The 44,685-nt window shown below is 63.0% G+C and carries 40 protein-coding genes (1 of these 40 cut by a window edge); 20 read left to right on the plus strand and 20 right to left on the minus strand.

Annotated elements, in window-relative coordinates; genetic code table 11:
* Positions 1–525, minus strand: partial view of an aspartate aminotransferase family protein gene (locus tag LG30_RS0101840; protein ID WP_033129008.1) — the 5' end (the start) only. The gene continues 837 nt to the left of window position 1, outside the view; the window shows 525 of its 1,362 coding nt (coding positions 1–525); the start codon lies at positions 523–525; its stop codon lies beyond the left edge, outside the window.
* A gap of 193 nt (positions 526–718) precedes the next feature.
* Entirely contained in the window at positions 719–2,050 is a 1,332-nt protein-coding gene (locus LG30_RS0101845; protein ID WP_033129009.1) for a glutamine synthetase family protein, read from the minus strand.
* A 475-nt stretch (positions 2,051–2,525) separates the two neighbouring features.
* Between LG30_RS0101845 and LG30_RS0101850 the strand changes: the two genes are divergently transcribed.
* The 9 genes from LG30_RS0101850 (at position 2,526) to malZ (ending at position 11,277) form a co-directional block, all read left to right on the plus strand.
* Positions 2,526–2,912 carry a TraR/DksA family transcriptional regulator gene (locus LG30_RS0101850; RefSeq protein WP_033129010.1) on the plus strand — a complete coding sequence of 129 codons (387 nt, stop codon included), beginning with the start codon at positions 2,526–2,528 and terminating at the stop codon, positions 2,910–2,912.
* Positions 2,913–3,111: 199 nt separating this feature from the next.
* Complete coding sequence (locus tag LG30_RS0101855) at positions 3,112–3,975, plus strand: type 2 periplasmic-binding domain-containing protein (RefSeq protein ID WP_033129011.1); 864 nt, start codon at positions 3,112–3,114, stop codon at positions 3,973–3,975.
* 143 nt (positions 3,976–4,118) lie between these two features.
* Positions 4,119–4,565 carry an Mpo1 family 2-hydroxy fatty acid dioxygenase gene (locus LG30_RS0101860; RefSeq protein WP_033129012.1) on the plus strand — a complete coding sequence of 149 codons (447 nt, stop codon included), beginning with the start codon at positions 4,119–4,121 and terminating at the stop codon, positions 4,563–4,565.
* Between the two features lie 17 nt (positions 4,566–4,582).
* Entirely contained in the window at positions 4,583–5,050 is a 468-nt protein-coding gene (locus LG30_RS0101865) for a CreA family protein (protein WP_033129013.1), read from the plus strand.
* A gap of 77 nt (positions 5,051–5,127) precedes the next feature.
* Positions 5,128–6,117: a 2-hydroxyacid dehydrogenase gene (locus LG30_RS0101870; protein ID WP_033129014.1), complete on the plus strand. Its 990-nt coding sequence runs from the start codon at positions 5,128–5,130 to the stop codon at positions 6,115–6,117.
* Between the two features lie 91 nt (positions 6,118–6,208).
* Positions 6,209–7,570: a molecular chaperone gene (gene yegD, locus LG30_RS0101875; protein WP_033129015.1), complete on the plus strand. Its 1,362-nt coding sequence runs from the start codon at positions 6,209–6,211 to the stop codon at positions 7,568–7,570.
* A 299-nt stretch (positions 7,571–7,869) separates the two neighbouring features.
* A complete protein-coding gene (locus LG30_RS0101880) occupies positions 7,870–8,289 on the plus strand; it encodes an META domain-containing protein (RefSeq protein WP_033129016.1) in 420 nt (139 codons plus the stop codon).
* A gap of 80 nt (positions 8,290–8,369) precedes the next feature.
* Complete coding sequence (locus tag LG30_RS0101885; protein WP_033129017.1) at positions 8,370–9,218, plus strand: HDOD domain-containing protein; 849 nt, start codon at positions 8,370–8,372, stop codon at positions 9,216–9,218.
* 229 nt (positions 9,219–9,447) lie between these two features.
* Positions 9,448–11,277, plus strand: coding sequence for a maltodextrin glucosidase (gene malZ / locus LG30_RS0101890; protein ID WP_033129018.1), 1,830 nt, complete (start codon positions 9,448–9,450; stop codon positions 11,275–11,277).
* Positions 11,278–11,429: 152 nt separating this feature from the next.
* On the opposite strand, the gene LG30_RS0101895 is transcribed toward malZ, so the two are convergent.
* Positions 11,430–11,963, minus strand: a complete 534-nt coding sequence (locus tag LG30_RS0101895; protein ID WP_033129019.1) for an ATP--cob(I)alamin adenosyltransferase — start codon at positions 11,961–11,963, stop codon at positions 11,430–11,432.
* 91 nt (positions 11,964–12,054) lie between these two features.
* Complete coding sequence (locus LG30_RS0101900; RefSeq protein ID WP_033129020.1) at positions 12,055–13,170, minus strand: DUF5610 domain-containing protein; 1,116 nt, start codon at positions 13,168–13,170, stop codon at positions 12,055–12,057.
* A gap of 169 nt (positions 13,171–13,339) precedes the next feature.
* Here LG30_RS0101900 and trmA point away from each other — a divergent pair, with 169 nt between their 5' ends.
* From trmA to LG30_RS0101920, 4 genes are all read left to right on the plus strand, one after another.
* Positions 13,340–14,446, plus strand: coding sequence for a tRNA (uridine(54)-C5)-methyltransferase TrmA (gene trmA, locus LG30_RS0101905; RefSeq protein ID WP_033129021.1), 1,107 nt, complete (start codon positions 13,340–13,342; stop codon positions 14,444–14,446).
* 417 nt (positions 14,447–14,863) lie between these two features.
* Positions 14,864–15,571 (plus strand): two-component system response regulator RstA, encoded by a 708-nt coding sequence (gene rstA, locus LG30_RS0101910; protein ID WP_033129022.1) that lies wholly within the window; start codon positions 14,864–14,866, stop codon positions 15,569–15,571.
* Positions 15,572–15,637: 66 nt separating this feature from the next.
* Complete coding sequence (rstB, locus tag LG30_RS0101915; protein ID WP_033129023.1) at positions 15,638–16,963, plus strand: two-component system sensor histidine kinase RstB; 1,326 nt, start codon at positions 15,638–15,640, stop codon at positions 16,961–16,963.
* Between the two features lie 54 nt (positions 16,964–17,017).
* Entirely contained in the window at positions 17,018–17,212 is a 195-nt protein-coding gene (locus LG30_RS0101920) for a hypothetical protein (protein WP_033129024.1), read from the plus strand.
* Between the two features lie 82 nt (positions 17,213–17,294).
* Here the strand turns inward: LG30_RS0101920 and LG30_RS0101925 are convergent, their stop codons facing one another.
* The 3 genes from LG30_RS0101925 to rpmE all read right to left on the minus strand — a co-directional run bounded on the left by LG30_RS0101925 (position 17,295) and on the right by rpmE (position 20,641).
* On the minus strand, positions 17,295–18,539 hold the full coding sequence (locus LG30_RS0101925) for a malic enzyme-like NAD(P)-binding protein (protein WP_033129025.1): 1,245 nt from the start codon (positions 18,537–18,539) through the stop codon (positions 17,295–17,297).
* A 178-nt stretch (positions 18,540–18,717) separates the two neighbouring features.
* The gene (locus LG30_RS0101930; RefSeq protein WP_033129026.1) at positions 18,718–20,151 is read right to left on the minus strand and encodes a DUF2867 domain-containing protein; all 1,434 of its coding nucleotides are present in this window, start codon (positions 20,149–20,151) and stop codon (positions 18,718–18,720) included.
* Between the two features lie 274 nt (positions 20,152–20,425).
* On the minus strand, positions 20,426–20,641 hold the full coding sequence (gene rpmE / locus LG30_RS0101935; protein ID WP_033129027.1) for a 50S ribosomal protein L31: 216 nt from the start codon (positions 20,639–20,641) through the stop codon (positions 20,426–20,428).
* 146 nt (positions 20,642–20,787) lie between these two features.
* On the opposite strand from rpmE, the gene priA reads away from it, so the two are divergent.
* Entirely contained in the window at positions 20,788–22,995 is a 2,208-nt protein-coding gene (priA, locus tag LG30_RS0101940; protein WP_033129050.1) for a primosomal protein N', read from the plus strand.
* 225 nt (positions 22,996–23,220) lie between these two features.
* Here the strand turns inward: priA and ompA are convergent, their stop codons facing one another.
* Positions 23,221–24,342 (minus strand): porin OmpA, encoded by a 1,122-nt coding sequence (gene ompA, locus LG30_RS0101945; protein WP_033129051.1) that lies wholly within the window; start codon positions 24,340–24,342, stop codon positions 23,221–23,223.
* 504 nt (positions 24,343–24,846) lie between these two features.
* On the opposite strand from ompA, the gene LG30_RS0101950 reads away from it, so the two are divergent.
* On the plus strand, positions 24,847–25,722 hold the full coding sequence (locus LG30_RS0101950; RefSeq protein ID WP_033129028.1) for a DMT family transporter: 876 nt from the start codon (positions 24,847–24,849) through the stop codon (positions 25,720–25,722).
* Positions 25,723–25,761: 39 nt separating this feature from the next.
* On the opposite strand, the gene ilvA is transcribed toward LG30_RS0101950, so the two are convergent.
* From ilvA to ilvG, 5 genes are all read right to left on the minus strand, one after another.
* Complete coding sequence (ilvA, locus tag LG30_RS0101955) at positions 25,762–27,300, minus strand: threonine ammonia-lyase, biosynthetic (RefSeq protein ID WP_033129029.1); 1,539 nt, start codon at positions 27,298–27,300, stop codon at positions 25,762–25,764.
* A 3-nt stretch (positions 27,301–27,303) separates the two neighbouring features.
* Positions 27,304–29,145, minus strand: a complete 1,842-nt coding sequence (ilvD, locus tag LG30_RS0101960; RefSeq protein ID WP_033129030.1) for a dihydroxy-acid dehydratase — start codon at positions 29,143–29,145, stop codon at positions 27,304–27,306.
* 228 nt (positions 29,146–29,373) lie between these two features.
* Complete coding sequence (locus tag LG30_RS0101965; RefSeq protein ID WP_033129031.1) at positions 29,374–30,306, minus strand: branched-chain amino acid transaminase; 933 nt, start codon at positions 30,304–30,306, stop codon at positions 29,374–29,376.
* 12 nt (positions 30,307–30,318) lie between these two features.
* A complete protein-coding gene (gene ilvM, locus LG30_RS0101970) occupies positions 30,319–30,567 on the minus strand; it encodes an acetolactate synthase 2 small subunit (protein WP_033129032.1) in 249 nt (82 codons plus the stop codon).
* The gene (ilvG, locus tag LG30_RS0101975) at positions 30,564–32,210 is read right to left on the minus strand and encodes an acetolactate synthase 2 catalytic subunit (RefSeq protein ID WP_033129033.1); all 1,647 of its coding nucleotides are present in this window, start codon (positions 32,208–32,210) and stop codon (positions 30,564–30,566) included. The genes ilvM and ilvG overlap by 4 nt, the downstream gene beginning before the upstream one ends.
* A 383-nt stretch (positions 32,211–32,593) precedes the next feature.
* On the opposite strand from ilvG, the gene LG30_RS0101980 reads away from it, so the two are divergent.
* From LG30_RS0101980 to LG30_RS0101990, 3 genes are all read left to right on the plus strand, one after another.
* Entirely contained in the window at positions 32,594–34,108 is a 1,515-nt protein-coding gene (locus LG30_RS0101980) for a YifB family Mg chelatase-like AAA ATPase (RefSeq protein WP_033129034.1), read from the plus strand.
* Between the two features lie 137 nt (positions 34,109–34,245).
* On the plus strand, positions 34,246–35,145 hold the full coding sequence (locus LG30_RS0101985) for an acyltransferase (protein ID WP_033129035.1): 900 nt from the start codon (positions 34,246–34,248) through the stop codon (positions 35,143–35,145).
* A gap of 9 nt (positions 35,146–35,154) precedes the next feature.
* Positions 35,155–36,108 (plus strand): acyltransferase, encoded by a 954-nt coding sequence (locus LG30_RS0101990; protein WP_033129036.1) that lies wholly within the window; start codon positions 35,155–35,157, stop codon positions 36,106–36,108.
* Here the strand turns inward: LG30_RS0101990 and LG30_RS0101995 are convergent.
* Together LG30_RS0101995 and LG30_RS0102000 are read right to left on the minus strand one after the other, a co-directional pair.
* Positions 36,054–36,536, minus strand: a complete 483-nt coding sequence (locus tag LG30_RS0101995) for a 2-thiouracil desulfurase family protein (protein ID WP_033129037.1) — start codon at positions 36,534–36,536, stop codon at positions 36,054–36,056. The genes LG30_RS0101990 and LG30_RS0101995 overlap by 55 nt on opposite strands.
* On the minus strand, positions 36,533–37,183 hold the full coding sequence (locus LG30_RS0102000) for an NUDIX hydrolase (protein ID WP_033129038.1): 651 nt from the start codon (positions 37,181–37,183) through the stop codon (positions 36,533–36,535). The genes LG30_RS0101995 and LG30_RS0102000 overlap by 4 nt, the downstream gene beginning before the upstream one ends.
* Before the next feature lie 74 nt (positions 37,184–37,257).
* Here LG30_RS0102000 and LG30_RS0102005 point away from each other — a divergent pair, with 74 nt between their 5' ends.
* Entirely contained in the window at positions 37,258–37,893 is a 636-nt protein-coding gene (locus tag LG30_RS0102005; RefSeq protein ID WP_033129039.1) for a nicotinamidase, read from the plus strand.
* A 180-nt stretch (positions 37,894–38,073) separates the two neighbouring features.
* Positions 38,074–39,252, plus strand: coding sequence for a nicotinate phosphoribosyltransferase (gene pncB, locus LG30_RS0102010; protein WP_033129040.1), 1,179 nt, complete (start codon positions 38,074–38,076; stop codon positions 39,250–39,252).
* A 65-nt stretch (positions 39,253–39,317) separates the two neighbouring features.
* Here pncB and LG30_RS0102015 read toward each other — a convergent pair whose 3' ends face one another.
* From LG30_RS0102015 to LG30_RS0102035, 5 genes are all read right to left on the minus strand, one after another.
* Positions 39,318–39,926: a thiol:disulfide interchange protein DsbA/DsbL gene (locus LG30_RS0102015; protein ID WP_033129041.1), complete on the minus strand. Its 609-nt coding sequence runs from the start codon at positions 39,924–39,926 to the stop codon at positions 39,318–39,320.
* Between the two features lie 405 nt (positions 39,927–40,331).
* Entirely contained in the window at positions 40,332–41,321 is a 990-nt protein-coding gene (locus LG30_RS0102020) for a serine/threonine protein kinase (protein WP_033129042.1), read from the minus strand.
* An 86-nt stretch (positions 41,322–41,407) separates the two neighbouring features.
* Complete coding sequence (gene ccoG, locus LG30_RS0102025; protein WP_033129043.1) at positions 41,408–42,856, minus strand: cytochrome c oxidase accessory protein CcoG; 1,449 nt, start codon at positions 42,854–42,856, stop codon at positions 41,408–41,410.
* A gap of 195 nt (positions 42,857–43,051) precedes the next feature.
* The gene (locus LG30_RS0102030; protein ID WP_033129044.1) at positions 43,052–43,315 is read right to left on the minus strand and encodes a YihD family protein; all 264 of its coding nucleotides are present in this window, start codon (positions 43,313–43,315) and stop codon (positions 43,052–43,054) included.
* Positions 43,316–43,345: 30 nt separating this feature from the next.
* Positions 43,346–44,500 (minus strand): GGDEF domain-containing protein, encoded by a 1,155-nt coding sequence (locus tag LG30_RS0102035; protein WP_193354244.1) that lies wholly within the window; start codon positions 44,498–44,500, stop codon positions 43,346–43,348.
* Between the last annotated feature and the right edge of the window lie 185 nt (positions 44,501–44,685).

The raw sequence follows: 44,685 nt of genomic DNA on the forward strand, positions 1-44,685 counted from the left end.
GATCGGCAGACCGCCCTGGGCGTGCATCCCTTTCATGCCACCCAGGCTGGCGCCCGCCACGGTGGAGCCGTGGTAGGCATTGTGGCGGCTGATGATCACCTGCTTGTCCGGCTGGCCCTTGCTGGCCCAGTAGTGGCGCACCATGCGCAGCACGGTATCGTTGCACTCTGAGCCCGAGCCGGTGAAGAAGACGTGATTGAGGTGGGGCGGCGTGACCTCGGCCAGCAGGGTCGCCAGCTCGGCGGCGGGCGGATGGCTGGTCTGGAAGAAGAGGTTGTAATAGGGCAGTTGTTGCATCTGTTTGGTGGCGGCATCCACCAGTTCCTGGCGGCCGTAGCCCATGTTGACACACCACAGGCCCGCCATCCCGTCCAGGATGCGGCGCCCGTCGGAGTCTTCCAGATAGACGCCCTCGGCCTTGGTAATGATGCGGCTGCCCTTCTTGTTCAGGGCCTGAAAATCGGTAAAGGGGTGCAGATGATGGCTGGCATCCAGTTGCTGCCACTCACGGGTAGTACGTTGCATTGCTTGCTCCTCGATTCCTTCGATTTAAGCGGTATTGTTATGACTCGATGAGGTGGCTGGCAGCATCCCGGTTATTGCCACTTACGAGTAGCTCGCGGGTATCAGGCTGCATGGCTTGCTGCTTGAGTCATGGGCGGGAGAGACCGGTGCTGGTCTCTCCCTGTGGCGGTCAGGCGCGTCTCGCGCCCGGGGATCACACGTTCAGCAGCAGGAATTCCCGTTCCCAGCGGCTGATCACCCCGAAGTAGGTCTCGTATTCCTTGCGCTTGACCGCGACGAAGGCGCGGATGAAGCGCTCGCCTAGCATGTCCTTGATGGCCTCGCACTGCTCCAGATGACTGAGGGACTCCTCCAGAGAGCGGGGCAAGCTGTAGGGCAGATCATAGGCACTCGCCTTCATCTCCTGCAGCGGCTCCAGCTTCTCCAGCATGCCGAGGTAGCCGCAGGCCAGGGTCGCGGCCAGGGCCAGATAGGGGTTGGCATCGGCCCCGGCGAAGCGGTTCTCGACCCGGCGAGCACTCGCCTCGGAGAAGGGCACCCGCAGCCCGCAGGTGCGGTTCTCCACCCCCCACTGCACGTTGCGCGGGGCGCTCTCGCCGAAGGTGAGGCGGCGGTAGGAGTTGACGTTCGGTGCCAGCAGCGCGGTCACCGCCGGGGTGTATTTCTGCAGCCCGGCGATGAAGTGCATGAATTGCTCGGTATTGCCGCCATTCTCCGTACCGAACAGGTTGCGACCGTTCGCATCCTCCAGGCTCTGGTGGATGTGCATGGCGGAGCCCGGCTCCTCGCTCATGGGTTTGGCCATGAAGGTGGCGTAGATGCCGTGCTTGTGCGCCGCTTCACGCATGGTGCGCTTGAACAGGAACACCTGATCCGCCAGATCGATGGGGTCACCGTGCAGGAAGTTGATCTCCATCTGGGCGGCACCGGACTCGTGGATCAGGGTGTCCACCTCCAGCTCCTGCGCCTCGCAGTAGTCGTACATGTCCTCGAAGATGGGATCGAATTCGTTGACCGCATCGATGCTGAACGACTGGCGGGCGGTCTCCGGGCGGCCGTTGCGGCCGATCGGCGGCACCAGGGGATAGTCGGGGTCTTCGTTGCGCTTGACCAGATAGAACTCGAGCTCGGGGGCCACAACCGGCTTCCAGCCCTGTTTCTCGTAAAATGACAGGACCCGGCGCAGCACGGAGCGCGGCGCTATGTCGATGAGCTTGCCATTGATGTCGAAACAGTCGTGGATCACCTGAGCGGTCGGCTCCAGTGCCCAGGGGACGAAGCGAATGGTGTTGGGATCGGGATAGAGCTGCATGTCCCGCTCCAGCGGGTCAATCATGCTGTCGTCATCCGGATATTCGCCAGTCACCGTCTGGGTGAAGATGACTTCGGGTAGCCGCATGCCCCCTTCGCGCAGAAATTTATTGGCTGGAATGATCTTGCCTCGGGCATTGCCGGTGAAATCCGGGAACAGGCACTCCACCTCAGTGATGCGATTGCTCTCCATCCAGCCCTTGATACTGTCCATGTTAAACCCCGACTCTACGGTTGTCATAGGCAAGGGTGTCTAATATAAGGAACACCCTTGTTAAATAAATGTAATCAGCAACACCATAAAAGCCCGCGATAAGGGCCTTTGTCAAGCGGTGGTGTTTAAAAAACTATAAACATTGGCCTATATAATGACCAGGCCGACACCAAATACTAAACACCTTGTATCCCTATCAAGCTACTGCAAACCCAAGTTGCAAAGCCGATGCCAATCGCGGACAAATTCAGGGTGATACTCAGTCAGCCCCTGTCGGAACAGGGGTATTTCTTTGCAAGGGCGCACAATCCTTACCCGATGTGCTTTGCATCCGTGCTTTTTTTTGGTACAAGGCCCGCCCTGATTTGCACTCTCCTGCATGGATTTGGTGCAAATCGGGATACGAGGGCTTGGTCTGCAGGCAGACAGCCCCCATAAATGGGAAAAATTGGGAAACTGACTGGTAGCTAACCGTATGTGTGATTTCATGACTGAAGACCAACTGGCCTTTTACAAGGGGCAGATCGAGCGACAAATCATCGAGCTCGAAGAACGTCTCAACTCCCAAGCCAGCCAGGCCATCGCCACCGATACCAACGAGATGGCTGATGAAATTGACCGTGCCAGCATCGAGGAAGCCCGCCGTCTGGAGCTGAACCGCATCGAGCACGACAAGTTGCATCTGCGCAAGCTGAGAGGGGCGTTGAAACGCATCAACGAAGGAGACTTTGGCTACTGCGAATCCTGCGGTGACGAGATCTCCCTCAAGCGGCTGCAGGCACGCCCTGAGTCCCGCTTCTGTGTCGAGTGCCAGAGCACCAAGGAATTCAACGACACCCACGTGTTCCGCCGCGTCGCCTGATCCTGCCGGGCACGGTTCCGATCGGTAGTGAGCCCGCCTCCAGCGGGTGACCATCCTCCGGCAGGTGAAGAGAGCCGTTACCCTGGATAGACAGGGATAGCTGGCGACACCTGCGCCTGGATCATGGCGTCGACATCAGATCGTGAACAAGTTCTGATAGACTCCGGGCAAGTCCCGGAATCTATCAGGAGAGCAGAGAGTGAAATGGCTCATCAGGCTGTGTTTGTGCCTGCCACTGCTGGCACAAGCACAGACTCTCACCGTCAAGGTCCCCAGCCGGCCTATCAATGACCTCGACAACGAATACCAGCTCAAGCTGCTGGAACTAGCGCTCGATCGCGCCGGGCAGCCGTTCAAGCTGGAGCGGGTCGAACTCAACCTCAATCAATACAGCCTGCAGCAAGAGCTGCGTCGGGGTAAAACCATCAATGTGTTCTGGATGGGCACCTCCAGCACCCTCGAATCCTACCTCATCCCTGTCCCCATCCCGCTGTTTCGCGGCCTGGAAGGGCTGAGGATTTCCTTCATCCACAGCGACGCCCAGGAGAAGTTCAACCAGGTCAACTCCCTGGCGGATCTCAAGAAACTGAAGGCGGCGCAGGGGGTCGGCTGGGCCGACAACAAGATCCTGGAGCATGCGGGCATCCCCACCTATGCCGGTCGCTACAGTAACCTGTTTCGCCTCATCAACGACGGCGACAAGCTCGACTTCTTCCCGCGCAGCCTGGTGGAGATCTTCGCCGAGCGCGCCGAACTGGTGGCCCAGTATCCCAACCTCGCCGTCGAGCAGCACCTGCTGCTGCGCTACCCCTTCGCCGAATTCTTCTTCGTCAGCCCCGAGTACCCCAAGCTGGCCAAGGCGCTCCAGCTCGGGCTAGAGCGGGCCTACGCCGACGGCAGCTTCATGAAGTTTTTCCACGAGAACCCCAAGATCCGTGAGGCCCTGGCCAGCGCGAACCTGGATCAGCGGGTCAGCATCCCGCTTGTCAATCCGGACATGACCCCCTTGCTCAGGAGCATTCCGGCCCAATATTGGGAATATCCACCCCGGCAAGGGCAGTAAAGCGCTGACGCAGGGAGACGATCTTCCGGCAGGGCAGTGACACAGCACGATCACAGCCTGGGGCCCCATGAGGTCACAACAGGTCTGGTGCCCGCCAGGGAGAGGCGGGCGATGAGTTTCACCCACAGCACCAGGGAGGTGCCATGAAACGACTCGAACAATGGTTCAACGACTACGGCCAGAGCCACCGCCACCCGGTCAACATCGCCATTCACAAGGTGGCGGTGCCCGGCATCTACCTGTGCGGGCTCGCCCTGCTCTGGTGCCTTCCCCAGGGGCCGCTGCCAGCGGGGCTCAACTGGGCGATGCTGGCGGCCGTGCCTGTGCTGCTGTTTTATCTGCGGCTGTCCCTTCCCCTGTTTCTGGGCATGGCAGCCTTCACCGGCCTCGGGCTGCTGGTCTGCGCCCTGTGGCAGGGGCCTCTGCTGCTAACCGCGCTGGCAGGCTTCGTGCTGCTCTGGATAGCCCAGTTTGTCGGCCACCAGATCGAGGGCAAGCGCCCCTCCTTCCTCGCCGACCTGCAATTTCTGCTGATCGGCCCCGCCTGGGTGCTGGCCAGCCTCTATCGTCGCTTGGGCCTCCCCTATTGAGGCCAGGAGGAATCTTGATGTCGTATCAACGCATGCTGCCACTGCTGCTGACCCCCCTGCTCGCCGGGCCAGCCCTCGCGGACAAGGCCGATCCCATCGGCGAGGTGAGCACCGCCTTCCAGCTGGTCGGCCCCAACCACAAGATCCTGGTGGAGGCGTTCGACGACCCCAGGATCGCCGGTGTCGCCTGCTATCTGGCGCGCCCCAAGACCGGGGGCGTCAAGGGCGGCCTCGGGCTGGCGGAGGATCCCTCCCACGCGTCTCTGTCCTGCCACCAGACGGGCCCCATCACCCTGCCCGCCAAGTTGAAGGCGGGGGAAGAGGTGTTCGATGTCAGCACCTCCCTGGTATTCAAGGAGCAGAAAGTGGTGCGTTTTTACGACGAAAAACGTAATGCCCTGGTTTATCTGACTTACAGCACCAAGTTAGTGGATGGTTCTTATAAAAGCGCGGTGAGCGCCGTTCCCATCATGCCCTGGGGCTAATTCCCCACCATTTATCCCGTGATGAAGGGCGCGAGTTGTTGTAATTTAACCACATCGAAACCTGCGGAGAGCGCATCATGAGAGTCGCCGTTTTCAGTACCAAGAGCTATGACAAGGAACACTTCAACCAGGCCAACAGTCAGTACGGCTTCGAGCTGGAGTTCTTCGACGTGCGGCTGGAGGCCAAGACCGCCCGCCTCGCCCACCAGTTCCCCGTGGTCTGCCTGTTCGTCAACGATGACGCCGACCGGGAGGTGTTGACCGAGCTGGCCGCCAACGGCACCAAGGTGATTGCCCTGCGCTGCGCCGGTTACAACAACGTGGATCTGGTCGCCGCCAAGGAGCTGGGACTGAAAGTGGTGCGGGTGCCAGCCTACTCACCGGAGGCGGTGGCCGAGCACGCGGTGGGCCTGATGATGACCCTCAACCGCCGCATCCATAAGGCCTATCAGCGCACCCGCGACGCCAACTTCTCCCTCGAGGGGCTGGTCGGCTTCAACATGCACGGCCGTACCGCCGGCATCGTCGGCACCGGCAAGATCGGCATCGCCACCCTGCGTATCCTCAAGGGCTTCGGCATGCGCCTGCTGGTGAGCGATCCCTACCCGAGCCAAGCCGCGCTGGATCTCGGCGCCGAGTACGTGGACATCGACACCCTGCTGCGCCAGTCCGACGTCATCAGCCTGCACTGCCCGCTGTTCAAGGAGAACTACCACCTGCTGAACAAGGAGGCCTTCGCCAAGATGAAGGACGGGGTGATGATCATCAACACCAGCCGTGGCGGCCTGCTCGACTCCAACGCCGCCATCGAGGCCCTCAAGACGTCCCGCATCGGCGCCCTGGGGCTGGACGTCTACGAGGAGGAGGAGGATCTCTTCTTCGAGGACAAGTCAAACGAGGTGATCACGGATGACGTCTTCCGCCGTCTCTCCGCCTGCCACAACGTGCTGTTCACCGGTCACCAGGCCTTCCTGACCCGGGAGGCGCTGCACGCCATCGCCGATACCACCCTCAGCAACATCCAGGCCATCGAGCGTCAGGGCCGCAGCGACAACGAGGTGGAATAAGCTTTCCGCGCAATAAACCGGGCGCCGGGTTGTGAGACCCGGCGCCATCGGGTAGGCTACCAGCCCTTTTTTACTCAGGAGCCTGGCCGCCATGTTTGTCGGATTTGATTACGGTACCTCCAACTGTGCCGTCGCCGTGATGGAACAAGGCAGCCCCAGGCTGCTGAGCCTGTGCGGTTCCCATTATCTGCCCTCCACCCTGCACGCTCCCCACAGAGAGGCCATCGCCGGCCTGCTGGCCGAAGGGCTGGCACCGGCCCAGCAGCAGGAATACCTCAAGCTGCGCGGCCCCGTGGTGCCCCGTGCCCAGGCGGTGCGTCGCCAGATGCGCGAAGAGGGCTTGATCGATGAGCTCAGCTTCGGGGCCGCCGCCCTCGAGCGTTACCTGGAAGAGCCGGACGACGGCTACTACATCAAGTCACCCAAGTCCTTCCTCGGTGCCTATGGCCTCAAGGCCCCCCAGATCGCCCTGTTTGAAGACATCGTCTGCGCCATGATGCTGCACGTGCGCCGCGAGGCGGAGCAACAGCTGGGCCAACCGGTGCGCGGCGCCGTCATCGGTCGCCCGGTCAACTTCCAGGGGCTGGCGGGGGAAGAGAGCAACCGTCAGGCCATCGCCATCCTGACCGAGGCGGCCCGTCTGGCGGGCTTCGAGCAGGTGGAATTCCTGTATGAACCGGTGGCGGCCGGCTTCGAGTTCGAGGCACGCCTCGACGAGGATGCGGTGGTGCTGGTGGTGGACATCGGCGGCGGCACCACCGACTGCTCCATGCTGCGCATGGGCCCGAGCCACAGAGATCGGCTGGATCGCAGCGGCGATCTGCTCGGCCACAGCGGTCAGCGCATCGGCGGCAACGACTTCGACATCCGGCTGACGGTGGAGGGCATGATGCCGCTGCTCGGCATGCACGAGACCCTCAAGACCGGCAAGCCGCTGCCCCACCCGCTGTTCTGGGATGCGGCCGCCATCAACGATGTCAGCGCCCAGAGCCGCTTCTACAGCCTGGATACCGCCCGTCAGCTGCAGGACCTGCAGCTCGACAGCGGGCCCGGCAGCAAGCTCCCGCGCCTCGCCAGCCTGCGCGCCCACAAGCTGAGCCACCAGTTGGTGTGGCGGGCCGAGCAGGGCAAGATCGCCCTGTCCGATCACGAGCTCAATCGCCAGACCCTGAACGAGCTGGAGAAGGGGCTGGAGGCGGAGCTCAGCCGCGCGCAACTGGCCAGCGCCTCGGCGCCGCTGCTGGAGAAGATCGGCGAGCTGATGGACGAGGCGATCGATGCCGCCGGCGTGTCGCCGGACCGGGTCTTCGTCACAGGTGGCAGCGCCCGCTCCCCCCTCATCAAGGCCTTCATTCGCCAGAAGCTGCCCGCAGTGCCTCTGGAGGGAGGGGATGACTTCGGTTCGGTCGCCTCGGGCCTTGCCCGCTACGCCGAACGGCTGTTCGCCGGCTGATCCCCGACATGCCAAAGGCTACCCACCACATCCCCTCTGGAAGGAGGGGATGACTTCGGTTCTGTGGCCTCGGGTCTAGCCCGTTACGCCGAGCGGCTGTTCGCCGGCTGAGGTAGCGGCAGGGGTCCATGGGCGCCCCCTGCTGCCTGAAACGAGGCTCGCCCGGGGCGGGTGTTGCCATTTACCGACACCCCCCTTCCCCTGAGGGCGACAGAAGCGGTCGGGCCGGCCCACCCTCGCCCTGCCTCCCGGGCCATGGCACGGGTATGCTTGTCGCTCCCATCACCGGAGCCCCTTCCATGCCCAGATTTCTGCTACTGCTGCTCGCCCTGCTCCTGCTCAGCGCCTGCAGCAGTGCTCCCCGCTTCGCCTCGCAAGATCTGCAGCACCACCACTGGGTGCTCGACAAGCTGGATGGCCAGGCCGTCGCCAGCCCCCGTGACAACCCGCCCGACCTCGAGATAGGTGAACACTTCACCGTCAACGGCATCGCCGCTTGCAACCGCTACTTCGGCCAGGGCCACCTCGAAGATGGCAAGTTCTGGGTCACCAGCCTCGGCAGCACCGCCATGGCCTGCCCGCCGCAGCTCGATCAGATAGAGCAGGCCGTGCTCGCCACCCTGGCCGAGGGCGCCACCCTGAGCGGGACGACACAGACGCTGATCTTGCAGGGAAAACAGCACCGTTTGGAATACAGGCTGCGGGACTGGGTGTTCTAGGAGGCTCCAGGGCTCACGAAACCAGACGCCATACAGGAACAACTGGTCAGGCTGTGGCACAATATGAGGCACTGTTCGCAATGGAGGCTGCCTCAGCCATGTCGATGGATCGCCTGTTTGACAAGATCAAACAACTGCCCACAATCCCCAAGCTGCTGCACGAGCTGATGCAGAGTTTTAATGACGAGAACGCCCGCATCGACGAGATCGCGGCCAAGATCGCCATGGATCAGGTCATCAGCGTCAAGGTGCTGCGGATGGCCAACTCGGCCGCCCTGCGCCGGGGCAACGAGGTCACCTCCATCGAGCAGGCAGTGATCCGGCTCGGCTTCAACCGCTTGCGCTCCGTGGTGGTCGCCTCCGGCATCATCAGCAGCTTCAAGGCTCCCCCCAGCTTCGACAAGCACCGCTTCTGGACCCAGACCTTCCAGGTCGCCACCATAGCCCGCACCCTGGCCCAGCAGACCAAGGTGGTGGATGCGGAGACCGCCTTCACCTGCGCCCTGATCCACAACATCGGCGAACTGCTCATCCAGAGCACCCTGCCGGAGGAGGCCGAGCTCATCAGCCTGGCCATCGAGAAGGGCAGCAGCAGAGTCGAGGCCCAGCGGGAGATGCTGGGGTTCGACTACGCCCAGCTCGGCGCCGAGCTGGCACGACGCTGGAACCTGTCGGAATCCTTCGTCGACGCCATCGCCCAGCAACTGGACCCGCTTTCCTATCAGCCGGTCAGCAAGGAGGCCGTGCTGATCCGGCTCGCCGTCTTCGTCTCCTTCGCCTGGCATGCCGGGGTGCCGGCCCAGGCCATCATAGCGCGCTTCCCCAAGCCACTGGCCGATGAGCTGGGGCTGGATCCTGCCACCCTGGCGGATCAGCTCGAGCAGCTGCACGAGCAGGGTAATGCCCTCGCCGATTTGCTGACCCAGTAGATGTACAACGGCCGATCAGCAGGAGCCGGATCCCCGTCTCATTCTGGCGGATCAACTCGAGCAGTTGCACGAGCAGGGTAATGCCCTGGCCGATTTGCTGACCCAGTAGATGTATAACGGCCGATCAGCAGGAGCCGGATCGCCGTCTCATTCTGGTCGGTCAATACACACAATCTCACGAACGGGGTAGTAATATGGCCCTCGCCGACCCTCTGACGCAGTGGACACCATGACCCCTCCCTTCCTGTTCCATCCCCAGGTGGCACCCTGGTTCAAAGAGCGTGCCGATGCCCTGTTGCTCACCCTGTTCAGCGAGCTGGACGCGCCTATCCGGGAGGTGTGGCTGCGCCACGAGCCGGACAACGAGGAGTACCTGCTGGCCATGCGCCCGGTCTCGACCCGGGACCGGCTGCAGGTCTGGCAGCTCGAGCTGCCGCTGGCCAGGGGGCAGGACATTCATCTCTACTGCTTCAAGTGCCTCACCGACGACCAGCAATGGTGGCTGCACGGGGCGGGCGTCAGCGCCGCCATGCCACCTCGGGAGCAGCATTTTCGCTTCAACGGCCAGCACCAGCCACCGGCCTGGGTGCAGGATCAGGTGTTCTACCAGATCTTCCCCGACCGCTTCTGCAACGGCGATCCCTCCCTCAGCGTGCGGCACCACGAATATCAGTACAAGGGCAAGGCCGTCATCAGCAAGGCCTGGGGGGAGCCGGTCAGCCGCCACGAGGAAGGGCATGCCGCCTGCGAATTCTACGGCGGTGATCTGGCGGGGATCGACGCCAAGCTGCACTACCTGCAATCCCTCGGCGTGACGGCGCTCTACCTCAACCCCATCTTCGACTCGCCGAGCAACCACAAGTACGACACCCAGGACTACTTCAAGGTCGACCCGCACCTCGGCACCAACGAGCAGTTCGCCGAGCTGACCCGCAACCTGCACCAGCGCGGCATGAGGGTGATACTGGACGCCGTGGTCAACCACACCTCCACCGAGCACCCCTGGTTCTGCCCGCCCCAGGGGGCCCAGCAGAACCCGGACTCCCCCTGGCGTAGCTTCTACACCTTCGACAGCGAAGGGGATTATGTCAGCTGGAAGGGCATTCGCAGTTTGCCCAAGCTGGATTTCTCAAGCGAGCAGGTGCAAGACGCCGTTTATCGGGCCGACAACGCCATCCTGCGCCACTGGATGCGTGCCCCCTACCAGATCGATGGCTGGCGCTTCGACGTCATCCACATGCTGGGGGAGCGCGGCACCGCCGAAGGAAACCGCGGCCATGTGCGTGCCATTCGCGGCGCCGTGAAGCAGGAGAACCCGGACGCCTATGTGCTCGGCGAGCACTTCTTCGAGGCGAGCCAGTGGCTGCAGGGGGATCAGGAGGACGGTGCCATGAACTACTACGGCTTCGCCCACCCCATTCGCGCCTTCCTGGCGGGGCAGGACATCGCCTATCACCCCATCAAGATCAGCGCCGAGGAGCTGGACAGATGGCTCAAGCTGGCCCGGGCCCATATCCCGTTCAAGAACCAGCTGGCCCAGTTCAACCTGCTGGACAGCCACGACACAGCCCGCTTCCTCCACCTGCTGGGGGAGGACAAGCAGCGCATGCGGCTCGCCGCCACCCTGCTCATCACCTATATCGGCGTGCCCTCCATCTACTACGGCGACGAGGTGGGGCTGTCGGGGGGCAACGATCCGGACTGCCGTCGCTGCTTCCCCTGGGACACCACAGACTGGGATCATGTGCTGCACGATCACTATCGCCGCCTGATCCAGTTGCGCAAGCAGCGCCCGGCCCTGCGCCGAGGGGACATCCAGACCCTCTACGCCGGCCCCCACAGCTATGTGTTCGCCCGCACCCTGCAAAGCGATCAGGTGGTGGTGGCCTGCAACCGCCATCCGACCGAGCCGCGCACCATCAGCCTGCCCCTGTGGCAGACCGCCAGCCCCGCCAGCCGCTTCACCGACGCCTTCAACGGTGACAAGTTCGAGGTGGTGCAGGGCCAGTTGCAGCTCACCATCCCGGCCAACTCGGCCAGGGTGCTGCTCTCGAGCTAAGGGGCGCGACAATAAAAAACCGGAGCCTGTGCTCCGGTTTTTTTATGCGGGATCCGCTTGGGTGACGGGTGCTGCTATGACACACATTGTCGGCGATTTCTCGCTATTCAAGGTGATCCAGCAGCACTAAACATCCATCACAGCCGTCAAAATCAGTAGTTGATGCTGACGTAAGGCACTTCCGGCACCTCCCAGCACTGCTTGAGGTAGACGGTCAGCACGAAGAAGAAGTTCGCCAGCAGGTTGGCGAAGCGGTAGAGGATGGGATCGAAGCGCACCCCGCTCTCCTCGAGCCGCACCAGCAGCCGCACCACCTTCTTGCTGCCGCAGCGGCACAGGTGCAGAGTGGGGATGGGTTGGGGTCCCTGGGGCAGCACGAAGCCGGTCACCCGGCCGCGGCTCGCCTCGTTGTAGTGATCGTAACGCCCCTTCAGCCAGTCCAGATCCTCTTCGAAGATGCCGAGCCTGCCGCGCACCGAGCCGTTGAGGTTGTAGATGAGCCGCTGCAGGGCCGCGAGATCCGCCAGCATGGGCTGGGTATCGGCATCCGGCGCAAGGTGTGACAACACGGCCCCCACCTGGCAGCAGAGCTCATCGGTGGCGATCTCGTAGTCGCACTGGAACTGGGTCTCGAAGATGAAGGGGTAGCAGAGCTCGCGCTTGTCTCTTGGCTTCTTGGGGTTCATGGCCGTTTCTGATTGAGGAAAAGGGCAGTGTGCCAGCCCGGCCATGGTCTAGCAAACAGGGCTGGCAAACCGCTCAGGGTACGGATAGGCGTCAGACCTGGCCGAGCAGCCTCATGGCCTCCAGCATCCGCTGGTTGAAGCCCATGAAACCTGCCCCGCCGGTCTGGCCTCGCGCCGCCAGCACCGCCGGGGTCAGCGCCTGCTGCTGGGATTCCGGCAACAAGCCGTCGGCCTGCTGCTGCAGCTGACTCAACCGCGGCAGGTAATCCGCCAGCGGCTTCAGACTGTCTTGCAGGGAGTGAGCCCCCTGATAGGTCTGGCTCAGCTTGGCAGACTGCCTGAGCTTGAGGGAGTAGGAGGCCAGCTGGCTGTCATCCAGTTGCAACCCGTTCAGCTTGTCCGCCAGGGTCTTGCCATCCCCGTTGAAGAAGCTGCCCGCCAGCTCGTCCAGCCCCTTCACCAGCCGGCCCATGGCCTCCAGCTCGTCACCGTCGAGATCCCCCTCCAGGGAGAAGTCGAAGCTCTGGCTCGATTTCAAGCTGAACTGGCTGCCCCCCTCCTCGCTGCGGGACTTGAACTGCCAGCTGTCGCTGAAGCGCAGTATCACCTTGTCCCCGTCCCGGGTCTCTATCTCGAGGGAGCTCTGCTGGCGGCTGGCCATCTCGGCCGCCCCCAGCTCGGTGGTCGAGACCTCGCCGAAGAACTCCTTCTCGAAGGACGCCAACCCCTCCTGAATGAGCTTGTAGCTCTGATCGATGCCGGTCTTGATGTCCTCGTTGTCGGTGGCCCAGCTGCCGAGCTGCTCCTTGGCACTGCCAAAGCCCATGTCCACCCCCTTGCGGGCCTGGGCCATCATCTCGGCCAGCTCGTCGTCGCTCTTGCCATCCGCCCGGGCCGCCCCCAGCCGTCCGGTGACAAATTGCAGCACGTTGTCCGCCACCGCGTCGAAATCGAACAGGGTATCCGGGGTGATCGCCTCCGGCTGACTCAGCTTGAACTCCTGGCTCTTGGGGGCCTGATAGTGCTGGCCGTTGATCTCCAACGCGAACTGCAGCGCCTGCTGAATGAGTCGCTGCGCCCATTTCGGGGGCTGGTTGAGGGAGACCTGATCCCCTTCCTCCGCCTGCTTGCTCTGGACAGTCTGGGTTGCCTTGGGGGAGGCACCCACTCCCTTGGGTTGGGCCGCGCCCATGCCATCGATCTGCATCATTCTTCCTCCCGCCATAGTGGTGGATCGGTTATCGGCCTGACTGGACACTTCTTGACCATAAAAACTTGGAGAATCTGCGGCCGCCTCTTACAATCTTGCCCCTTTGGTTGGCCAAGGCCTTCCCCCGGTTTCTGCCCGGCCCTGCCGGTGTGCATCTGAGGTATCTATGACTCAATCCCAGCGGACCCCCGCCGACTATCAGGCCCAGCTCGACGAGAAGCGCGCCCGCCTCACCGAGCTGTTCGCCAGCAGCAACCCGCCCGCGCTGGAGGTGCACGCCTCCCCTGCCGAGCACTACCGGATGCGCGCCGAGTTCCGCATCTGGCACGAGGGGGATGATCTCTTCCACTGCATGTATACCCCGGCCACCAAGGAGATCATCCGGGTCGACCAGTTCCCCACCGCCAGCCTGCTCATCAACCAGCTGATGCCGAAGTTGATCGAGGGCCTGCGCCCGCATCCGGTGCTGCGCAAGAAGCTGTTCCAGATAGATTACCTCTCCACCCAGTCCGGCCAGCTCTGTGTCAGCCTGCTCTATCACCGTCAACTCCAGGCCGATTGGCAGCCGGTCGCCGAGTCACTGCAAAACGAGTTGCGCGCGCAGGGCTTCGATCTGCGGCTCATCGGCCGCGCCCACAAGCAGAAGATCTGCCTGGGGGAAGAGTTCGTCATCGAGCGGCTGAAGGTGCAAGGCCGTGAGCTCATCTACAAGCAGGTGGAGAACAGCTTCACCCAGCCCAATGCCGCCATCAACGAGCAGATGCTGGGCTGGGCGCTGGACGTGACCAAGGGGAGCGAGGGGGACCTGCTGGAGCTCTACTGCGGCAACGGCAACTTCTCCATCGCCCTGGCCCAGAATTTCCGCAAGGTGCTGGCCACCGAGATCGCCAAGCCGAGCGTGGACTCCGCCCAGTTCAACATCGCCGCCAATGGCGTGGAGAACCTGATCATACTGCGCATGTCCGCCGAGGAGTTCACCCTGGCGATGCGCGGCGAGCGGGAGTTCAACCGCCTCAAGGGCGTCGACTTGAAGAGCTACCAGTGCAACACCATCTTCGTCGACCCGCCCCGCGCCGGCCTGGACGATGCGACAGTCCGGCTGGTGCAGGAGTACGACAACATCCTCTACATCTCCTGCAACCCGGAGACGCTGCAGGCCAACATGGCGGTACTCGGCGAGACCCACGAGATCGCCCGCTTCGCCCTGTTCGACCAGTTCCCCTGGACCCATCATATGGAAGCCGGGGTCTATCTGCGCCGCAAGGCTGGCTAATCCCGTTGGGCAGGCCGCTTCGCCCGGTTCGAGCCGACCCCCTGAACCCACCATATGGAAGCCGGGGTCTATCTGCGCCGCAAGGCTGGCTAATCCCGTTGGGCAGGCCGCTTCGCCCGGTTCGAGCCGATCCCCTGAACCCACCATATGGAAGCCGGGGCCTGTCTGAAGCACAAGGTGGGTTAACGTCTCCCCCTCATCCCCACCCCTTCTCCCGCAAGGGGAGAAGGGAGTGGAAGACCTTGAGGTAAAGTAGGATCGGCATCGCAAGGCAGGCCGATCCCACCGCTATCCACACGCAAAATGACGACAGGGCCCAAGGGCCCTGTCCGATTATTTATCCCGGTGCAGATCGGCAGCGGAGCCGTTATGCTGACGGCACGCGCATTCGCGCCATTGCCTGGGCCTCATGCCACCATGCCACGCGTTCTCTTTGTTGAAGATGATCCCGAAATAGGCCAGCTCATCAGCAGCTGGCTCGGCCGCCACGATATCGAGGTCCTGCTGGAGACCCGGGGCGATCTCGCGCTCGCCAGGGTCGAGGCCGAGCAACCGGATCTGGTGCTGCTCGACATCATGCTGCCGGGTCAGGATGGCCTCTCCCTGTGCCGGGATCTGCGCCCGCGCTTTGCCGGCCCCATCGTCATGCTCACCTCGCTCGACAGCGACATGAACCAGATCCTGAGTCTGGAGCTCGGTGCCAACGACTACATCCTCAAGACCACGCCGCCGCCTGTGCTGCTGGCCCGCCTGCGGGTCCAGTTCCGCCAGCAGGGGCAGATGCCGCAGGCGAGCTCGCCCGGCACCCCGCCCCAGCGCCTGCAATTCGGCCGCCTGCAGATCGATGGCCCCGGCCGGGATGTGCGGCTCGATGGCAACAGCATCCCGCTCTCCACCGCCGATTTCGATCTGCTGTGGGAGCTGGCCTGCCACGCCGGCCAGATCCTGGGGCGGGAGGCGCTGTTTCGCAGCCTGCGCGGTCGCGACTATGACGGCCAGGATCGCAGCATGGATGTCGCCATCTCCCGCCTGCGCCGCAAGCTCGGCGACGACACCACCAATCCGACCCGGATCAAGACGGTACGCCAGAAAGGCTATCTGCTGGTGCCCCAGGCCTGGGAATAAGCACGCCGCCGGTTGCCCCGTCTCGCAGGGGCAACCCATGCGGCAATAACCACAGGAAGAACCACCATGCGTCGCCTGTTTATCCAGTTTTATCTGCTGCTGATCGGCTGTTTTGGCCTCGCCATCCTGTTGATCGGTCTGGTCTATCAGGTCAGTGCCGAGCGGGCGGGGGATCGCTATCTGGAGCACATGATGCAAGGCTCCCTCGGCCTGCTCACCGGCGAGCTGGCCCGCCTGCCGCCGGAGCGCTGGCCGGAGCGCACCGCGGAGCAGAGCCGCCAGCTCAACCTGCCGCTGCAGATAGGGGCCCTCGCCAACCAGCCCCTGGCCCGGGAGGATCAGAGCTTTCTCGAGGAGGGCAACATCGTCATCGTCGAGGAGGATGACACCTTCCTGCAGCGCATCCCCGCCACCGATCAGGTGCTGATCGTCGGCCCGGTTCCCTATCTCTCCTACCTGCACGAACTGCACTGGGTCGATGTGGGCCTGCTGCTGCTCATCGGTCTCTCCCTCGGCCTGCCCATCCTGCTCTGGCTGAGCCCCCACTGGCGCGGCCTGCAACAGCTCGAGCAGACCGCCCGCCGGGTCGGTGACGGGGATCTCTCCAGCCGCACCGGCCTGCCCGCCAACAGCAGCCTGGCCAGGGTCGGTCGCACCTTCGATCTGATGGCGGAGCAGTTGCAGGCCATGCTGGCAAGCCGCAAGCAGCTGACCGATGCCATCGCCCACGAACTGCGCACCCCCCTGGTGCGGCTGCGCTACCGGCTCGCCATGCTGGAGCCACAACCGGCCGAGGCCGACCGGCAGGGGCTGGAGCGCGACCTCGGGGCACTGGATGCCCTCATCGAGGAGATGCTGACCTATGCGCGGCTCGATCGCCCCGAGCTGCCGCTGCAATGCAGCGATCTGGAGCTCGGCGACTGGGCCGGGGCGCACCTCGCCGACTGGCAGGCGCTACGGCCGGAGAAGCAACTAGAGCTCATTCCCCCCGCCAGCCCCCTGCCCTGGCGTGGCGACGCCAGGTTGCTGGAGCGGGCGCTGGAGAACCTCATCGGCAATGCCCTGCGCCACGCCAGCAGTCGGGTGACCCTGCACATGGCGCGGCGGCAGGAGCACTATCTGCTGGAAGTGAGTGACGACGGCCCCGGCATAGACCCGGCGCTGGCGCCCCAGATCTTCGAGCCTTTCGTGCGCCTGGATCAGAGCCGGGACAGGCGCACCGGTGGCGCCGGGCTCGGGCTCGCCATAGTGCGCAGCATCGCCCGCCACCACGGCGGCGAGGTGCAGCTGCTGCCCTCTGCCAGCGGCGCCCGTTTCTGCCTGACCTTGCCCGTACATTTGGATACAAACCGTCACCAGCCACTCACTGAAGCAAACCAGGCGCTGCCCTAGGATGAAGTCATGGAGAAACGCTCCATGTCATCAACCCGAATGAGGAACTGGAATATGAAAAAGCTGATCCCCCTGACCCTGGCCGCTGTCTTCGCCCTGACCTCTGGCTTCACCATGGCTGCCACCCCGACCAAGGCTGCCGCTCCCCATGCCACCCAGACCAAGGTAGTGAAAAAGCATCACAAGGCGGCCCACACCTCCGTCGCCCCTGCCAAGGTCAAACCTGCTGCTGCAGCACCCAAAGCCTGATAGCAACGGCTCGGCTTTGCCCTAACGAGAAGGGGCCCCATCACGGGGCCCCTTCTGTTTTTGCCGAGGACGAACCTGAGACTCAATCCAGCATATAGTCTGCCGGCAGCGCGATGCGCGCCACGCCGGAGGCTACCGCCGCCAGCGCCACGGCGCGGGCCACTCGCGGCAGCAGGCGGGCATCCATCGGCTTGGGAATGACGTAATCCTTGCCAAAGTGCAGCTCGCTCACCCCGGCGGCCACCAGCACCTCGGCCGGCACCGGCTCCTTCACCAGGCCGCGAATGGCCTCCACCGCCGCCACCTTCATGGCATCGTTGATGCGGCTGGCGCGGGCATCCAGGGCGCCACGGAAGATGAAGGGGAAGCAGATGACGTTGTTGATCTGGTTCGGATAGTCAGAGCGACCGGTGCCCATGATGAGATCGCCGCGCACGGCGTGAGCCAGGGCGGGCTTGATCTCGGGATCCGGGTTGGAGCAGGCGAAGATCACCGGACGCGGCGCCATCAGAGCCACCGCCTCGGCCGGCAGCACATCCGGGCCCGAGACGCCGACGAACACATCTGCCCCCTCGATGACATCCATCAGGGTCCGCAGTGGGGTGTCGTTGGCGAAGCGCTGCTTGTACTGGTTCAGATCGGTGCGACCGCTGTGGATCACCCCCTGGCGGTCCAGCATGAAGATGTTCTGCGGCAGTGCGCCGCACTTGATCAGCAGGTCCATGCAGGCGGTAGCGGCCGCGCCGGCCCCCATGCAGACGATGCGGCTCTGCTCGATGCGCTTGCCCTGCACCTCCAGGGCGTTGAGCAGGCCGGCGGCGGTGACGATGGCGGTGCCGTGCTGATCGTCGTGGAATACCGGGATGTCGCAGCGCGCGATCAGCGCCTGCTCTATCTCGAAGCACTCGGGGGCCTTGATGTCTTCCAGGTTGATGCCACCGAAGGTGTCGGCGATGGCCGCGACCGTGTCGATGAACTGCTGGCTGGTCTCATGCTTCACTTCGATGTCGATGGCGTCGATGCCGGCGAAGCGCTTGAACAGCAGGGCCTTGCCCTCCATCACCGGCTTGGAGGCCAGCGGGCCCAGATTGCCCAGCCCCAGGATGGCGGTACCATTGGAGATGACGGCCACCAGATTGCCCTTGCCGGTATAGCGGTAGGCGTCATCCGGATTGGCGGCGATCTCGCGCACCGGCTCGGCCACCCCGGGGCTGTAGGCCAGCGCCAGATCGCGGGCGGTCTCGGCGGGCTTGGTGAGGGCGATGGCAATCTTGCCGGGGATGGGATGGGCGTGGTAATCGAGCGCTTGCTGACGCAGATCGGACATGGGGGACCCCGATACGGAAGTGAATGTGGTGGTGCATGGCTCGCCGCTGGCGAGGGCTGGGGATCATAAAGAAAACCTTCCTGCTTTTACAGCAGAAAACATTACAAAATACCACCAACCAGGCAGCCAGCAGCATGTTGCACCACACAATAATACCTATTTAGTTATAGATCTGGTTTCAATCCATCACGGGTATGCCAGCCCTCTGCTCCGCCTGACGAGCGATGGCCTCGGTCATGCCCTGGAAGATGAAGAGGTGGAACGGCAGCATGGCGAGCCAGTAGGCCAGCCCCCAGGCGCCCTGCGGGTGCCAGTGGGCCGTCACCTTGAGCCGGGTCAGGCCGGATTCCTGCGGCAGAATGTTGAACTCCAGCCGCCCCACCCCCGGCGCCTTCATGTTGAACAGCAGATCCAGCCTGCGTCCCTCATCCACCCCGAGGATCTGCCAGGAGTCCAGCATGTCCCCCTTCACGAACTGCGCCGGGTTGGTGCGGCCCCGGGTCAGTGCCGGGCCGCCGATCAGGTGATCCATCCACTCGCGCACCACCCAGAGCTCGTTCATGTAGAAGTAGCGCTGCTCACCGCCGAGCTGCTGCAACACCTGCCACACCACCTCGGGGCTAGCGAGGCAGTCGGCCTCTCCGCTCGCGGTGCGATCGTAGAAGCCGTACTCGGGATGGCGCCAGCGCAGACCGAGCGGCGTCTCCTCCCCCTGCTGTTCGGCGCCGAGCTTCTGCTCCAGCGCCAGACTCTCGGTCAGCGCCTCGTCGAAGCTGAGCAGGTGCTGGGGCAGCAGTGCCCGCAGCGAGCCGTCATCCGCCGGGATGTCGTGCTTGAGCCCGCCCACCAGCGCCTTGGCGATGGGTTGCGGCACCGAGGTGGCAAACTGCAGCCACCAGGCGGAGAGGCGGGGGCTCAACAAGGGGATAGGGATGATGGGGCAACGCTTGCCGATGTGGGCGGCAAACTTCTGCAACTGCTGCTGGTAGCTGAGCAGCTCGGGCCCGGCGGCGTTGAATACCTGGCCCTCCACCCCCTCGGCCTCCACCAGCCCGACCAGATAGTGCAGCAAATTGGACAGCGCAATGGGCGGGGTGCGCGAGCGCACCCACTTGGGCGTCACCATCATGGGCAGGTTGAACACCAGATCCCGCATCACCTCGAAGGCGGCCGAGCCGGGCCCGATGATGATGCCGGCCCGCAGCTCCACCGTCGGCACCTCCGCCTCGCGAAACAGCTCGCCGCAGTGGCGACGGGAGTTGAGGTGGCGGCTGTTGCAGCGCTCCGGCTGGATGGCACCGAGATAGATGATGCGCCGCACCCCGGCGGCACGGGCGGCGGCGGCGAAGTTCTTCACCCCCTGCTGCTCCAGCCGGTGGAAACCGGCGCCGGCCCCCATGGCATGCACCAGATAGAAGACGGTATCGACCCCGGCCAGCGCCGGTGGCAGGGTGGCGGGTTTGAGGCTGTCGGCGAGACGAAACTCCACCCCCTCCGGCAGGCGGCAGGGACGGCGGGCCCCGGCGATCACCCGATAGCCCAGCCCCTGCAGATGAGGCACCAGGTAGGAACCTATGTAACCAGCTGCTCCCATCACCAGACAGTTTCTCATCGGCATTTTCCCTGTTTTGTCCGAACCAGGCATAAGGAGCCCGCTATCGGCAGATAGGGCACCAGATAAGAATCCATATGGTAGCCAGCCGCCCCCATCACCAGACAATTTCGCATCCGCTCACTCCCTGTTTTTCCCATTCACTTAGCGTCCCCTTCTCCCGCAAGGGGAGAAGGGAGAGTCCCACCATAGGGCAAAGCGTTGCAATACAGAACGCTGCGCAATAAAAAAGGCGCCCATTGGGCGCCTTTTTCAGAATTCTTTAGAAGTAAGATTACTTCTTGGCAGTCAGACCACCGAAACGCTTGTTGAACTTGTCTACGCGGCCGCCGCTAGAAACTTCTTTCTGCTTGCCGGTATAGAACGGGTGGCAGGCAGAGCACACGTCCAGGTTCAGATCTTTACCCAGGGTAGAGAAGGTATTGATGACGTTACCGCAAGAGCATTTGCAGGTGATGGCGACGTACTCGGGATGGATATTAGCTTTCATGGACAACCTCGATAATAGGCCGTGTCGCCATCCGATCTCTTGTCGGACACCACACGATTGTTGAACACAGTTTCAAAGGCTGCGAATAATATAGGAAATGCCTGAGATCAGGCAAGTAGCTTCGCAGAAAAAATAGGCAGCCCTTGGTGGATTCATCGCAAACGCTTGATCTGGTTCGTGTCGCAGTACCGGTGCCGTTACGCCGTCACTTCGACTATCTCTCCCCCCTGCCCCTGCCTGCCCCCGGTTGTCGGGTCGAGATCCCCTTCGGCCCCCAGACCCTGGTCGGCCTGGTGGTGGCCCATCCGACCGAGAGCCAGGTGCCGCGCAACAAGCTCAAGCCCATTAAACGGGTGCTGGACAGCGAGCCGGTGCTGGGGCCGGACATTCTGGCGCTGATGGCCTGGAGCGCCAACTACTACCAGCATCCGCTGGGAGAGGTGCTGCCCCACGCCCTGCCGGTGCTGGTGCGCAAGGGCGAGTCCGCCGCCTACCGGGAGCTGGAGTTCTGGTTTGCCACCGACGCGGGGATGGCAATCGATCTCAACGAACTCAAACGATCCCCCAAGCAGCAGCAGGCCCTGGCCTGGCTGCGCAAGGGGCCGCAGACCCCGTCCGCCCTCAAGCAGGAGGAGATCCAGAGCCCGGCGCTCAACGCCCTGGCGAAGAAGGGCTTGCTAGAGAAACGCAGCCTGGAGCCGAGCCATGAAGGGGACTGGGCGACCCGTTTCGATGCGGGGGAAGGGCTGCGCCTCAATGGCGAGCAGGCGCTGGCGGTGGCCGCCGTCACCAGCCAGAGCGACAGGTTCGGCGCCTTCCTGCTGGATGGCATCACCGGCTCCGGCAAGACCGAAGTTTACTTGAGCATCCTCGAGCCCCTGCTCAAGGCAGGCAAGCAGGCGCTGGTGATGGTGCCGGAGATCGGTCTCACCCCTCAGACCATCAACCGCTTCCGCCGCCGCTTCCAGGTGCCCGTGGTGGCGATGAACTCCGCCATGAACGACAGGGAGCGGCTCGATGCCTGGCTCGCCTGCCGCGACGGTGGCGCCGCCATCCTGATCGGCACCCGCTCCGCCGTGTTCACGCCGTTCAAGGATCTCGGCATCATCATCATCGACGAGGAGCACGACGGCTCCTTCAAGCAACAGGACGGCTTCCGCTATCACGCCCGGGATCTCGCGGTGATGCGGGCCCATCGCGCCGGTATTCCCATACTGCTCGGCTCGGCCACCCCGTCTCTGGAGACGCTGCACAACGCCCGCACCGGCAAGTATCACCACCTGCACCTGACCCGGCGTGCCGGCAACGCCCAGACCGCCCGCCAGGTGATCCTGGACATCAAGAGCGTGCGGCTGCAGGCCGGGTTATCCCCCCAGCTCGAGCAGCTGATGGCGGAACATCTGGCGGCGGGCAACCAGGTGATGCTGTTTCTCAACCGCCGCGGCTATGCCCCGGCCCTTATCTGCCACCAGTGCGGCTGGAGCGCCGCCTGCGAGCGCTGCGATGCCTGGTACACCTGGCACCAGGCCGGACGGCGACTGCACTGCCATCACTGCGACAGCGTTCGCCCCCTGCCCCACCACTGCCCCTCGTGCGGCAGCAACGAGCTGGTCGGCTCCGGGGTCGGCACCGAGCAGCTGGAACAACTGCTCACCACCGTTTTCCCGCAATATCCTGTTGTGCGCATCGACAGGGACAACACTCGCCGCAAGGGAGAGCTGGAGACCCACCTCGGCGACATCAAGGCGGGCAAGTACAAGATCCTGATCGGCACCCAGATGCTGGCCAAGGGTCACCACTTCCCGGACGTGACCCTGGTCGGCCTGCTGGACGTGGATGGCGCCCTGTTCAGCGCCGATTTTCGCGCCGCCGAGAAGCTGGCCCAGCTCTACACCCAGGTGGCGGGCCGCGCCGGTCGCGCCAGCAAGCCAGGGCTGGTGGTGCTGCAGAGCCATCACCCGGAGCACGCCCTGCTGCAGGATCTGACCCAGAACGGCTACGGACACTTCGCCGACACGGCGCTCAAGGAGCGCCGCCTGCTGGGATTGCCGCCGTTCAGCTATCAGGGACTGTTCCGGGCCGAAGCCAACGGTCGCGACGAGGTGCAGCTGTTCCTCGGCCGCCTCGCCGATACCCTGCGTGGCGCCCACTACCCTCAGGTGCAGGTGCTGGGGCCCATCAGCGGCTTCATGGAACGCAAGGCGGGCAAGTTCCGCATGCAGTTGCTGGTACAGGGGCCTAACCGGACCCCGCTCGCGCAGTTGCTGGATTGGGTGGTCAAGGAGCTGGACGGCTGGCCAGAGACCAAGAAGGTGCGCTGGAGCCTGGATATAGATCCCACGGAGTTGAATTAAACCGCCGCCATCACGAGCCGCCAGCAGCGTTTTCCTTATCGTGCGTCTGACTACGCCGCTTCGCGGCTAATCAAACCTACGGATCTTGCGATAGTGCGCACCCGCCATGGCGTCTTTGCTCCCTTCTCCCCTCGCGGGAGAAGGGTTGGGGGATGAGGGGGAGAACCAGAACGCAACGAGGGGACCTTGGCCCCCTCGTTGTGTTTACCCCATGACGGCTCCGGCTTATTCGGCGGCCTGGGAGACCCCGGTCAGCCGCACCTCGACCCGGCGATCCGGGGCCAGACAGGCGATCATCTGCGCCTTGGCACCATCCGGGCAACTGCCCCCCGTCACCGGGGAAGATTCACCACGCCCCTCGGCACGCACCTTGTCGGCAAACAGACCCTTGGCGATGAGATAATCCGCCACGCTGCGGGCTCGTTGCTCAGACAGGGACTGGTTGTAGGCATCCGAGCCGATGCGGTCGGTGTGGCCGATCACCGTGGCCACCCCATCCTTCGGATTGGCGGCCAGGATCTGGGCAAACAGGTTGTCCAGTGCCTGGCTGGCCTCGGGTTTCAGGGTCGCCTTGTTGAATTCGAACAGCACATCCGAATCCAGGCTGAACTGCTTCTCCACCAGCACGGGGGCTGGCGCGGGTTCCGGGGCGGGCACGGGCGCCACCGGCTCGTCACCGATCTGGCCGAAGCGATAGAGCATGCCGACCGACAGCAGACCGTTGTCCATCTCTATGCCCGACTCCCCGGGAGAGGTTTTACCGAGCGGCGTGGTGTATTGGTACTCGAGGCGGGCGGCCCAGTCCTTGTCGATGGCGTATTCGATGCCCAATGCCCCCACAAAGGCGGCACCGTGGTAGCTGCCACTGTTCGACTCCGACAGAGAATTGAGGCCATCGTTGTACCAGGCATTGATGGAGCTGTCGGTCCAGGCATAGGCCCCTCCCAGTCGGCCATAGATATCCAGTGCCGAGGTCGCCGGCAATATGATCCGCATAGTGGCCTGCACCATCTGGGCCTTAGCATCGCCCTCCAAGCCGGAATCTATGCCATTGCCGTTGTAATGCCGGTCTATCTGGTACTTGCCGAGCCAGTCATACCCCAGCTCGACGGCCACATTGCGGTTGACCTGATAGCCCACGAAGGCACCCAGCCCCAGGTCATCGCTGTTCTCGTCCACCTTGGCGGCGTCCAGCATGTTTTCGATCTGGGAGTCGTAATCCACCCCGTAGTAATTGGACCAGCCGGCCTTGCCACCGACGTACCAGGTGTTGTCCTGAGCGGCGGCCTGCACCGCCCCCGTTGCCATCAGGCCGCCGACGAGCACGGCAAGCGTAGACTTGTTCATGATGAGCCCCTGCAATGAATTGTTATGACGCGTTGCGTCTCTCTTCCCTGACGAGGCCCAGAACCCAAGCCTCACACTGAGATTATCCCATCTGTCACTAGCCTCAAATGACAAAACTCTCGGGAGTGTGAGCTCGCTTACATTCTGAGACCAAGGCGGCCTTCTTCCTGATATTCAAGGGAATAGATCCCATTCGCCCAGTACCCTGTCGTCCTTTGATCATGGCTGCATTGCATATGCCAGACCATAATCAAATCCGTTTGACCCCCACCAGTCGTTCGGATAACATCCAAATAATAATGATGCTATCCGCATAGGAATGTCTCGATGTATTTATGACAAGGGGCATTTGATGGGATACGCCTCGCCTGTCAAAGAAAAATACCAATAAATGTCTAATGATTGGTTCCGTGCCTCGTGCGCGCCCAAGACAGCAGAATAAATATGACTCACTCAGCGGTGAAACTGTATTACACCATGAATCGATGACAGGCACCTGGACACATGAACTATCTGGAACGATTAGCTCCTATTTTATTTTTATTGATGTGGAGTAGTGGTGCCATCTTCGTCAAGATGGGATTGGAGAACGCATCTGTGTGGTCCTTCCTGACCCTTAGGGCTACAGGTGCATTTCTACTGATGGGGGTGGTCTATCTCTGTTTTAAAATAAACAGTAAAACAAAATTAACACCAAGCATACTTGCCAGAGTGGTGGTAACAGGCCTCCTGTTGCAAGTCTTCTACCAAGCCTTTTATTTCTTGTCCATTCGTTATGAACTCTCGCCGGGTCTGGTCTCCATCGTCCTCGGCTTGCAACCCATTCTGACCATATTGCTCGGTGGAGATAAGGCATCACCCTATAAACTACTGATTCTTATGATCGGCTTCTCAGGCCTGGGACTTGCGATCTTTGGAGCCAAAGATGTCAGTCATGTCACTCCCTTGGGTGTTATCTTTGCACTCCTCTCGGTAATGGCGATCAGCATAGGTTCTCTCTGCCAGAAGACGATCCCCATGACGCCACTGGAGTCAGGCATGATCCAGAATGGTTGTGCCTCCCTCGTCTTCGTAGCCACTTCCCTCGTTATCGGATGGCATGTGAACTGGACCCCAAACTTCGTCTTCTCCTTATCATGGATGATAGTGGTCGTTTCCACCGGGGCCGTATTACTGTTGTTCTATATGATCCAGAGAAACTCGGCGAGCAAGGTCAGCGTCCTCTTCTATCTGGTGCCAATATTAACCATGCTCTTTGATTTCATTGTTTTCGATACTGAAATTACAACAACAACTATTATGGGGGCACTAATAGTCATCGCCTCTATCAAGCTATTCAATCTACCAACTCGGCGCACATCTGAAAAAGTGCTCTCGTGAAAATATAAAAGAGGGAAGTTGATACTTCCCTCTTTTTAATCACTTCATGCGTTCATCGCCACTCGCCAGGAACAGCCGGTAGGCGGGATCGTCGCTCACCTCCTTCCAGCCGTAGCCAATCTCGTGCAGGTAGTCGTGGAAAGCGGCCACGTCCTCGTCCGGCAGCTCGAAGGCACAGAGCACCCGACCATAGTCGGCACCGTGGTTGCGGTAGTGGAACAGGCTGATGTTCCAGCGACAGCCGAGGGTCTCCAGGAAGCGCATCAGGGCGCCCGGCTGCTCCGGGAACTTGAAGCTGTAGAGACGCTCACCGAGGGGCCGGGCCGGGCGGCCGCCAATCATGTAACGCACGTGGTTCTTGGCCAGCTCGCTCTCTGTCATGTTGACCACGGGGTAACCGTTGCCACCGAGCTGATCGATGATCTGGCCGAGCTCCTCGTCGCCCCCGCTGAGGCGCACCGAGACGAACAGGGAGGCCTGGGCCGCATCCGCGTAGCGGTAGTTGAACTCGGTCACCATGCGGGGCCCAAGCTGACGGCAGAAGTCGAGGAAGGCCCCCTTGCGCTCGGGTATGGTCACCGCCAGCATGCCCTCGCGCTTCTCGCCGATCTCGCAGCGCTCCGACACATAGCGCAGGCTGTGGAAGTTGACGTTGGCGCCCGACAGTATGGCCGCCATCCGCCCGCCCTTGACCTGCTCCCGCTCGCTGTAAGCCTTGAGACCGGCCAGCGACAAGGCGCCTGACGGCTCGGCGATGGCACGGCAGTCGTCGAAGATGTCTTTCAGCGCGGCGCAGATCTGGTCGTTGGAGACGGTCACCACCTCGTCCAGATACTGGTTGCACAGGCGGAAGGTCTCGGTGCCGATGCGCTTGACCGCCACCCCGTCTGCAAACAGGGAGACCCGCTCCAGATTGACCGGCTCGCCGGCCTCCATGGCGGCCTTGAGGCAGGCGGAGCCCTCCGCTTCCACCCCTATCACCTTGACGTCCGGCAGCAGCTGCTTGATGTAAACCGCTACCCCGGCGGCCAGACCGCCGCCCCCCACGGGCACGAATACGTGGGTGAGGTGGGTATCCTGCTCCAGCAGCTCCTTACCTATGGTGCCCTGGCCCGCGATCACCTCGACGTCGTCAAACGGCGGTATCAGGGTGTAGCCCTCGGTTTCTGACAGGCGGCGGCTCTCGGCATAGGCCTCGTCGAAGCTGTTGCCAAACAGCAGCACGTTGCCGCCAAGGCGACGCACCGCATCTATCTTGATGTCCGGCGTGGTCTTGGGCATCACTATGATGGCCTTGATGCCGAGCTTGGCCGCCGACAGGGCCACCCCCTGGGCATGGTTGCCCGCCGAGGCCGCCACCACACCGTGGGATTTCTGCTCGGCGCTCAGGGTGGCGATCTTGTGATAGGCACCGCGCAGCTTGAAGGAGTGCACCGGCTGCAGGTCTTCCCGCTTGAGCGCTACGTGGTTGCCGAGTCGCTCGGAGAGTTTTTTCAGGCTCTGCAAGGGGGTCACCCGTGCCGCCTCATAGACGGGGGAGAGCAACACCTTGCGTAGATAATCTGCCGCTGAAACCATGTCCTATTCCTCCAGCTTGCTTAAATCGCGCACCGCGCCCTTGTCTGCGCTGGTAGCGAGCATGGCGTAGGCACGCAGGGCATAGGAGACCTGGCGCTGACGATTGAGCGGCTTCCAGCCACGGGCCTCGATGGCGGCGCGGCGAGCGGCCAGCACGCTGTCGGCCACTTCCAGCACCATGCTGCGGGCCGGGATGTCGATGTTGATGATGTCGCCATCTTCCACCAGGCCTATGGTGCCGCCGGAGGCCGCCTCGGGGGAGACGTGACCGATGGAGAGGCCAGAGGTGCCACCGGAGAAGCGACCGTCTGTGATCAGGGCGCAGGCCTTGCCGAGGCCCATGGACTTGAGATAGGTGGTGGGATAGAGCATCTCCTGCATGCCGGGGCCGCCCTTGGGCCCTTCGTAGCGGATCACCACCACCTCACCGGCCTGGACGGTGCCATCCAGGATGCCCGCGACCGCCGTGTCCTGGCTCTCGAATACCCGGGCCGGGCCGCGGAAGCAGAGGTTCTCTTCATCCACCCCGGCGGTCTTGACGATGGCGCCGTTCAGGGCAAGGTTGCCGGAGAGCACGGCCAGGCCGCCTTCCAGGCTGTAGGCGTTGTCCAGGGAGCGGATGCAGCCCTCGGCACGGTCCAGATCCAGCTCGGGCCAGCGGCAGCTCTGGCTGAACGCCTTGGTGGTGCGGATGCCGGCCGGGCCGGCGCGATAGAAGTCGTGCACCGCCTTGTCATCGCAGCGGCTGACGTCGTACTGCTCCAGCAGCTCGTGCAAGCTGGTGCCGAGCACGTTGCGGGTATCCCCGTGCACCAGCCCGGCCTTCTCCAGCTGGCCCAGGATGGCGACCACGCCACCAGCGCGGTGCACGTCTTCCATGTGGTACTTCTGGGTGGAAGGGGCCACCTTGCACAGCTGGGGCACCCGGCGGGACATGCGATCGATGTCGGTCATGGTAAAGTCCACCCCGGCCTCCTGGGCCGCCGCCAGCAGGTGCAGCACCGTATTGGTGGAGCCGCCCATGGCGATGTCCAGCGCCATGGCGTTCTCGAACGCCGCCTTGGTGGCGATGTTGCGCGGCAGGGCGCTCTCGTCATCCTGCAGGTAGTAGCGGTTGGCCAAAGCGACGATGCGCTGGCCGGCCAGCTTGAACAGCTGCTCCCGATCGGAGTGAGTCGCCAGCATGGAGCCGTTGCCCGGCTGGGAGAGGCCGAGCGCCTCGGTCAGGCAGTTCATGGAGTTGGCGGTGAACATGCCGGAGCAGGAGCCGCAGGTGGGGCAGGCGCTGCGCTCTATCTGATCGCTCTGGGCGTCGGACACCTTGGGATCGGCACCCTGGATCATGGCGTCCACCAGATCCAGCTTGATGATCTGATCCGACAGCTTGGTCTTGCCCGCCTCCATGGGGCCGCCGGAGACGAAGATCACCGGTATGTTGATGCGCAGGGCGGCCATCAGCATCCCCGGGGTGATCTTGTCGCAGTTGGAGATGCAGACCATGGCGTCGGCGCAGTGGGCGTTGACCATGTACTCCACAGAGTCGGCGATCAATTCGCGGGAGGGCAGCGAATAGAGCATGCCGCCGTGGCCCATGGCGATGCCGTCATCGACCGCTATGGTGTTGAATTCCTTGGCGACGCCGCCGGCGGCCTCGATCTCCCGGGCCACCAGCTGGCCGAGATCCTTGAGGTGCACGTGACCGGGCACGAACTGGGTGAAGGAGTTGACCACGGCTATGATGGGCTTGCCGAAATCCTGATCGGTCATGCCGGTGGCACGCCAGAGGGCGCGGGCCCCGGCCATGTTACGTCCGTGGGTGGTGGTGGCGGATCTCAACTTCGGCATTGTCTCTACTCCCTGAATACATGAGCCCGACTGGGCAAACTTATGGTGCGAAGCTGTCGCTTCAAATCGGTTGTGGCAAGGGATCTGCCCTTGCCATAGCCGACTCTTGTTGGCGCGAGCGGGCGACGGGTCGCCCACTCGTTCTCAATCAGTCGTTGACCGGGGTCAGCCAACCCCACTTGTCCTCGGTTTGGCCGTTGCATGGGGGCAAATGCTGCCCCCGCTGATTCAATCGTTAACTGGGGTCAACCAGTTCCATTTGTCCTCGGTCTGACCGTTGAACAGGCCGAAGAAGGCATTCTGCAGCCGCTCGGTCACGGGGCCACGGCTCCCGGCCCCGACTTTCATCCGATCGACGGAACGCACCGGCGTGACTTCGGCGGCGGTACCGGTCATGAAGATCTCGTCCGCCACGTACAGGGCTTCGCGCGGCAGCGCCTGCTCGCGCACCTCATAACCCAGATCTTTGGCCAGCGTCATTATGGTGTCGCGGGTGATGCCGGGCAGGATGGCGGCGGTGGCGGGCGGGGTGAACAGCACGCCGTTCTTCACCAGGAACAGGTTCTCCCCCGCCCCCTCGCTCAGGTAGCCGTTCACGTCCAGCGCCAGCCCCTCGGCGAAGCCGTTGCGCTTGGCCTCCCTGCTGATCAGCTGGGATGAGAGATAGTTGCCGCCGGCCTTGGCACCGGTGGGGATGGTGTTGGGCGCGAGCCGGCTCCAGGAGGTGACGCACACATCCACCCCGTTTTTGAGCCCCTCCTCGCCGAGGTAGGCGCCCCAGGGCAGGGCTGCGACCATGAGATCCGCCTTGGCATCCAGCGGCGGATGCAGCCCCAGCCCCACGTTGCCGACAAAGGCCAGCGGACGCAGATAGCCGCTTTTGAGGCCGTTCTCGCGCACCACGGTGCGGCAGGCGTCATTCACCTCGGCCTCGCTGTAGGGCACGTCCATCCAGTAGATCCTGGCGGAGTCGAACAGGCGGCGGGTGTGCTCCTGCAGACGGAAGATGCAGGTCCCCTTGGGGGTATCGTAGGCACGCACCCCCTCGAACACCGAGGAGCCGTAGTGCAGGGCGTGGCTCATGACGTGGACCTGGGCATCTTGCCAGGGCACCAGTTTGCCGTTGAACCAGATGTATTGAGGATGGGAAGGCTGTGACATTGGCTTTGCTCCTTAAGCGCTGATCCGGGGCTGCTGTTCCAGTGCATCGACCCGGGAGACGTCCACCAGCTTGACCAGCTGGCTCCACAACTGCTGGATGGGACGCACCGACTCGACAGTAACCGTGATCCGCAGCTGTTGGCAATCCTGCTCCATATTGAGGGCGCAGAGCGCGAAGCCGCGGTGGCGCACCACCCGCAGCACCCGCTCCATCACTTCGGGTCTCGGCTGGGCGTGAATATGCAATGTGTGCTGGTTCATGGGCGTTGCTCCATCATCTTGTGGTTGGCGACTCCTGGTGGCACCAGGGGCCAGACGTTTTCTTCCTCTGAAATCGCGACATGCAGCAGGTAGGCGCTCTCGCTCGCCAGCAGACGGCCCAGCGCCGGCGCTATCTCCGCCTTGCAGCTGATGGTCTCGCCGGGGATGCCGAAGGCGGCGGCCAGGGCGATGAAGTCCGGGTTGTCCGAGAGTATGGTCTCGCTGTAGCGGCCGTCGAAGAACAGCTCCTGCCACTGGCGCACCATGCCGAGACGCTGGTTGTCGATCAGCACCATCTTCACCTTGAGCTGGGCGCGGCGTATGGTGCCGAGCTCCTGCACGTTCATCATGAAGGAGCCATCGCCGCTCACCAGCACTACCTCATCCTCCGGCCGCGCCATCTTGGCGCCGATAGCGGCGGGCAGGCCGAAGCCCATGGTGCCGAGGCCAGCGCTGGAAAGATGGTTGCGCGGGCTGGTGAAACGCATGTGCTGGGCCACCCACATCTGGTGCTGGCCCACGTCGCAGGCCACCACGCTGCTCTCGGGCAGGCGCTCGGACAGCTGCTTGAGCAGGGCTGGGGCATAGATGGGTTGGCCGGGGTGGTCGTAGCGAAACGCATATTCCCGTGCCATGGCGGCGCAGTGCTCGCGCCAGGGTGCGATGTCGAGGGCCATGGCCAGCGCCGGCAGCACCAGCCTCAGATCCGTGGTGATGCCCACCTCGGCGGCGCGGCGCTTGCCGAACTCGGCGGCGTCCACGTCCAGATGGACCACCCTGGCGTGGGGGGCGAACTCGTCCAGCTTGCCGGTCACCCGATCATCGAAACGGGCGCCAACCACCAGCAGCAGATCACACTGCTGCACCGCGTAGTTGGCGGCCTTGGTGCCGTGCATGCCGAGCATGCCGAGATAGACGGGGCTGTCGGGATCCAGCGCCCCTATCCCCTTGAGGGTGGTGACCGCCGGCATGCCGCTGGCGGCAGCAAACTCGCGCAGCTCGGCCTCGGCATTGGCCATGCCGACCCCGCCCCCGACGTAGAGCACGGGGCGCTCGGCGGCCGCCAGCAGGGCGCGGGCGGCGCCGATCTCGGCCGGGTTGAGGGCCTCCGGCTCCGCCACCGCAAACAGCGGGCTCAGGGTGGGCACGGCGGCCAGCTGGATATCCTTGGGGAAATCGATGAGCACAGGGCCGGGGCGGCCTTCGGTGGCGATGGCGAAGGCTTCGGCCAGCACCCGCCCCAAGTCGGCGGGGTCGGTGACCATGAAGGAGTGCTTGGTGCAGGAGAGGGACATGCCAAGTACATCCACCTCCTGGAAGGCATCGGTGCCCACCGCGGCGCAAGCCACCTGGCCACTGATGGCCACCAGCGGCACCGAGTCGAGCAGCGCCTCCGCCAGGCCGGTCACCAGGTTGGTGGCACCGGGGCCCGAGGTGGCGATGCAGACCCCCACCCGGCCGGAGGCGCGGGCATAGCCCACCGCCGCCATGGCGGCACCCTGCTCGTGGCGGCAGAGCTGATGGGCCAGACCACCGTCATACAGGGCATCGTAGACCGGCATGATGGCCCCGCCCGGGTAACCAAACACCTGGGTCACACCCTGTTTCTTGAGAGCCTGTACCAAAAACTGCGCGCCGTTCATGTGGAAATCCTGTCCTTTGGTCGAAAAAAAACCCCCGAGCCGTGAGGCTCGGGGGTCGCTTGTTTCGTTCTGTCCGGTGGTGGGTCTATCCCTTGTTCCGTGCAGCTAAACGAGCCCCGAGCGGTGAGATAATAATCACCACTAGGACCACAATAATGCTGACGAAACGGGAGGCCATGTTCATAGTTACAACCGGAAATCCTGTGAAATCGGGGCGGTTTGCACCGCGAATGGCTATTAGAACTAGCACGGTGATTTTTATTGGGCAAGCGTTTTTTAGCTGACAAGACTCTGATTTCAAGCGCGCCGACGGCCTCTGACTGGCACAAAAAACTAATAAAAAACGGTTAACCAGCACATACATCAAACCAAGGACGGGATTTATGTCATTAGCTGTGGTTTATAGCCGTGCCAGCCTGGGGATCGCGGCGCCGCAAGTCACGGTAGAAGTCCATTTATCCAACGGGCTGCCCGCCTTCAACATGGTGGGATTACCGGAAACCTCGGTGAAGGAGTCGCGGGATAGGGTGCGCAGCGCCCTGCTCAACGGCAACTTCGAGTTCCCGAGCAAGCACATCACGGTCAACCTGGCCCCCGCCGATCTGCCCAAGGAGGGGGGCCGTTTCGATCTGGCCATCGCCATCGGCATTCTCGCCGCTTCCAAGCAGATACCGGCAAAATACCTGCTCGATCATGAATTTTTAGGGGAGCTGGCCCTGACCGGCGAGATCCGTCCCGTGCTCGGGGTGCTGCCTGCGGTGCTCGCCTGCCGCGATGCGGGCCGCACCCTGCTGGTGCCGCGGGAGAACGGCCCCGAGGCCTCCCTCATCCAGGATGCGGAGGTGCGCACCGCCCATCAGCTGCTGGCGGTGACAGCCTGGCTGGCGGGCCAGTACGAGCTGCCACTGCCGGAGCCCCAGAGCACGGAGACACTGCCCGACGTGCCGGATCTGCAGGACGTGATCGGCCAGTCCCAGGCCAAGCGGGCGCTGGAGATCGCCGCCGCCGGCAGCCACAACCTGCTGTTCATAGGCCCCCCCGGCACCGGCAAGAGCATGCTGGCGAGCCGCCTGCCCGGCATCTTGCCGCCGCTCAGCGAGCAGGAGGCGCAGCAGACCGCCGCCATCCACTCCATCGGCGGACTCACCCCCCGGGTCGGCCACTGGCATCACAGGCCCTATCGCACGCCCCATCACAGCGCCTCGGCGGTGGCCCTGGTGGGGGGTGGCAGCCACCCGAGACCCGGCGAGATCTCGCTGGCCCACAACGGGGTGCTGTTTCTCGACGAGCTGCCGGAGTTCGAGCGCAAGGTGCTCGACTCCCTGCGTGAGCCGCTGGAGACCGGCCACATCACCATCAGCCGGGCCGCGCGCCAGGTGGACTTCCCCGCCCGCTTCCAGCTGATTGGCGCCATGAATCCCAGCCCCTGCGGCCACTATGGGGACGGCCAGACCCGCTCCAGCCCGGATCAGATCCTGCGCTATCTCGGCAAGCTCTCCGGCCCCTTCCTCGATCGCTTCGATCTGACGGTGGAGGTGCCGCTGCTGCCCAAGGGCAGCCTTACCGGCAAGGCGGAGCGCGGTGAGCCGAGCCGCCAGATCCGGGAGCGGGTGCTGGCGGCGCGGGAGCGGATGCTGAGCCGCAATGGCAAGCTCAACAACCTGCTGGATAGCCGTGAGATCGAAGATATTTGCAGACTATCGGCGCAAGATGCCGAGTTTCTGGAGAGCGCCATCCAGAAGCTGGGGCTCAGCATCCGGGCCTGGCACCGCATACTGCGGGTGTCGCGCACCATAGCGGATCTGGCGGGCCGGCCCGCCATCGAGAAGGAGCACCTGATCGAGGCGCTCGGCTACAGGGCCATGGATCGGCTGCTCTCCCGCCTGCGCAGCGGCTGAATACCTGGGATTATGGAAAAGTGAGTCCTATGTGGTCCATGGCTGTCAGACATGGTTTAGCGCGCCATCGGCTGATATTATGGCCACAGATCTGACCACTTGCTGGTCATCCACAGACAAGAAGACGGACTCGATTCATGCAAAACAAGCTGATAGAGCGACTGCGCGGCAGCCTCTCGACCCTGCTCTATTTCCTCAATACCCTGTTCTGGTTTGTCCCCATACTGCTGCTCGGCCTGGTCAAGCTGCTGCTGCCGATCAGAGGCTGGCGTACCCTCTGCAACGCCCTGCTGGATGGCTGCGCCAGCTGCTGGATAGGTTTCAACAATCTGATCCAGAAAGTCATCATCAGAACCACTTTTGAGGTGGTCGGAGTGGACAAAGGGCGCCGGAATGAGTGGTATATGGTGATTGCCAACCATCAATCCTGGGTCGACATACTGGTATTGCAGCGGATTTTTAATCAGAAAATTCCCTTCCTGAAGTTTTTCCTCAAGAAAGAACTGATTTGGGTACCTTTTCTCGGTCTGGCCTGGTGGGCGCTGGATTTCCCCTTCATGCGACGTTATTCCCGAAAGTTTCTGGAAAAACGCCCTCATCTGAAGGGAAAGGACATAGAAACAACCCGTAAGGCCTGTGCCAAGTTCCGCCACATTCCGGTGAGCGTGATGAACTTCGTGGAGGGCACCCGCTTCACCGCCCACAAGCATGACAAGCAGGCCGCCCCCTATCGCCATCTGCTGCACCCGAGGGCGGGCGGGGTCGCCTTTACCCTGGCGGCCATGGGGGATCAACTGCACCAGCTGGTGGATGTGACCATCGCCTATCCGGGCGGCATCCCCAGTTACTGGGACTTCATGTGCGGGCGGGTCAGGGAAATCAAGGTTCGGGTACGCTATCTGCCGATCGAACGCAATCTGGTGGGGGATTACTTCAATGACCCCGAGTTCCAACAAGAGTTTCAACAGTGGTTGAACGGGATCTGGCACGAGAAGGATCAGACCCTGAGCCAACTGCTGGCGGACGAGACACAGTAAACGACACCCATGCTCACCTTTCTTCCCGGCCCGCTGGTGCTGCTCATCAGCGCCAGCCTGACCATATTGTTCATCATCCTGGTCTCCAGCCTGATCCTGCTGGTGTCGCTGATCAAGCTGCTGCCGATCCCTGCCCTCAGCCACGCCTGCAGCCGGATCAACAACGGCATCATGCGCTTCTGGCTGAGCTGCAACGCCCTGGTGATCCGCCTCACCACCCGCATCGAATGGCAGATCGAAGACGACACCCGGTTGCGCAAGGATGGCTGGTATCTGATCGTCAGCAACCACCTGAGCTGGACCGACATAGTGGTGCTGGGCCATCTGTTCAGGGACCGGCTGCCGGTGCCCAAGTTCTTCATGAAGCACGAGCTGATCTACATCCCGCTGATGGGATTGGCCTGCTGGGGGCTGGACATGCCCTTCATGCGCCGCTACTCGCGGGCATTCCTGCTGCGCAACCCGCACCTGCGCGGCAAGGACATAGAGACCACCCGCAACGCCTGCGAGAAGTTTCGCCACATCCCCACCACCGTCATCAACTTCGTGGAAGGCACCCGTTTCACCGAGTCCAAGCGGGATGCGGTGCGCTCAGCCTACCGTCATCTGATGCCGCCCAAGGCGGCGGGGCTGGCCTTCACCCTGGCCGCCATGGGGGAGCAGTTCGACAGCCTGATCAACGTCACCATCAGCTATCCGGACAACGCCGAGACCCCGTTCAAGGACTTCCTGATGGGGCGGATGAAGCGCATTCGGGTGCGCATCGAGGAGCTGCCCGTCGATGAGCCGCTGGTGGGGGATTACTTCAACGACAAGCAGTTCAAGCGGGGCTTCCAGCAGTGGCTGAACCAGCGCTGGCAGGAGAAGGACAGGGTGCTGGCGCAGTGGCAGGAGACCGATGCGGCGGCTCAGGTCGAGGCGGTGGTCGCCGAGGTGAGCGCCGAGGCCAGCTCGGGCAGCTGATCCTCCGAGAAGACAGCGATGCCGTGGCGCCGCAGCAGGGCCGTGGTCTTGCCCTCACCCGCCATCGAAACTCCCTCGAAGCGGCCGTTGTAGATGCGGCCGCTGCCACAGGAGGGACTCCCCTCCTTGAGCAGCGCGAAGCGAATGCCCTGCGCCAGACAGATCTCCAGCGCCAGCTCGGCGCCGCGATCGAATTCGGCGGTCACGTCCAGCCCAGACTGAGTCACCACCAGCTCCCCCTGCCGTTCGGCGGGCGGGCGCGGGGTCGGCAGGCCACCGGCCACCTCGGGGCAGAAGGCCAGGGTGCGCCCCTCGGCCCCCAGCGAGCTCAGCCAGTCGCTGAGGATCCCCTTGCTCTGACCGTCATACCGCACCGGCTGCCCGAGCAGGCAGGCGCTGACCAGCACGCGTAGCGGTTTATGGTTCATGCTTCGGCTCCATTCATCACCTGATCAAACATCACGCAGCAGGGGCTCTCCAGCCGGTAGAGGATGGCCGGGCGCTGCTTGCCGGTGCGCTTGCGGCCGGTATCCACCAGGATATCGGCGCGGTGGATGCGCTTGCGAAACGCCGCCGTATTCATTGGGGTCTGCAGGATGACCTCGAAGGCGCGCTGCACCTCGGAGAGGGTGAACTCGGGGCCAAGCAGTTGCAGTGGCAGGGTGCTGTAGCGGCTCTTGATGCGCAGCCGCTCCAGCCCCTTGGCGATCAGCTGGCCGTGGTCGAAGGCGAGACCGAGGCCCGGCAAGACAGAGAGCGGATGCCAGCAGCCGCGCACCACCTCCACCTCCGGCTCGACCAGGCACAGGTAGACCAGGGTGGTGGACCAGCCGCGGGGATCCCGCTCCAGATTGCCGAGGGTGCAGACCTGCTCGCTGTAGCAGTGACCCAGCCCCCACTCCGCCAGCAGGCGATGACGGGCGGCGTCCAGATCCCGGTCCCGCGTCTCGTCGATACGCAGCGCGGGCAACTGCCAGCTATGGGCAAAGGGGGGGCGATCGCGGGTCTCGAGGAGCAGCTCGAGCCGCTCCTCGTTCAACCGCAGCACCACCATATCCAGACTCATTCTCGGCATCCTGACTGACCTGCTCGCCTTCCAATAATGTTTGGTAGATAATATCACAAGGATAGTATGTGCAGGAGCCAATCATGGGAACCGTCGCCAGCCTGGATATTGATGTGCAGAAGGGTTTCACCCCCCTCTGCCCGAACGAACTGCCCGTCGCGGGCGGGGATGCGATTGTGGCTGCACTCAACGCCCAGGCCCGCCTCGCCAGCCTGCGGGCAGGCAGCAAGGATGCCCACCCCCGCAATGCCGCCTGGGCCGTCTCTGACCCCGCCGACATGCTGCTACCGCTGGACCTGCCCAACGCCGACCTCAGCTGGCCGGTGCACTGTGTGCCGGGCACCCCGGGCTTCGAGCTGCTGGATGGCCTGCCCGCCCCCATCGATTACGACTTCTTCGTCTGGAAGGGAGTCGAGCCTGATCTGCATCCCTACGGCGCCTGCTTCCATGATCTAGCCGAGCGGCGCAGCACAGGCCTCATCGAGTTTCTGCAGTCCCGCGGCGTCAGCACTGTGCTGGTCGGCGGCCTCGCCACCGACTACTGCGTCAAGACCAGCGTGTTGCAACTGCGCCGGGCCGGCCTGCGGGTGATAGTCCATCTCGACGCCTGCCGTGGCATCAGCCCTGGGACTGTGGCCCAGGCCCGCACCCAGATGATCGAGGCTGGCGCCGAACTGGTCCAGACCCTGACCGATGTACAACGCCTGCTGGACGCCTGACATGCCCATCACTCTCACCAGCCTGCCCGGCGCCTGCAACTTACCCATGCGGCAGGTCACCCGCCTGCCAGGATACTGATATGCCTCCTATCCTCACCAGCCTGCTCGACACCGATGCCTGCAAATTACATATGCGGCAGGGGAACGTCATCGCGCTCACCAGCCTGCGGGGAGTCTGATATGCCGCCGATTCTCACCAGCCTGCTCGACACCGACGCCTACAAGCTGCACATGCAGCAGGCCGTGTTCCATCGCTATCCGGATGCCGAGGTGGTGGCCGAGTTCCACAGCCGCAACGAAGAGGATCTGCTGCCCATGATGGGCCAGATCGAGGAGCAGCTGCGCCTCGCCGGCTCCCTGCGGCTGACCAAGCCCGAGCTCGACTTCCTGGCCGAGCGCCCCTTCTTCACCGCCGACTACCTGGATCACCTGCGCCGCAAGCCGCTGGATACCTCATTATTGCGGGTGTTTGAGCAAGATGGCCGCATTAACGTCCGCGTGGAAGGCCCTTGGCAGGATGTGATCCTGTGGGAGATACCTGTGCTCGCCATCATCAGCGAGATGCGCAACCGCTTTCGCTATCCCCAGTTCGGGGTGAGCCAGGCGCTGGATCGGCTGGATCAGAAGATCGACAAGCTGGAGCATGAGCTGAGCCCGGCGGAGATGCAGGATTTCAACCTCATCGACTTCGGTACCCGCCGCCGCTTCTCCCACGCGGTGCAGGACGCCGTGGTGGGCCGTCTCAAGGAGCGCCTGCCGGCATTCAAGGGCACCAGCAACTACCAGCTGGCTCAGAAATACCGGCTGCCGGCGGTGGGCACCCAGGCCCACGAATGGTTCCAGGCCCACCAGCAGCTCGGCTTCCCGCTGGAGCACAGCCAGCGCGCGGCCCTCACCAGCTGGCTGGATGAGTTCACCAACCACCTCGGCATCGCCCTGACCGACTGCATCACCATGGATGCCTTCCTGCGCGACTTCGACTTCGAGCTGGCCAGCCGCTACCAGGGCCTGCGCCACGACTCCGGCGATCCCGTGGTGTGGGGCGAGAAGGCCATCAGCCACTATCAGCGGCTCGGCATAGACCCCAGAGACAAGACGCTGGTGTTCTCCGACGGCCTCAACCTCGACAAGGCGGTGCAGCTGTTCCGCCACTTCCGCGGCCGCATCAACACCAGCTTCGGCATCGGCACCAAGCTCACCTGCGATCTGCCCGGCGTCAGCCCGATGAACATCGTCTTCAAGCTGATGGAGTGCAACGGTGGCCCGGTCGCCAAGATCTCCGACAGCCCGGGCAAGACCCTGTGCCGGGATGCGGACTTCATCCGCAACCTCAAGCAGGCCTTCCACGTCGGGGTCTGAATGTCGGAAAAACAAAAAGCCCGCCGGTTTGCACCGGCGGGCTTTTTTTATGGGGTCAGACGGGATCAGTCTTTCTTGGCCAGCAGGAATTTCACCAGCTGGTTGAACTGCTCCTGGGAAGTGATGGATTCAATCTTCACCATGTACTTGCCATTGACCAGGAAGGCCGGCACACCGCGCACGTTGTAGGTCTCGGTGTTGCGATCGAACTGGGAAACCATGCCGGACACGGCGAAGCTGTCGACGGCGCCGTCGAACTCTTCGGCCGGCACGCCGCTGTCCACGAAGATCTGCTTCAGATCACCGCGGCTCTGCGGAACCTGCTTCTGGGTGTGGATCTTGTCGAAGATGACCGGGGTCAGCTTGCCTTCGACGTTCAGCAGGTTCGCAACGGCGTAGGCACGCTGGAACTCAGGACCCATCTCACGACCCAGGAAGGCCACCGGGTTCTTCTTCATCGGCACGCCTTCCGGCAGGCTCTTCTTCAGATCCTCGGCGATCGGTTCGAACTTGGCGCAGTGCGGGCAGAGGTAGGAGAAGAACTCCAGCACTTCAGGTTGGGCACTGCCGGTCTGCTTGACCACGTCATAGTTGACGCCTTCCTTGAATTCCGGGGCGGCGTGAACCATGGGGATCATCAGCATGGCAGCGAGGAAAAATAGTACTTTTTTCATGACGTTTCCTGTTAAGGGATCACTGTGAGGCACGCCCGGCGAACCGAAGCAGTCCAAGCCTATTGTGTCCCTCTGCCAACGTCAATGACAAAGGCGGGCTGGCAGTGCAAGGCATTGGCTGCGTCACAGCCCTATCGTCAATGGCAGAGGAGGACGACCAAGGCTCCTCCCCCTCTTGCAGATAAACAACCCGGGCAGGTTCATCTCACCAGTCCGGCATCAGGCTCAGCGGCGAGGCCTTCAAGGCCTCCAGCTGGTCATACAGAGGGCTGGCGAACCGCTGCTCCCATGACGATTCACGGGTCTCACCAGTCCGGCATCAGGCTCAGCGGCGAGGCCTTCAAGGCCTCCAGCTGGTCATACAGAGGGCTGGCGAACCGCTGCTCCCATGACGATTCACGTGTCTCACCAGTCCGGCATCAAGCTCAGCGGCGGGGCCTTCAAGGCCTCCAGCTGATCATGCAGGGTGGCGATCTGCTGGCGCCAGTAGTGATCGGTATTGAACCAGGGGAAGTGACGGGGGAAGGCCGGATCCTCCCAGCGCCGGGCCAGCCAGGCCATGTAGTGGACGATGCGCATGGCCCGCAGGGGTTCTACCAGCGCCAGTTCCCGCGGGTCGAACTCCATGAACTCCTCGTAGCCCGCCAGCAGGGTATCGAGCTGGATCAGCTGCTCGTTACGATCGCCGCTGAGCAGCATCCAGAGATCCTGAATGGCGGGGCCGGTGCGACAGTCATCGAGATCGACGAACATGGGGCCGTCGCGCCACAGGATGTTGCCGGGGTGGCAATCCCCGTGCAGGGAGATCTGGGCCACGTCCAGGGCCATGGCGTCGCACACGTGGCGGATCAGCTCATCCAGCACCCCGAAGAACTGCTTGGCCAGTCCGCTCGGTACCCACTCCCCGGCCGCCAGCAGCTGGCGTGGCTCGTGCAGCATGCTCTCCACGTCAAGCCGGACACGATGATGGAACGGGCGGCTGGCGCCGATCCGGTGGATGCGGCCGAGGTAGCGCCCCACCCACTCCAGCTGCTCCAGGTTGTCCACCTCGAACTGGCGACCGCCGACACTCTGCCAGATGGCGAAGGGGTAACCCTGATGCTCCAGCAGGGTCTCGCCGGCGAAGGCGAGCGGTGCCGCCACCGGGATCTCGGATTCGTTGAGGCGGGCGGCGAAACCGTGCTCCTCCAGGATCTGGGCCCTACTCCAGCGGCCGGGACGATAGAATTTCACCACGTAGCGGCGACGATCCTCGTCCTGAAACTGGTAGACCCGGTTCTCGTAACTGTTGAGCTCGATGAGGCCGGAATCGATGCGCAGGCCGCTGAGATCGATAGCATCCATGATGAGATCGGGATTGAGGTCGGAATAGTTGAAACGCATGTCATCCACCATAAGAAAGGGGCGCTGTTGCGCCCCATTCTATCTCATCACTGCCCCCGATGGCGGCTAAACTGACCCGCCATTTGTCGCGTCAGCCGTCACAACCGGCTGATAAACTTGCTGGCCTGGCGCAGGGAACCCTTGCTGTCATCCGCAGCGACCCCTTCCCGTTTGAGCACGAACTGGATATCCAGGGTCGGCTTCTTCAGGTTGAAGGGATCCACCGCCAGACTCACCGGCAGGGTGTAGATCTCGCCCGCCTTCAGGGTCACCTCCCGTGGGCCGAACCACTGGTATTCCGGCAAGCCTTCCACGTCCAGCTGGTAGCGCTGGGGTTGCAGGGTCTTGTTGAGGATCTTGAGGGTATAGGTGTTCTCGATGAGCCCCTCGCTGTTCTCCCGGAACAGCTGGTTGCGATCCCGCAGTATGTCGAGCCCCATGGGCATGATGGACATGGCGTTGTAGACGAAGACCCCCAGCATGATCACCATCACCAGGCCGTAGCCGAGCAGCTTGGGCCGCGCCACCTGAGTGGAGTTGTGGGCCAGCTTGTGCTCCGTGGTGTAGCTGATGAGCCCCTTGGGATAACCCATCCTGTCCATGGTCTGGTCGCAGGCATCGACGCAGGCGCCGCAGTTGATGCACTCGTATTGCAGGCCGTCGCGGATGTCGATGCCGGTCGGGCAGACCTGGACGCAGAGGTCGCAGTCGATGCAGTCCCCCAACCCCAGCGCCTTGGGATCCGCCTTGCGGGCGCGTGGGCCGCGCGCCTCGCCGCGCTTGGCGTCATAGCCGACGATGTAGGTGTCCTTGTCGAACATGGCGGACTGGAAACGGGCATAGGGGCACATGTGGATGCACATGATGGCGCGCATCCAGCCGGCGTTGCCGTAGGTACAGGCGGCGAAGAACAGCGCCCAGAAGATGACCCAACCGCTCGCCTGCAGGGTGAAGAAGTCAGGCACCAGCTGATACACGTCCTGGAAATAGGCCACGAAGGTGAGGCCGGTACCCAGCGACAGCAGGATCCAGGCCAGGTGCTTGGTCCCCTTGCGGGCCAGCTTCTCACCACTCCAGGGGGCGGCATCCAGCTTGCGGCGCTTGTTGGCGGAGCCTTCCAGCTTCTCCTCAAACCAGATGAACATGAAAGTCCACACCGTCTGCGGGCAGAGATAGCCACACCAGACCCGGCCGAGGAAGGTAGTCACGAAGAAGAGGGCGAAGGCGGCGATCATGAAGACCCAGGCCAGCAGGGTCAGATCCTGCGGCCAGATGGTGGCGCCGAAGATGTGGAACTGCTGATGCTCGAGATCGAACAGCACGGCCTGGCGGCCGTCGTAGCGCAACCAGGGCAGGGCGACGAAGAGGGCGACGAAGAACCAGCCCATGACCTTGCGCACCCGCTGCCAGTAGCCGGTCTGGGATCTCACATAGATGCGGTTGCCCGGGTTGAACCTGTCATCGCTGGCTTTGAAGGTGTTGGGATTGAAGGTCCCGGTGACATCGCCGGTGACATCCTTGATATCGATCTTGTCCTGGTCGGCCATTGCAGCACATCGCTCCACTTATATTGTTATGAAGCAGATTATATCTTAAACAACCTGCTAATTGTGTGGGTTAAATGTATCTATAGTTCGAGACCCGTCGCAATTTCGGGTAACAAAAAAGGTCCGTCGCCAGTTGACTACGGACCTTTTTGGAGATTCTTTTGAAAACCTGTCAGCTTCCCGTCGGGGCAACCTTTACTTGATGCCGCGGGCCTTGAGCAGGGCTTCCTTGAAGTCGGGAACATGGTCCTTGGCAAGCCCGGGGATCAGCGCCTGCTTGTCGGCATCCCGCATCTTGAGGTGGTAGATCAGCATGTCATCGGTCAGCTCGGACAGGGCGCCCTCATAACCGGCTTCCGCCGCCAGTTTGGTGATGAACTGCACCAGGCTGAGGTCCTGTTCCTTGATCCAGGCGGGCTGCAACAGCTCCAGCAGCTCTTCGATACGATGGCATTGCATAGACGACCTCTCTCATCTGTCTTTTGAAACTCAGGCAACCTTACCCATCAAGGCTGCTTCGATACGATCCCGCCCATTATGCTTGGCCTGATAGAGGGCCGCATCCGCTTTTTGGATAAGCTCGGCGATGGAGCCGCTCTGATCAGGCACCAGAGTCGCCACCCCGAAGCTGCAACTGACCCGCCCCGAGACTCGGGATTGCTGATGCGGAATGCCCAGAGCGCGCAGGGCGGCGCGCACCTGCTCGGCGATCTGGACAGCCCCCTGCTGGCTGGTGCAGGGCAACAGCAGGGCAAACTCCTCCCCGCCGTAACGGGCGGCCAGGTCATCCTCCCGCCGCAGCACCTCCGCCAGCAGGCCCGCTACCTCCTGCAGACACTGGTCCCCCAGCTGATGGCCATAGTGATCGTTGAACTGCTTGAAGTAATCCACATCCACCAGCACCAGCGACAGAGGCGCCCTGGCTCGCTGACAGCGGCGCCAGGCCCGTGCCAGACAGTCATCTAGGTGAGCACGATTGGCGATGCCGGTCAGCCCGTCCAGGCGGGAGGTGAGCTTGAGATGTTCGGAGACCGCTTTGAGCTCGGCCACCAGATCCGCATTGGAGAAGCGGTGATAGAGGGAGGCGACCTGATCTCGCCGCAGCCGGCGCAGCAGGGTCGGCAGAAACACGAACAGGTAGCCTGCCAGCATGCAGGAGACGATGCGCTCCTGCTCGTTGCCGCCCCCCAGCTCGAACAACATGGCGAGCCCGAGCGGCAGCACGGCGCCATAGAGGGTGCGCCGGCTGCCGAACAGCATGATGGCACTGCCGGTGAGGATCAAGCTGGAGAGCATCATCATGGCGGCCCTGTAGGTGTCGGGCAGTTTGTCCATGTAGAGCAGCACCCCGAGCGCCCAGACGATGGAGGTGATGGTCACCCCGATGAACAGCTCGCGCTCCAGCATGACCAACGGCAACTGTGCCAGCCTGGGCGCCCGCCAGCGCAGATGCCACCAGCGTCCCAGCAGCAGCAGGCAGATCAGCCCCAGCCAGCCCAGCGCCTCCCTGGCCGGCAGGTAATCGTGGAACAACAGGCTCCAGCTGATCGCCAGCAGCACCAGACAAGGCAGGCTGAAAGAGGCATGGGTGTACAGCTGGACCATGATGGCCTGCCTCACCTGGCGTGTCACACTCTGAGTCAACTGCATACTCCCTGTACAATAGCCGACCAGTCTAGCACTCCCTCTTCCGGGCCAACAATCAATCGACCGCTATTAAGCTGCCAATCAGCCCCATGGCAGGGCCGCTGATACCTCAGCCGCGCTCCAACTCGTCCAGCATTTGAAGCACACGGGGCTCTGACCTTGGCTTAGCCGCGCTCCAACTC

It is taken from the genome of Aeromonas aquatica, assembly GCF_000764655.1.
In the GTDB taxonomy this organism is placed as follows: Bacteria; Pseudomonadota; Gammaproteobacteria; order Enterobacterales; family Aeromonadaceae; genus Aeromonas; species Aeromonas aquatica.

Bases quoted from the DNA above. Each gene is read 5' to 3' on its own strand.
- LG30_RS0102015 (WP_033129041.1), bottom strand. From the start codon at position 39,926: ATGAAAAAAGTACTATTTTTCCTCGCTGCCATGCTGATGATCCCCATG.
- LG30_RS0101990 (WP_033129036.1), top strand. From the start codon at position 35,155: ATGCTCACCTTTCTTCCCGGCCCGCTGGTGCTGCTCATCAGCGCCAGC.
- LG30_RS0102020 (WP_033129042.1), bottom strand. From the start codon at position 41,321: ATGGTGGATGACATGCGTTTCAACTATTCCGACCTCAATCCCGATCTC.
- ilvA (WP_033129029.1), bottom strand. From the start codon at position 27,300: ATGGTTTCAGCGGCAGATTATCTACGCAAGGTGTTGCTCTCCCCCGTC.
- LG30_RS0101980 (WP_033129034.1), top strand. From the start codon at position 32,594: ATGTCATTAGCTGTGGTTTATAGCCGTGCCAGCCTGGGGATCGCGGCG.
- malZ (WP_033129018.1), top strand. From the start codon at position 9,448: ATGACCCCTCCCTTCCTGTTCCATCCCCAGGTGGCACCCTGGTTCAAA.
- yegD (WP_033129015.1), top strand. From the start codon at position 6,209: ATGTTTGTCGGATTTGATTACGGTACCTCCAACTGTGCCGTCGCCGTG.
- rstB (WP_033129023.1), top strand. From the start codon at position 15,638: ATGCGTCGCCTGTTTATCCAGTTTTATCTGCTGCTGATCGGCTGTTTT.
- LG30_RS0101965 (WP_033129031.1), bottom strand. From the start codon at position 30,306: ATGTCACAGCCTTCCCATCCTCAATACATCTGGTTCAACGGCAAACTG.
- ompA (WP_033129051.1), bottom strand. From the start codon at position 24,342: ATGAACAAGTCTACGCTTGCCGTGCTCGTCGGCGGCCTGATGGCAACG.
- LG30_RS0101950 (WP_033129028.1), top strand. From the start codon at position 24,847: ATGAACTATCTGGAACGATTAGCTCCTATTTTATTTTTATTGATGTGG.
- LG30_RS0101845 (WP_033129009.1), bottom strand. From the start codon at position 2,050: ATGGACAGTATCAAGGGCTGGATGGAGAGCAATCGCATCACTGAGGTG.
- LG30_RS0101895 (WP_033129019.1), bottom strand. From the start codon at position 11,963: ATGAACCCCAAGAAGCCAAGAGACAAGCGCGAGCTCTGCTACCCCTTC.
- rstA (WP_033129022.1), top strand. From the start codon at position 14,864: ATGCCACGCGTTCTCTTTGTTGAAGATGATCCCGAAATAGGCCAGCTC.
- ccoG (WP_033129043.1), bottom strand. From the start codon at position 42,856: ATGGCCGACCAGGACAAGATCGATATCAAGGATGTCACCGGCGATGTC.
- LG30_RS0101925 (WP_033129025.1), bottom strand. From the start codon at position 18,539: ATGTCCGATCTGCGTCAGCAAGCGCTCGATTACCACGCCCATCCCATC.
- LG30_RS0102030 (WP_033129044.1), bottom strand. From the start codon at position 43,315: ATGCAATGCCATCGTATCGAAGAGCTGCTGGAGCTGTTGCAGCCCGCC.
- LG30_RS0101885 (WP_033129017.1), top strand. From the start codon at position 8,370: ATGGAGGCTGCCTCAGCCATGTCGATGGATCGCCTGTTTGACAAGATC.
- ilvM (WP_033129032.1), bottom strand. From the start codon at position 30,567: ATGAACCAGCACACATTGCATATTCACGCCCAGCCGAGACCCGAAGTG.
- LG30_RS0102000 (WP_033129038.1), bottom strand. From the start codon at position 37,183: ATGCCGAGAATGAGTCTGGATATGGTGGTGCTGCGGTTGAACGAGGAG.
- LG30_RS0101880 (WP_033129016.1), top strand. From the start codon at position 7,870: ATGCCCAGATTTCTGCTACTGCTGCTCGCCCTGCTCCTGCTCAGCGCC.
- LG30_RS0101865 (WP_033129013.1), top strand. From the start codon at position 4,583: ATGTCGTATCAACGCATGCTGCCACTGCTGCTGACCCCCCTGCTCGCC.
- LG30_RS0101850 (WP_033129010.1), top strand. From the start codon at position 2,526: ATGTGTGATTTCATGACTGAAGACCAACTGGCCTTTTACAAGGGGCAG.
- LG30_RS0101985 (WP_033129035.1), top strand. From the start codon at position 34,246: ATGCAAAACAAGCTGATAGAGCGACTGCGCGGCAGCCTCTCGACCCTG.
- rpmE (WP_033129027.1), bottom strand. From the start codon at position 20,641: ATGAAAGCTAATATCCATCCCGAGTACGTCGCCATCACCTGCAAATGC.
- LG30_RS0102005 (WP_033129039.1), top strand. From the start codon at position 37,258: ATGGGAACCGTCGCCAGCCTGGATATTGATGTGCAGAAGGGTTTCACC.
- LG30_RS0101900 (WP_033129020.1), bottom strand. From the start codon at position 13,170: ATGCAGATCGATGGCATGGGCGCGGCCCAACCCAAGGGAGTGGGTGCC.
- pncB (WP_033129040.1), top strand. From the start codon at position 38,074: ATGCCGCCGATTCTCACCAGCCTGCTCGACACCGACGCCTACAAGCTG.
- LG30_RS0101860 (WP_033129012.1), top strand. From the start codon at position 4,119: ATGAAACGACTCGAACAATGGTTCAACGACTACGGCCAGAGCCACCGC.
- trmA (WP_033129021.1), top strand. From the start codon at position 13,340: ATGACTCAATCCCAGCGGACCCCCGCCGACTATCAGGCCCAGCTCGAC.
- LG30_RS0101930 (WP_033129026.1), bottom strand. From the start codon at position 20,151: ATGAGAAACTGTCTGGTGATGGGAGCAGCTGGTTACATAGGTTCCTAC.
- LG30_RS0101870 (WP_033129014.1), top strand. From the start codon at position 5,128: ATGAGAGTCGCCGTTTTCAGTACCAAGAGCTATGACAAGGAACACTTC.
- LG30_RS0101920 (WP_033129024.1), top strand. From the start codon at position 17,018: ATGAAAAAGCTGATCCCCCTGACCCTGGCCGCTGTCTTCGCCCTGACC.
- LG30_RS0101995 (WP_033129037.1), bottom strand. From the start codon at position 36,536: ATGAACCATAAACCGCTACGCGTGCTGGTCAGCGCCTGCCTGCTCGGG.
- ilvG (WP_033129033.1), bottom strand. From the start codon at position 32,210: ATGAACGGCGCGCAGTTTTTGGTACAGGCTCTCAAGAAACAGGGTGTG.
- ilvD (WP_033129030.1), bottom strand. From the start codon at position 29,145: ATGCCGAAGTTGAGATCCGCCACCACCACCCACGGACGTAACATGGCC.